The sequence below is a fragment of the Pyxidicoccus fallax genome, assembly GCF_012933655.1.
GTDB lineage: Bacteria > Myxococcota > Myxococcia > Myxococcales > Myxococcaceae > Myxococcus > Myxococcus fallax.
Genome location: NZ_JABBJJ010000011.1, coordinates 1 through 56,773, shown reverse-complemented (window position 1 = coordinate 56,773; position 56,773 = coordinate 1). Strand labels below are relative to the sequence as shown.

The following is a 56,773-nucleotide window of genomic DNA, read 5'->3' as shown; positions in this document are numbered from 1 at the left end:
TGCCGTCGCTCACCTCGTAGCCCACGTAGAAGTTCACCCCCGCTTCCAGACGCGCGCGCACCGCCGGGTCGCTCGTGTCGCCTCCCACCTCCTCCAGCAGCGCCCGCAGCGCCGGGTCCTCCGGAGAGAGCCGTCCCTCCGGCAGCGCCACTCCATCCTTCCCCGGGCACTCGAAGTCCGCCGAGTACACATTCCCCGGCCGGCACAGCGCGAACGTCACCGTGAGCGGCCGCGCATCCGGCGCCACCGCGAGCGCCTCCAGCCGCACCGTCTCTGGTGCCCCTCCGCCCGGAGGAAGCACCAGCTCCGCCGGCGTGCTCCGCACCGCGAGCACCCGCACCCGTGTCACCTGACTCTGCTTCTCCAGGTCGTTGTCACACCCGGAAACCCACAGTCCCGCCGCCATCACCGCGGCCCTCGCGAAACCCTGGCGCATGCCCATGGCTAGAAGCTCCCCTTGACGCCCAGCACGGGCAGGATGGGCAGCCCGCGGAAGTACTCCCGCTGGCTGTAGTTGTAGCTGTACGTGACGCCCTCGAACGCCGCGCGGTTGTACGCGTTGGTCAAGTCGAGGAAGAGATTCAGGCTCCACCGCTCGTAGACCCACGTCTTGTCCACGCGCACGTCGAGCTGGTGGAAGGACGGCAGCCGCTCGCTGTTCACCGCGCCGTAGAACGGCACGTAGACGTCCGCCAGGTCGTCGCGCACCGAGCCCACCACCGGCGTCGTCGGGTTGCCCGACGCGAACCGGAAGCGCGCCCCCAGCTCCCAGCCCCCCGGCAGCTTGTACGAGCCCACCAGCGTCAGCACGTGGGTCTGGTCGTTGTCGAACAGGCGCGTCCCCGCCCCGGGCCGGTCCGTCCGCTCCGAGCGGCTCACCGTGTACGCCAGCCACCCGAAGAGCCGGTCCGTCAGCGCGCGGCGCACCAGCAGCTCCGCGCCGTACACCGTGCCGCGCCCGTCGTTCGCCAGCCGCTCCGGAACCTGCTGCCCGCCCCGCTCCACCGTGCGACTCGAGTTGACCACGAGCCGGCTCAGCCGGTTGTAGAAGCCCTCCGCCGACACGAACCACTCCTGCGACGGCTTCCACTCCGCGCCCAGGCTCGACTGCACGCTGCGCTCGGCGAGCAACTCCGGGTTGCCAATCTCGAGGATGGGCTCTCCCTGCGTGGGGAACACGTGGTACACGCCCGTGCCGCCCTTCAGCGTCCACTGCTCGGTGAGCGCGTAGCGCGCGGCGAGCCTCGGGCTGAACACCCGCCGCGGGTCCGCCTGGTCCGTGTACACATACGACTCCGAGCGCAGCCCCGGCACCACCAGCAGCTCCGGCAGCGGCTTCAGCCGCGCCTCCACCCATGTGGCCGGGTAGTACTGCGTGGCGCGCTTGCTCTCGATGCGCGTGTAATCCCGCACCGGGTCGGGCAGCTCCGGCTGGCCCTCGCGCGAAATCGTGGTGGACGTCTCCGACGTCAGGCGCGCCCGCTGCGCGGAGACATCCAGCCCGCCGGCCAGTGTCACCGCGTCGGAGAACGGGTACTCGGCGGTGGTGCGCAGCGTCCCCTCGCGGTAGCGCAGGTCGATGCCGCCCACGCCGGGCGGGTTCACCAGGACGATGCCCCAGCCGTACATGCCGATGGTGTCCAGGCGCAGCTTCTCGCCCCGGTAACGGTGGCGCAGCCGCAGCTGCGTGAAGCCCGTTCGCAGGCGGAAGTCTCCGGACGCGGTCGGGTCGTCATCGGAGGGGCGCTCGAAGACGAGCCCCAGCTGGTCATCCGAGGTGAGCGTGAGGAAGTCGAACGAGTGCCGCGACGAAGCACGCCACTCCACGCGGGCCTGGGCGTCGTAGTAGCGCGGCGCCACCCGGAAGCCGTCGGTGACGTCCTCCGGTGCCAACTTCAACACGCCGTCGATGTAGCTGCGCCGCCCGGCGATGGCGACGCTCACGTCCTTCGCCACCGGCGCCTCCAGCACCGCGTTCGCCTCGATGAGACTCACCGACGCGGTGCCACCGAAGCGGTCCGTGCGCGGAGCCCGGCTCTTCACGTCGATGATGCCGCCAATCGCATTGCCGTACGCGGCCGGGAAGTTGCCGGGCAGGTAGTCCAGCGACTCCAGCAGGTCGGAGTTGTAGACGCTGTTGAGTCCCCCGAAGTGGTACAGCAGCGGGATGCGCACGCCGTCCAGGTAGACGCCCGACTGCTGCGGCCCCGTGCCGCGGATGACGATGTCTCCGCCATTGAAGGCGGGCCGCGCCACGCCGGGCAGGTTCTGCACCACCTTCAGCGTGTCGCCCTGGGTGCCGGGCACGCGCTGCACCTCGGCCACCTGGAGGGTGGTGCGGGTGACCTCCTTGCGCTCGCGCTCGCTGCGCACCACCGTCTCGAAGGGGCTGAAGATGCGCTTGCGCACGTAGTACGTGGCGCGCGTCTGCTCGCCCTCGGTCACCGTCTCCTGCGTCGTGAAGCGCTGGTAGCCGGGGAGCACCACCACCACCTCGTGGGTGCCCTGGGGCACGCCGCGCAGCGAGAAGCGCCCTTCCCCATCCGTCGTGGTGGACAGGCCCAGCGCGGGCAACGCCACCTCCGCGGCCTCCAGCGGCTTGCGCGTGCCCCGCTCCAGCGCGAGCCCGCTGAAGTTGACCGGCAGTTCCGGCACCCCGCCGTCCGCCGCCTGCGTCACCGGCTCCTCGCGCCAGACGAACTGGTAGGCGTAGTTGATGCGCACCGGCGAGGGGACACCATCCACCTCGGCGGGCTCGAACTCGAACTGGCGGACCGCGGCGATGGCCGCTTCGTCGAAGCCGTTGCCGGCGGGCTCCAGCACCTGAACGTCCGTCACGGCGCCGGTGTCGGAGATGTCCACCTGCAGGAGCACCGTGCCGGAGAGCTGCTGCCGGAGCGCCTCGGGGGGATAGGGCGCCTCCACCTGCCGCTTCAGCTCCGGGGGCCTGGTGAGCACGCCGGTGGCCGCGCCCCCATCCGCCGTGCCCGCGTCCGGCACCGCCCCCTGCGTTCCCTGCGCCAGCGCCAGGACCGGTGCGAGCAGCAGCACCAGCAGGCCCGCGCTCCGCCAGCGCCATTCTGCTACCCGGTTGATTGACTCTATCAAGAAAGGCCTCCAGGCGGTTTCAGCCCGTATAGAGGCCCAGGACGTCCCAGCGGAAATTCCGTTACCGGAAAGCTCGCTCCAGGACAGATATCTTCAATCAACTGGTTCCATAAACCCGCTTGCCCCTACTTCCGAGGCGCCTTCGCTCGACGTGCCCCCGGCCTCTTCCCGGAGGCTGCCTTCCGCGGGCGCGGCTCGGGGCGTCCCCCCTCCACCCCGTGCGCCTTCAGGAACCGCTCCACGTGGTCATCCAGGAACCGGTCGAGCGCGAGCGGACGGCACTTCGTGCCCTGCAACCCGTGCTGGTGCAGCAGGGCGAACATGAACGGCGTCACCAGCTCCAGCGCCGCATGGCGCAGGTCGCACGGGGCCAGCTCCCCCTTCGCCACGTGGAGCGCGATGCGCGCCTCCGCGGACTGGAGCGTGGGGTCCAGCACCTCGTTGAGGTACGTCGCGCCCACGTTCGGGTCCACGAGCCCCGCGGTGAACCCCAGGGTGTGCATGGGCCCCAGCCCCCGGGACCAGCCGCCCTGGAAGTACTCCAGGAACCAGCGCAGCGAGGCGCGCGCGTCCCCCCGGTCGGCCGTGGCCCCCTCGGCGACGTAGCGCTCTCCCACCTCGCGCAGGGCGACGAAGACGGCCTGGAGCAGCTCCTCGCGCGTCTTGAAGTAGTGCCGCAGCGTCGCCGGGTTGAGCCCGGCGCTGGCCGCCAGCTCGCGGAAGCTGGCCGTCGCGCCCCCCACGGTCAGCAGGCGTTGCTGCAGCGACCGCAGGATGGCGCGCCGGTTCTCCTCATGGTCGCGGTTGCGACTGCCCTTCGGCCTCGGCATCGCGACGACTTAACCGCGTTTCTTCCACCCGCGCATGAAAATATGGGAGCACCTATCCCGTCTGCGACACGGCCTCGGCCAGGGGCAGCTCCACGGTGAAGGTGGAGCCCTTGCCCGGCTCGCTCTCCAGGCGGATGCAGCCACCGTGGGCCTCGATGATGCGCCGGGTAATCCACAGTCCCAGGCCCAGCCCCTTGAAGTGCTGCACCGACGCCGAGCGCTCGAAGCGCTCGAAGATGCGCTCCTGCTCCTCCGGCGCCACGCCGATGCCCTCGTCGCGGACCGCCAGCCGTGCCACCGAGCCCCGCGCATCCACCGTCACCAGCACCGGCCGGCCCGCGCCGTACTTCGCCGCGTTGGTCAGCAGATTCACCAGCACCTGCTCCAGCCGCAACCGGTCCCACCTGCCCATCACCGGCGTGTCCGCCACCAGTCGCACCTCGCTTCCCGCGCGCACCAGCTCCTCGGACATGCGCGCCACCAGCTCGCGCGTCAGCGCCGCCAGGTCCACCTCCTCGCGCTGGAGGCTCAGCCGCCCGGCGCTGATGCGCGACACGTCCAGCAGGTCGTCGATGAGCAGTCCCAGCCGCTGGCTCGCCCGCGCCGCCCTCTCCGCGCGCTCCGCCAGCCCGTTGACCGCCATCGCGTCCTTCGCCATGCGCGCCAGCAGGTGAATCTGGAGCTGGAGCGCGTTGAGCGGCGACTTCAGCTCGTGCCCCGCCACCGACAGCAGCTCGTCGCGCGCCCGCACCGCCTGCGTGGCCGCGCCGTACAGCCGGGCGTCCTCGATGGCCAGCGCCGCGCGCGCCGCCAGGCTCTCCAGCAGCGCGCGCTCCTCCACGGTGTACTCGCGCCCCTGCGCCTCGCGCATCACCCCCAGCGTGCCCACCACGCGGCCCCGCGCGCCCAGCGGGACGATGATGAGGCTGTGCGGCCCGTAGTGCTCCAGGAAGGACACCACCTCCGGCAGCCGCTCGCCGTGAAGCTCCTCCGCCTTCAGCCGGGGCAGGAAGAGCGTCTGCCCGGTGGCCGCCACGCGCCCCGACAGCCCCTCGCCCAGCCGGGGCGGGTGCCGCCGCAGCGACTCCTCCAGCACCACGCGCGCGCCCGGGTTCGGGTGGTGCAGCGACACCACGTCCAGGTGCACCCGGTCCTCGGACAGGAGCTGGAGCACGCACGCGTCGCCAATCGCCTCGGACACCTTGCTCGCCAGCACGTCCAGCACCGTGGGCAGGTCCAGCCCCGCCTCGGCGATGAGCTGGCTGACCTGCACCAGCACGTGGAGCCGCGCGGCGCTCCTCCGGCTCTCCTCCTCCGCCGTGCGGGCCTGGCGCAGCAGCCGCGCGTTGTCGATGGCCAGCGCCGCCCGTCCCGCCAGCTCCACCGCCAGCGCCAGGTCCGCCTCGTCGAAGGACGTGCGCTCCTCGCCGCGCACGAAGGTGAGCGCCCCCTGCGTGCGATGGCGCGCCACCAGCGGCGCCACGATGAGCGAGCCCCCACCGGGCAGGCGCGTCCCGTCCGCCGCCAGCGCCTCCATCCCCTTCGGACGCGTCAGCATCCGCGCGCGCCCCGTGGCCAGCACCTCCGACAGCAGCGAGGCGTGCAGCGGCCCCGCGGCCTCGGGCACGACACACGGCATCTCCGAGTCCGTCGGCGCCTCGCGCGAGTCGGCGTGCAGCACCGCCAGCCGGCGCACCACGCCGTCCTCGTACGCGTCCACGGTGCACCCATCCGCGAAGCCGCCCAGCGCGAGCTTCGCCACGCCGGACACCGTGTCCTCCCACTCCAGCGAGCTGGCCACCAGGGCGCTCGCGTCCGCCAGCAGCTGCAGGCGCTGTCCGGCCTCCTCGGCCTGGAGCCGCGCGGTGCGCTCCCGCTCGTACAGCCGCGAGCGCTCCAGCGCCTGACCACACTGCCGCGCCAGCCCGGTGATGGACGTGCGCTCCAGCGCGGAGAAGCGCTTCGCCTCCGCGAAGCCGAAGCCCAGCGTTCCGAAGACGTGCCCCTCCACGTACAGCGGCAGCATCACCAGCGACTGCATCCGACCTGGCCCCACCAGGGACGACAGCCGCGGGTAGCGCGCGCGCACCTCGTCCGCCGTCTCCAGCCACACCGGCGCGCCCGTGCGGACCGCCTCGTAGCCCGGCAGGTCCTTGCCGCCCTTGGGCAGCACACGCATGGGCGCCACCAGGTCCTCGGGCACGCCCACCGAGGCCGTCAGCTCCACCGCCGTCCCCGCCGGGTCCACCAGGTGCACCATGCCGCCCACCGCTCCCACCGCGGGCAGGCCCAGCTCCAGCACCACGCGCGCCACCTCGTCGCGGGTGAGCGCGCGGCCGAAGGCCTCCGTCACCGCCTGGAAGCGGCTGAGGCGCAGCACCTCGCTCTGCTCCACCTCCGCGCGCGCGTGCAGCACCGACTGGCGCGTGGTCTCCGCCGTGCGCTCGCGCTCCAGGGCCAGCCCGGCCAGCCGCGAGTAGAGTCCGAAGCGTTTGATGTCCGCCTCCGTGGGCTGCCGTGCCTGACGGAAGAGCACCGCCAGCACCCCGGCGGCCCCCCTCCCCGAGGAGAAGAAGATGGGCAGCGACAGGAGCGCGCCCGCGGCCAGTCGCCGTCGCGCCTCCGGCTCGTCCGCCAGCAGCCCGTCGCGCTCCAGCTCCGCCGCCACGTACGGCACCGGCAGCTCGGAAGGGCCGGGCGCGGACGCCAAGAGCCGCTGCGCGCAGATGGTGGCGGCCTCCTCGGGCACTCCCGGCGTGACGAGTGTGCGCAGCCTCCCAGACTCGCCCCACCAGCACACGAAGGCACCGGGCGCGTCCAGCGTGGCCGCTGATTGACGTAGCAATTCCTCCAGCACCGCCACCACTGGCGGTGCCGCCGCGAACCGCTCCAGGGCCCGCGACATGCGGTCCACCGCGGCAACCAGGCTGCTCTCGGGCACCTTCATGCCCCACTCCCCCCGGCACGGGCCGTGACGCCCCTGCCTCAACTCGTATTCTCCCACGTCTGGGGAATCAGGGGAACCCGGGGGTGGGCTCTACCCCTCCCTACAGTGCTCAGTGCTCGAACACCCTGAAGAAGGCGAAGAAGATTTCGAGCACGATGAGGAGGATGATGATGGCCTCGAGCGTGTGGGAGCGGTCGATGTCCACGTCGCCCTTGAGCAGGCCATACGTCTGGGCGAGCAGCTGCTGCTTGCGGGTGACGGAGTCCTGCCACGCGGGGATGCGCATGCGGCGCACGGCGCCCTCGTAGACCTTGGCCAGGTAGAAGTCGCCGATGATTTTGAGGCTGTTCTCCACGCGCTCGATGAACTCGTTGAGGTCCACCAGCGTGCCCAGCGTCTGCCGCGTCAGGTTGCGGTAGGGACTGCGGAACAGCCGAATCCAGCCGTGGCGCTTGGCCTGCACCTCGTCGTGGATGCGGGCGATGTGCGAGTCGAGCCGCTCGTCGTAGTAGCGGAACTCCAGGAGCTGCGCGTTGGCGATCTCCAACAGGTCCGGGATGTCCCGGGAGCCCGAGGGCTCGTAGACGAAGGCGCTGTTCCAGTCGATGACGACCAGGTCGTTGACGGTGTAGCTGAAGCGCGTCTTGGTGACGGACTCGATTTCGTCCGCGGACAGGGGGACGGAGCCGTTCTCGCCCAGGAGGAGCCGGGCGATGTCCGCATGGGCGAGCAGCTGCTCCGCGCTCGGGTTGCCGCGGATGCTTTCGGCGAAGATGACGGTGTAGCTCTCGTTCTGGTCCCACAGGTGCGGCGCCTGCACGGCGGGGGCGATGGTGCGGCGCACGCCCTCGACGAGCTCCAGGGCGAGGTCCTCCAGCGCCTGGCTGTCATAGAGCTCGTCGGCCACGCGCGTGAGGTGCTCGAAGGAGGTGCCGGGGACGACGGGGACGCGGAGGATGATGGAGGCGGCGCCGTGGTCGAACAGGCGCGCGGTGGCGTCCACCGTGACGGGCCCATCCTTCAGGGCGAGCGGGCGGCGGCCCAGTTCATAGGCCAACGGCGGGTTGGGGAGCTGGAGGTACTGGCTGTTCTCGCGGGACAGCTTCAGCCGGCGCGAGTCCTCGGTGAGCGCCTTGCGCGCGCGCTCGAGGTCGATTTCCTCCGCGATGTCGAACGTGCGGTAGCAGAGGAAATGGGCCTTGTCGAAGAGCAGGGGGACCGCGGCATCCATGGTGCGGACAGAGTAACCGCTCACACCCCCCAGAGGACGCGAAGTTCCAGGGAGAACACATCGAACGGTTCGGCACGGACGATGGCCCCACCCGCATGTGTGGCGAGTGGAACGTAGCGTGAGTCCTCCAGCCGGAAGACCTCCAGGGTGCGAGGCTTCGGGTCGATGAGCCATACGTGCCGCACACCTTCACGCGCGTAGACGGTCATCTTCCGGTCACGGTCCAGCGCGGCGGTGGAGGGCGAGAGCACTTCACAGACCCAATCCGGAGCAATCCTGACGCCGACACCCGACGGCAGCTCTGGCACGCGCTCGCGCCGCCAGCCCGCGAGGTCGGGCACGAGCACGTCGTCGCCCAGGTGCAGTTCGGGCTCGAAGATGAGGTGCCAGCCCCCGGGCCCGTCACCACCACCGCGGCCGAAGGGTCCATACAGCTCTCCATATAGATGGGAGGCTGCCCGCCCATGCGACATGGTCGGCCGCGGACTCGCGTACAGCACGCCGCCAATCAGCTCCCCTATCTTGTCGGACGGGAGGGCCTCCAAATCGGCATAGGTGGCGGGCTTCTGGGTCATTTGCTGGATGGGCAACCCGTGAGGTAGTCTCATGACCGGAGATTCGCACCCCGGTCCGACATTGCAAGCCGTGGCTACGTCAGGACAATCCTCCAGGCAAAAGACTCGCGCCACCCGCGCGCAGGGGATGGCGCGACACGTCCGATGTTACAGGAGCGCGGGGCCGGCGGAACCGGCCCTCACTCACTCCTCCGGCTCATGCGGCGGGAAGACGACAGGCTTGCCAGGGCCGGGGCTGTCATCCGGCAGGTTGCCGATGTGCCCTGGCGAGGGAACGGGCCGATCGCCCGCCTCGCGCTTGAGGGGCGCCTCGTCCTCGGGCAGCCGTGGGTCCTTCTTGGGGACATCGCGCTCGGCCATGGTGCTCTCCTCCCGTGAGGGAACGAAGGTGTGGGTCTCCTCAAGCTAGGGAGCGGCCCCGGAATGGGCAGTCCACGCGGGCCGGACGCAGGGCAACCGTCCAACCAGCCATTCCGCGCCGGTCGAATGCCCGCCCTCTCCGCCAACGTCATCACCGTGCCCCCCTCGCTCCGGAGGGAATGCGCCTCTAGAGTGCCTCGCCAGCACATGGGCGGAGGGGGGCCGGGCTCCGCCATCTGAAAGGACGGAGTCGTGGTTCAGCGCATGGTGCGTCGTCTGGGTCTCTTCTCGGGCGCCGCGGTGGCGGTGTTGCTGGCATGTTCTCCCGCCAGCGCGAAGGCCCCTCCAACCCCTGACGCGGGTACGCCCGCCGCCCAGGACGCCGGCTCCGCCAGGGACAAGGCGAAGCCGGAGCCGGAGAAGGGCGAGTCCACCGCCGCGTCCGAAGAGGGCGGCCGCTGCACCGGCAAGGCCACCTTCTGCGCCGTCTATGGGCAGACCTTCTGCAGCAGCCAGCCGGGGTGCGCCTACTCCTTCGCCACCCGGACCTGCATGGGCCTGGCGCCAAAGTGCGAGACGGCCACCAACCCGGCCTTCTGCAAGAAAATCAAGGGCTGCCAGTGGCAGTGAGCGGTACTCGCTGAGTCAACCGCTCACGGCCCCCGGTTGCGGGCCGTGGGCGGCGCCAGCTCCGTGCGCACGTCCCACAGCTCCGGGAAGAAGCGCAGGTCCAACGCCTTGCGCAAAAAGCCCACGCCCGACGAGCCGCCGGTGCCCTGCTTGAAGCCGATGATGCGCATCACCGTCATCATGTGGCGGTAGCGCCAGAGCTGGAACCGCTCCTCGGTGTCCACCAGCTTCTCGCACATCTCATACGCATCCCAGTGCGCGTCCGTGTCCTCGTAGATGCGGCGGAACACCTCCATCACCTCGGGGCTCTTCTCGTACGGCGTGCGCCAGTCGCGCTGCACGTGGCTCTGCGGCACCTTGTGCCCCATGCGCGCCAGGTGGCGAAGGAATTCGTCGTAGAGGCTGGGGGACTCGAACAGCCGCTCCAGCTCGCTGTGGATGGCCGGCACGTGGCGGAAGGGCCCCAGCGCCTGCGGGTCCTTGTTGCCCAGCAGGAACTCCACCGCGCGGTACTGGAAGCTCTGGAACCCCGACGCGCTGCCGAGCGTCTCCCGGAACTCCAGGTACTCGTTCGGCGTGAGCGTCTCCAGCACGCTCCACTGCTCGAAGAGCATCCGCTGGATGTGCGCCACCCGCGCGAAAATCTTGAACGAGGGCTCCAGCCGGTCCGCCTGCACATAGCGGATGCACGCGCTCAGCTCGTGGATGAGCAGCTTCATCCACAGCTCGCTCGTCTGGTGCTGGATGATGAAGAGCAGCTCGTCGTGATGCGGCGGTTGCGAGCGCGGAACCTGCGCCGACAGCAGCCGGTCGAGCTGAAGGTATTCACCGTACGTGGTCCTACCGGCCAGGTCGGTGAGGATTCCAGGCTCCAGGTCTCGTTTGTTCATGGGCCCGGGCATACATGCTCCTGCGAGTCCCCGCGAGCAAGTCTCTCTCGCACGGACGAACCCCGAACCCTCTCCCTGCACGGCATGGGAGCACGGTAGACGGGGGCGCGGTCACGTTCCTGCCCGGGCCGGGGCAGCGTGCCGCTAGGCTAACCGGCGTTGCCGGCCTGGGCGGCCGCCGCCAACGCCTTGGACGCGGCGCGTCCACGCGGCAGCTTGATGTCCTCGACGGAGTCCGGCTCGGCGTAGTCCCGCCACGCGGAGGGCCGGCGGTTGGTCTTCTCCAGCATCCGCAGCTTCTGGTAGTGGGCCGCGCAGTAGCCCTTGGTGCGGCTGGGCTTGCCGCAGCCGATGATGGCGCACGCGCGCGAGCCCTCGGTGCCACTGGCCGCCGGCTTGCGGCCGCGGCGCTTGCCACCCGCCGCCGGCGGGGCGCTCACCGCGGCGCGCGCGGGAGGACGGCCCGGCCCACGACGGCCCGCCTTGGCCGCCGGCGCGTTGGCGCCGAACAGGGGGCCCACGACCTCGGCCAGCGGCGCCAGCCGCTCGGCCACGTTGCGAAGCGCGTCCAGATCCGCCGTGCCCGCCTCCAGACGCGACACCACGTCACGGAGCGGCTTGAGCTGCGCATCGATTTCGTTGCGGATCATGTCCCGAAACGCTTTGTCCACGGACATTCGTTGAATCCTCACCTGGGAAACGAGGGGGGTAGGTCAAAGAAGGGGGGATGCTGTCTTGTGATGCAGCCATACCCATACCTTCCAAAAAAGGATTTGTCTAAAGGAAGCGATAAAAGTTGTGACTCTGCAACGTCCCGACAGCCCTTTTGTCGCAGGTCTCACCTGTTTCCCGGTGTTTCGGGAAGGGGTATAGGCGCCTCAGCCGTCCCAGCGGAGGGACTCCAGGAGGGGGCCCCGTCCGGGGATGTGGAAGGCCTGGGTGCGCGCGAGGAGCTCCTCGCGGGTGGCCGATAAATCACGCCGGATTTCATCCAGTTGCAGGGGGTCCAGCGCCTTGGCCAACCGTGGCAGGATGGCGTTCTCTTCTTCTTGGAAATGCGCCACCACCAGGTCCTCGAGGGCGAACAGGCGCGCCTGCCATTCGGGGTGACCGGGTGGCAGGTCTTCCAGCTCGTCCATCAGCTCGCGCATGGTGAGGTGGTCCTCGGCCTCCTGCAGGGTCCGGTCGCGTCCCTCCACCTGCATGAGCAGGGGATAGAAGCAGCGCTCCTCCAGTCGCGAGTGCAGCCGCAACAGCTCCAGCAGCTCCGCCACCTCCCCTCGCGCATCTTCGAAGTCGGCGTCGGACACGAGCCGCTCGAAGCGCTCCTCCAGCTCCCGGTGCTGCTCGATGAGGATGTCGAACGGGCTGCCCATGTCCCAACGTTCGACATGGTGGTACAGGCAGACAACCAGAGCAGACCTTCAGTCAGCCATTAAATATCCTGACAACCTGTCGGGTTCCGACCGTCCGTTCGGTCCGCTGGAGGGATTGCGGGCGGCGGGCGCCTGCCTGGCGGCCTGCCTTCGCGGCAGGGTCTGGGTGCCGGAGCGCGGGGGCATCTCCATCTTTCTTCCCCGTGGAAGCCTCGCTCGCCAGCCTGCGCCGGGCCGTGTTCCGCTTCGCCGAAAAGGGCGCGGAGCTGTCGGCCCTGTACCACCGCGCGAAGCTGTTGGGCGCCGAGCACCTGCCCCTGGACGGGCCCGTGCTGCTGGTGGGCAACCATGGCGTGTGGGGTTACGAGACGCCCGCCTTCTTCCACCTCGTTCATCAAGCGACAGGCCGCTACCCGGTGGGCCTGGCCGAGCACGGCTTCTTCCGCATCCCCCTGGTGCGCACCGTGCTGCCCTGGCTGGGCGGCATCGAGGGCACGCGGGAGAACGCGCTGGCGGCGCTGGAGGCCGGGCAGCTCGTCGTCTGCTACCCCGGCGGGGCGCGGGAGACCTTCAAACGCAGCCAGGGGCGCTACCGGCTGCGCTGGGAGCGGGCCCTGGGCTTCGCGCGGCTGGCGGCGCGCGCGGGCGTGCCGGTGGTGCCCTTCGCCGGCTTCGGGGTGGACGACGCCTTCTTCTGGCCTCCGGCCGAGGAGCGGCTGTGCCTCCAGCTGGCCCGGGGGGACAAGTACCGGATGCCGCTGGTGATGGGCCCGCTGCCCGTGCAGCTCACCTTCGCGGTGGGCGAGCCGCACGAGCCGCCCCCTCCGGACGCGCCCGAATCCCGCTTGTTAGCCTTCCGGCACCGCGTCGCCGCCAGCGTCCGGCGGCTGCTCCTGAGGGCCTGCCATGCTTGATGCCTCGTCCCCTCCCGCCGTGAGCCACCGCAGCCCGCCGCTCGTCCCGGACGTGGAGGACATCCAGTCCGGCTACGAGCACCTCCTCCACGAGGAGCGCTTCGTCCGTGGCACGCCGGTGCGACTGTTCACCTTTCCCCAGGGCACCCAGGACGAATCCCGCACCGTGGTGTGCCTGCCGGGACTGGGCGCCAGCGGGCGTTCCTTCGCGCCCATGGGGCCACTCGCGGACGAACTGCGCCTGCTGTTGTGGACGCCGCCCCTGCGCACCCCGGCCACGCACACGCCGCTGCAATGGAACCTCGCCGTGCTGAACCACGCCGAGGCCCTGCTGCCGGAGCGCTTCGCGCTGCTGGGCTCGTCGTATGGCAGCCTGCTGTCCATCGCCTACACGCTGGCGCACCCGGAGCGGGTGAAGGCGCTGGTGCTCATCTCGCCGGTGGCCAGCGTGCGCCGCATCCGCCGGCTGGCGTTGACGCTGTCCACGCTGGTGCGCTCGCCCCGGCCGCTGGCGTATGTCTTCGCGCCCACGGTGGCGAGGGTGCTGGGCGGCATGTACCTGCCCCCGGAAGGACGCGCGGAAATCGTCCGCGAGGCGCGGCGGCTGTCCTCCATGGAGCTGCTGCGCCGCCTGCGAGACGTGCTGGCGGCGGACTTCCTGCACCGGCTCCACGAGATTCGCGTGCCCACGCTCGTCATCCAGGGTGGCAGGGATTTGCTGGTGCCCGGCTGGGCCGCGCGCGACGTGGCCGAGCGCATCCCTGGCGCCCGCATGGAGGTGCTCCGGCAGGCCAGCCACCTGCCGTACATGAGCCACTCACAGTCCTTCAACAGCCTCGTCGGAGACTTCCTCCTCAAGCACGCCGTCTGACATCGCCGCCGTTACTCCAGACACCATGACCGCCGCCGACCAACTGTCCCGCTCCGCCCTGCTGTACCTGTCCCGCCAGGAAGGCCTGAAGGACCTGGCCACGCGCATGCGTCCCTTCCGGAAGATGGCCTCGCGCTTCATCGCCGGAGAGACGCTGGAGGAGGCGGTGGACGCGGTGAAGGCCCTCACCGCGCGCGGCCTCATGGCGTCCTTCGACCACCTCAACGAGGCGGTGAAGACGCCGGAGGAGACACGCGACGAGGTGCGCCAGTACCAGCGATTGCTGGCGCGCATCGACCAGGTGGGCGTGAAGGCCAACGTGTCGCTGAAGCTCACCCAGTGCGGCGTGCTGTTCGACAAGGCGCTGGCGTTGGAGAACGCGCGCGCGGTGGTGGAGGACGCGAAGCGGCGCGACTCCTTCGTGCGCATCGACATGGAGCACAGCGCGGTGACGCAGGTGACGCTGGACATCGTGCGTGAGCTGCACGCGGAGTTCGGCGAGCCGCACGTGGGCGCGGTGCTGCAGAGCTACCTGCGGCGCACCGAGGCGGACGCGAAAGCGCTGTGCCAGGAGCGGGTGCGCATCCGGCTGTGCAAGGGCGCGTACCTGGAGGGCCCGGACGTGGCCTTCCCTGACAAGGCGGACGTGGACGCCAACTTCGTGCGCTGCATGAAGGTGCTGCTCGACAGCGGCGTGTACCACGGCATCGCCACGCACGATGAGCGCATGATTGACGCCACGCTGGACTACGCGGCGAAGCAGAACCTGCCGCGTGGGGCGTATGAGTTCCAGATGCTCTATGGCATCCGGAGGGACTTGCAGGAGCGGCTCGCGAAGGAGGGCCATCCGGTGCGCGTCTACGTGCCGTATGGGCGGCACTGGTACCCCTACTTCATGCGTCGTCTGGCCGAGCGCCCCGCCAACCTGTGGTTCGTCATGCGCAACCTCGTGCGCGGGTGATATCTCTCGCTCGCGGAAGCGCACGGGGGAGAAGCCATGAGCACACAGCAATGGATGGACGTTGACCGTTACATCACCGACCAGCTCGTGCCGCATGACGCGGCGCTGGAGGCGGCACTCCATGCCAGCGACGCGGCGGGCCTGCCCGCCATCAACGTGGCGCCCAACCAGGGCAAGTTCCTGCACCTGATGGCGCGGATGCAGGGGGCGCGCACCATCCTGGAGGTGGGCACGCTGGGCGGGTACAGCACCATCTGGCTCGCGAGGGCGCTGCCTCCGGATGGCCGGATGACGACGCTGGAGCTGGACCCGAAGCATGCCGAGGTGGCGCGCGCCAACCTCGCTCGCGCGGGACTGGCGAAGGTGGTCGACGTGCGCGTGGGAAAGGCATTGGAGACCCTGCCGAAGCTCCAGGCGGAGGGCGTGGGCCCGTTCGACCTCGTCTTCATCGACGCGGACAAGCGCAGCAATCCGGACTACTTCCAGTGGGCGCTGAAGCTGTCGCGCCGTGGCAGCCTCATCATCATCGACAATGTCGTGCGCAACGGCGCGGTGGTGGACGCGGCCAACCCGGACCCTCACATCCAGGGGGTGCGGAAGCTGTATGACATGCTCGCCGCCGAGCCCCGGGTGAGCGCCACGGCCCTCCAGACCGTGGGCAGCAAGGGATATGACGGCTTCGCGATGGCGCTCGTGGTCGCGGACCCGTAGCCGGGGCACCGGGGGGCTGCTCGGCGCCCCGCCCACCCTTGAGGGCCTCGCGGTCCGCGCCCCACCTTGGGGTTGGACACGAACATGGGCGCGACGTTTCCCCAGGCATTGATTGCCGGAGTCACCGGCACCGTGGCGCTCCGGGCCCTCGTGGCGCTGCGCAACCGGGTGCTCGGCGGTCCGCCTCCGTACGCCGCGCGCCACATCGCCGCGCGGCTGGCCCGCTCCACGCTCCACGTGGAATTGTCCCCCGCCCAGGCCCGCCGCTGGGGGGATGCGATGCGCGCCATCTACGGGCCCATGCTCGGTGTTGGCTGGGCGCTCGCGCGCGAGTCGGCGCCGGCGGGTCCGGTGCCTCCGGGCCTGCTGCTCGGCCTGGGCGTGCTCGCGCTGGAGCTGTCGAGCTTCCCCGTGCTGCGCGCGACGGAATCTCCCCGCGGCTGGAGCATCGAGGAGCATGCGTGGCTCGTGGCGCAGACGGCCGTGTTCGGACTCGTCACGGAGGCGATGTTCACCTCGATGACCCGCTGACTGGCGTGCCTCGTCCTCCGGGGCGATCCGCTGTCCGCTGGTCACCGGCGGAAGGGGCCCACGCGAAGTCTCATGGTTCCGTCACGCCGTCAGGAATCCCTATCAACGACGGCGGCATCCGCGAACGAACGTGGCGCAATGGACTTTGACCCACGACCCGCGGCGCTGACTGTCAGCGCCGGGCTCACGCGAACGTCCGTTCATTCACGGAGCCCTGTCAGACCTCTCTGAAATCCTTGGGCTCGCATCACCCGGGCACGACTCGCTCGCTGGAGGTGTGACATGTCCTTGCGTCCCATCCGGTGTCTCTCCATGGCCCGTGACCTCGCGGGCGCGGTGCTGCTCGCCGTCCTCGTCTCGGGTTGCGCGGGCACTCCCAAGCGCGGGGGCGGCCCCGGTGGCCACGTGGACCCGGAGCGTCCGTCCTTCATCGACATCAAGGCGGGCAGCGAGGAGGCCGCGAACGTCGCCGCGCGGGTGTGGGCCGTGGCCAGCGGCGTGCGCGACGTGGACTCGCGGCTCGAGTTCACCTTCTGGTCCGAGCAGGGCGCGCTCACGCTCACGAACTTCGTCGCCGAGAACCGCGGCGGGAAGCAGGGGAAGCCCACCCCGAACGCGGAGGCCCTGCAGCGCGAGGTGACGAGGGCCCTCGTCGCCGCCATGAAGCATCCGGCTCGCGAGGTGTACCTGCGGCTGCATCGCGGCGAGTCCTCCTGGCGCGTCGAATCGAGCGACGTCGTCCAGACGTTCCGTCCCACCGGCGCGCGCACGCTGCCTCTGCGCCAGGGGGCCCTCCCGCCGCGACAGACCTCGAACGACATCGCCGCGGCCGTCCGGGCCGTGCTCAGCGGTGTGAAGGTTCCCGCCGAAGGCACGGTGGCCGTGGACCTCACGGCGCACGTGCGCAACGGGCGCATGGTGGGTCTGCGTCTGACGGACGATCGCGTCCTCCGCTCGGGTTACGTGGACAAGCCCCGCCCGGTGGCGCCCCAGGTCTCCACCGAGGTTGCCAACCTCATCCTCCTCTACGCTCCTTGCACGCGGACGCGCTCCATCCACCTCGGCCTTCGGCTGACCCACCGGGGCAACGCGATGGTGGCGACCGGCGGCGTGGAGGAGACGCGCGTGGACCTGACCTCGCTCCCCGGGGACGAGGACCTCGCGCTCCGTCTGCCTCGCTGAACGGCCCCCGGGAGCCGACGTCACGCTCCGTCGGCCTCGCTGAGCGGACCTCCCGGAGGCCGACGTCGAACTCCTCGGCCTCGCTGAGCGGACCTCCCGGGAGCCGACGTCACGCTCCGTCTGCCTCGCTGAGCGGACCTCCCGGGAGCCGACGTCACGCTCCTCGGCCTCGCTGAGCGCCCGCCGCACGGGGCCCATGTGACGAGCCTTTCGCTCGGGCCACGTCGCTCCACCGTGGAAAGCGACCGGGCGCCTGCCCTCCCCCCCGCTTCCTGACCTGGGCGGGGAGGCGCCCGAAGGATGGGCCTCGCGCTCCTTACCTTTCACGGATGGCGCTGCCCCTCGAAGCGTACGCCCTCATCGGAGATACCCAGAGCGCCGCTCTCGTCGGACGGGACGGCTCCATCGACTGGCTGTGCTGGCCCCGCTTCGACTCCGATGCCTGCTTCGCCGCGCTGCTCGGAAACGTGGACCATGGCCGCTGGCGCGTCGCCCCGCGCATCCCCGTGCGCGACGTGCGCCGCCGCTACCAGCCCGACACCCTCCTCCTGGAGACCGAGCTGCACACGGACACCGGCACCGTGCGCCTCTTCGACTTCATGCCCGTGCGCTCCAACTCGCCGGAGCTCATCCGCATCGTGGAGGGCGTGTCCGGCGAGGTACCCATGCGCATGGAGCTGTCGCCCCGCTTCGGCTACGGCGACCGGACGCCGTGGCTCAACCTGTCCCCCGGCGGTGCCATCACCAAGGCGGGCCCGGACGCCCTCTTCCTCCACGCGGACCTGCCGCTGCGCGAGGAGAACGCCACCGTGGTGGCGGACTTCACGCTCCGCCAGAACGAGCGCGTGCCGCTCGTCCTCTCCTGGTACCCGTCGCACCTGTCACCTCCCGCGCGTCCGGACCCCATCGGCGCGCTGGTGGAGACGCAGCGCTGGTGGCACCACTGGGTGAGCCACTGCACGTACACGGGCCCGTGGCGCCAGCAGGTGGTGCGCTCGCTCATCACCCTCAAGGCGCTCACCTACTCGCCCACGGGTGGCCTCGTCGCCGCGCCCACCACGTCCCTGCCCGAGCGCCTGGGCGGCGTGCGCAACTGGGACTACCGCTTCTGCTGGGTGCGCGACGCCACCCTCACCCTGCTGGCACTCGTCAACGCCGGCTACACGCAGGAGGCCGTCGCCTGGCGCGACTGGCTGCTGCGCGCGGTGGCCGGTGAGCCGGACGAGCTGCAAATCATGTACGGCGTGGCCGGAGAGCGCCGCCTCACCGAGGTGGAGCTGTCCTGGCTGCCGGGCTACGAGGCCTCGCGCCCGGTGCGCATCGGCAACGCGGCCGTGGGCCAGCTCCAGCTCGACGTCTTCGGGGAGATTTTCGACTGCTTCTACCAGGCCCGCCTGCGCGGCGTGCCTCCGGCCCAGGAGGGCTGGGACGTCGCCGTTCACCTGATTCGCTGCCTGGAGGAGCGCTGGCGCGAGCCGGACGAGGGCATCTGGGAGGTGCGCGGCGGCCGGCAGCACTTCACCCACTCGAAGGTGATGGCGTGGGTGGCGCTGGACCGGGCGGTGAAGGCCGCCGCGCTGCGGGGCGTGGCCGGCGAGCAGGTGGAGCACTGGAAGGCGCTGCGAGACGAGGTGCACGCGGAAATCTGCGCGCGCGGCTACGACGCCCGCCGCAACACCTTCACGCAGACCTTCGGAGGCACCGCGCTCGACGCGAGCCTGTTGCTGATTCCCCTGGTGGGCTTCCTCCCACCGGAGGACCCGCGCGTGCGGGGCACCGTGGAGGCCGTGCAGCGCGAGCTGTGCCACGACGGACTGGTGCGCCGCTACCACACGCACGAGACGCAGGACGGCCTGCCCCCGGGCGAGGGCGTCTTCCTGGCCTGCAGCTTCTGGCTGGCGGACGCGCTGCTGATGCTGGGCCTCCGGAACGAGGCGCGCGAGTTGTTCGAGCGGCTGCTGGGGCTGAGCAACGACGTGGGCCTGCTGGCGGAGGAATACGAGCCTCGCGCCGGCCGCATGGTGGGCAACTTCCCGCAGGCCTTCAGCCACCTGGCCCTGGTGAGCACCGCGCAGAAGCTGTCCTGCGACGGGGTGGGCCCCGGCCAGCAGCGCCCGGGGTGCTGGCGGAGCCACTGACGGGAAAAAAGCCGGGCCCCGGCACGCGACGGAAGACCGTCACGCCCGGGGCCCGGAAATCACCCTGACTTCGTGATTAGAAGTGGCCGCCGATGGTGCTGAAGAGACCGAACACGACGCCCACGTCATCGCCGATGCCCAGGTCCAGGCGGGGCCCGCCGCCCACGAAGAAGTTGTTCGTGAGGTGGAAGAGGAAGGGCGCGTAGATGTCGAACGCCAGCGTGGCGTCGGTGGGCAGCACGCCGGCGAGCGGCAGCACCTGCTCATCCCCGAGCTGCAGCGTCAGGCCGACCTTCGGCCACACCGACACCCGGTCGCCGACGGGGATGTTGTAGCCGCCGCGGACGTTGAGACCGATGGCCGTGGCGTCCGCGTCGCCGAAGTAGGCGCGGATGCGCAGCGCGCTACCCACGGAGAGGTTCTGCTTGATGAAGTAGTCGGCGCTCGGCTCGAGGACGAAGAAGCCGACGTCGCTCTCACCGTAGGTGCCGTAGCCCAGGCTCGCGGAAGCATCCGTACCGATGACCAGCCGCCCGGGGCTGCCGAAAGCGCCGCCCGTCTCCTGCGCACCCGCGTTCAGCGACACCATGAGCCCGGCCACCGCGGCCAGGAACTGCCACTTGTTTGCCTGCATTGAAGCGTCCCTCCGTTGCGTAAGCCCGGACTGCATTCCCGGGCGCTCGGCGGCCCTTCTAGCGAAAGGGCACGGGGGAGCACGTGTTTTTTCGTCAGGCGTGTGCGCAATACCGTATCAGCGGACCGCGCGGGCCAGTCCCCGGGCCCCCAGAACGGCTCCGCCCGCCAATGCCGCCAGGCCCGCCACGGCAGTGAAGCGCTTCCACCCCGGCGTGGGCGGCACGCTCCCGTAGGCCCCCACGCCCTGGGACACCGGCTGGAAGAGGTTGCCGTCGGGCCGGTGCAGCGGCTCGCGGGCTTGCTGCATCCGCCGGCCGTAGCGCCCCAGGATGAGGTTGCCCACGAAGGGGGCCACCCGGTCCATCCACAGCAGCATCGTGCCCTGGAGGAAGGCGGGGATTTCCGTGCGTCCGGGCTTGCGCGCGCACTTCACCACCGCGCGCGCGGCGAGGTCCACGTCGTACGTGGGCGGCACCGGCACGGGCTTACGCTCGAACTGCGTGGGCGCATGGTCGAACATCGGCGTGGACACCGACGGCACCAGGACGTTGGACACCTGGATGCCGGTGCCGTGCAGCTCCAGCTTCAGCGCCTTGGCCCAGCCCAGCGTCGCGTGCTTCGCGGCGACGTAGGCGGACAGCAGCGGCGCGGCGCCCTCGGACAACATGGACTGGACGTTGAGGATGTGGCCGCTGCCCCGCTCGCGGAAATGGGGCAGCACCGCGTGGGCGAAGCGCAGGTAGCCCAGGCACGACACCTCCAGCGTGCGCTGGATGTGCTCCCACGGGAGCTGGTCGAAATAGCCATACGTCTGCACCGCGGCGTCGTTCACCAGGATGTCGATGCGGCCGTAGCGCTGGAGGCATGCGCTCACCACCCAGCGCACGTCCCCGGCCACCGTCACGTCCCCGGGCACCACGAGGCACTCGCCGCCCCGGGCCTCGACCTCTTTCTGGAGCACCTCCAGCGCCTCGCGCCGCCGCGCGGTGACGCACAGCTTGACGCCCTCCTCGGCCAGGCGAAGCGCGGACTGCCAGCCCACGCCGCTGGATGCCCCCGTGACGATGGCGACCTTCCCCTTCAGCTCCTCGCGGCGGGCCATATGCGCACGTCCCCTCGTACGGTGTGTGGTTCCTCGGGACGATGCTGCGCACCCTTCCGCACGGCGACCGGCCCGCCGCCTCTGCCCGGCCGGCCGCCTGCCCCACGCTCGCTCCCATGCAGGGAGCGGGAAGGGCAACACGGACGAGGGGGTCGGCCGGTGGAGGAGTAGGAGCCCGGCCGGCCCCCTGTCCGCTCGCCTCGCGCTCCCAGCGGCGCGGGCCGCCGGGGAGGAGTGCGCGGAGCGAGTCGCTTCGGTTGCGCCGTGGACCCAGATAGCAAGCACCGCGCCATGGGGCGCCATGGCGAACTCCCAGTGGAAACGGGGTGTGCGGGCCCGCGTGGCGCTCGCCTCCGGGACATGCGCGTCCCAGGAGCGGACACCGCGTGAAGGCGCGACTCCCTCGCGAGGGTCCGCCGTGCTACGTGGGGGACATGAAGCGGGAGCAACTGCCGGACGGTTCACTGACGCTGAGCGCGGGCGGCGTCACCTATACCGTCACCCGGCTCCGTCCTGGCGCCATGCTGGTGTGCATCCAGGGGTTCGACCGGGGGGAGATTGGCGACACCATCTTCGAGCTCCTCCGCGCCGAGCTGGGCCAGCACGCCCCCCTGGACCTGCTGGTGGACACCCGGGCCACGGAAGGCGCCACGGCGGTGGTGAGCAATGCCTGGACGGCCTGGTTCCAGGAGCAGCGCGCGCGCCTTCGCGAGGTCCACATCCTCGTCGCCTCGAAGTTCGTGTCCCTCACGGTGAACGTGACCAAGCACTTCTCCCGCACCGGCGAGCTCATCCGCGTCCACTCGGACCCGGCCACGTTCGAGGACGCGGCCGCGCGGCTCGTCCCCGGGCTGAAGCGGCTTCCTGACGCCCGCCCCTGAGGCGCCGGGGTACTCCTTACACAGACACGTGCAAAAGATTGCATCCCGGGCGCTCCCGCGGGTGCAATTCCAATCATTCCCTGCCCGCCCGGCAGTGTCCCGGCTGGGAGGACGGGGGGCCCGCATGTCATGCTTGTCAAAGGACCCCGGCGGACTGACCGGTTGGAGGACCATGTCTCGCGTACGCCCTCCCGCGGTGGCGGGCTCGTTCTATCCCGCCAGCCCCTCCGTCCTGGCCCACCAGGTGGACGAATGGCTCCAGCAGGCCGCCGGTTCCGCTCCCGGCAGGCCCGCGGCGCTCATCGTCCCCCATGCGGGGTATGTGTATTCGGGCCCCGTGGCGGCCACCGCCTATGCCACGCTTCGCGCGCCGGGGAACACGCCGCCGCGAGTGCTGCTCCTGGGACCCTGTCATTTCCTGCCACTGCGCGGGCTGGCCTGGCCGGACGTGGACACGCTGTGCACGCCGCTGGGCGAGGTGCCGCTGGACGAGGACCTGCGCCGGCGCGCCTCGGCGCTGCGGCAGGTGACGGCGTCCACGGAGGCGCACGAGGCGGAGCACTCGTTGGAGGTGCAGCTTCCCTTCCTCCAGCGCGTGCTGGGGCGCTTCCGCGTGCTTCCCCTGGTGGTGGGCAGCGCGCGCGCCGAGGAGGTGGCGGAGGTGCTCGACGCGCTGTGGGACGCGGACGTGCTGCCCGTCATCAGCTCGGACCTGTCGCACTACCTCCCGTACGAGGAGGCCCGGGTCGTGGACCGTCACACGGCCGAGCGGGTGCTCGCGCTCGACAGTCCCCTGGACGCGGGGAACGCGTGCGGCGCGGCGGCCATCAGCGGGCTGCTGCTGGCGGCCCGCGAGCGGGGCCTGCACCCGAGGCTGCTGGATTTGCGCAGCTCGGGGGACACCGCGGGCGGACGTGACGAGGTGGTGGGCTACGGCGCCTTCGCCTTCTATCCGGCCGGCGAAGGCGGCGCGCGGGCCTGAGCGTCAGTCGCCCCAGGCCAGCATGTACTCGCTGTTCAGCAGCGAGGTCTGCCAGCCACGCACCTGGATGTCCTGGGCGCCCACGGCCTGGAGGGCGCCCTCGAGCATGCCCTCGTTGTAGGCGACGGGCGTGAAGATGCGGTTCATGACGATGCGGCCGGCGCGCGGGCCGGTCCACTGCACCTGCAGCTCGCCGAAGTTGATGGCCATGCGGTAGGCCTCGGGGAGCATCTCCACCAGCCGCTTCGGCTCCATGCCCACCTGCTGCCGGACCTCGGCGCCGAACATGGAGTTGATGAAGGCGAGCGTGCCCTGCACACCAATCTGCCGCATGGCCTCCTCGACGCCGCCAAGCTGCGGCGCCAGCATCCTGGCCGCCGAGAAGAACAGGCGCATGAAGGGCGGGACGGGGTACAGCTCGGAGAGGTCGAGGTCCTTCGGGTAGTCCCCGCCCTCGACGACGCGAGCCACGGCCTGCTCGCCGCCGAGGAAGCGCACGGTGTCGAGGACGGCGGCGAAGTGCATGCCACGAATCCCCTCCGTGGGCTCCACGAGGGCCAGCCGCGAGGACAGCTCGCGCTCCACGTCCTCAGGCGTGTCCCACCTGCCGCGTTCCATGGTCATTCCCTGGCGCATATCGCGCGGGATGCTCGCATGGCTTCCGCGCCCGCGCGAAATCCTGGAGACCCGTCCGGGGCCCCTGGCGCGGCAGGTCCGGTGCCTCGGAGCCGATGCGGTACGTCCGGTGCGGACGGGCGCTCCGAGCGTGCGCCCGGGGGACGCTCAGGGAGCGGGCTGGATGGACGTCGCCTGCTCCTCGCGCCGCAGCCGCGCGTCGAGCACGAAGGTGCCGAACGGCACCAGCGACGCGATGAAGGCCCCCACCGCGCGCACGAGCGACCAGCGACATGCGATGGCGGCCTCCATGAGGGCGAAGAGGTAGAGCACGAACAGCAGCCCGTGCGCCCAGCCGACGTACTTCACGGCCAGCGGCATGCCCGCGCCGTACTTCAGCGGCATGGCGATGAAGAGGAGCACGACGAAGGACAGGCCCTCCGCCAGGGCCACCGCGCGGAAACGTCCAAGAGGGGTCTTCAGCATCTCGGGTCCCTGTTTCGCATCTCCGGCCGTCCGGGTCCATGCGTCCCGGTGACGCACCCCAGGGGCGCCTGGCGGAGGTCCTCCGGGCGGCCGACCGGCGCGTGATGCTGGCTGGAGCGCGAGCACGCGAGCGTGGCACGGAGGGCGCGGCGACATGGGGCGTCCGCCGTTAGGGATGTCTTTCGTTCGAGGCCCGCATGCGCGCGGAAGGCTGCCGCCAGCGCCGGGCCGGGGGAGGACTTCGACAATGAGCACGGCGTTTCCGGCTCGCTGGTGGCACACGCTGGAGGACGGGCGCGTGCAGTGCGACCTGTGTCCCCGCGACTGCAAGCTGCACGAGGGGCAGCGCGGCTTCTGCTTCGTGCGCCAGCGCGTGGGCGAGGGGATGGTGTTGGACACGTATGGGCGCTCGTCGGGCTTCTGCGTGGACCCCATCGAGAAGAAGCCGCTGAACCACTTCCACCCGGGCAGCAGCGTGCTGTCTTTCGGCACGGCCGGCTGCAACCTGGGCTGCCGCTTCTGCCAGAACTGGGACATCTCCAAGTCGCGCGAGCAGGACACGCTGGCGGACGAGGCCTCGCCCGAGGCGATTGCCCGGTACGCGGTGCGCACGGGCTGCCAGAGCGTGGCCTTCACGTACAACGACCCGGTCATCTTCGCCGAGTACGCCATGGACGTGGCGGATGCGTGCCACGCGGTGGGCGTGGAGACGGTGGCGGTGACGGCGGGCTACATCCACGCGCAGCCGCGCCGCGAGTTCTACGCGAAGATGGACGCGGCCAACGTGGACCTGAAGGCGTTCAGCGAGGACTTCTACCACCGCGTCACCTTCGCGCACCTGCAGCCGGTGCTGGACACGCTGGAGTACCTGAAGCACGAGACGCGCGTCTGGTTCGAGGTGACGACACTGCTCATCCCCGGGCACAACGACTCGGAGGAGGAGGTGACGCGGCTGTCGGAGTGGATGATGGACCGGCTGGGGCCGGACGTGCCGCTGCACTTCACGGCGTTCCACCCGGACTTCAAGATGCGGGACGTGCCGGCCACGCCCCCGGCGACGCTGCGCCGCTCTCGGGACATCGCGAGGCGCACGGGGCTGCGGTACGTGTACACGGGCAACGTGCATGACAGCGACGGCGGCACCACGCTGTGCGGCGGGTGCGGCACGGCGCTCATCGTCCGTGACTGGTACGAGCTGCTCTCCTACCGCGTGACGCCGGAGGGCCGGTGCCCGGACTGTGGCGCGGACGTGCCGGGGCGGTTCGACGCGGAGCCGGGCGCGTTCGGGGCACGGCGGATTCCGGTGCGGATTGCCCTGGGAACGTCGGGGGCGTGAAGCCGGCGCTCACCTCGCGGGCAGTGTGACACCGTGCCGCGCGAGGTCCTCCGGCGTGTTCACATTCACCAGCGAGCGCAGCTCCGGGTCCACGGCGCGCAGCATGCCCTCTGGCAGCAGCCTCGCCCGGAAGCGTGACAGGAGCTGACGCAGCGACGGGTCCTCCCCCAGCGAGCGTCCCCACGCCTCCGCCAGCTCCGCCCGGTACACCGCGAGCAACGGCTCCAGCCTCCCCGCCACCTCGAAGCCCACCGCGTCCACGTCGTCCGCCCTCGCGCCCAGCAACACGCGCAGCGCCTCCAGCCCGACGAAGGGCATGTCGCACGCCACCGCCACCACCCACCGCGTGCGCGCCGCTACCAGCGCCGCGTGCACACCTCCCGGCGCTCCCTTCCCCCGCACGACGTCCGCCACCGTGCGCACCCCGAAGCGCGCATAGGGCTCCGGCACGTTCGCCACCAGCAGCACATCCCCGAAGCACGGCGCCAGGGAGAGCAGCCGCTCCACCACCGTGCGGCCCTCCACCGACAGCAGCCCCTTCGGCACGCCCGACAGGCGCCGGCCCTCGCCTCCCGCGATGATGGCCAGCGTCACGTCCGGGTACTCCACCCCAGCGTCCATCTTTCGCGCTCCCCTCTTCGGCGGCGTCACCCGGGACCCAGGTCCGCGCCTCACTGTGCAGCGGAGTGCACGGCATGCGTGCCCTCCCCTGCGCAACCTCGCTCGCGGCACGAGTGAGACCGGCTCCAAGCGGGTCCGGCACCCGCCTTGCTATCGTCGCTGCCCATGAATGCTACACTTCCACCCGTCCAGCCGATGAAGCGCTCGAAGGCCGTTCTCGTCTGCCTCGCGGTGTCAGCGCTCGGCTTCCTGGGACCCGCGTCGTCTGGCTTCATCCTCGACTGGCTCCCCAACTCCCCCGGCCCCCGGGACGGGTTCTTCACCGTGATTGGCCTCATCGTGGGTGCCGCGCTGGCCCCGATGGCCCTGGGCGTTTCCCTGCTCGTCCTGTTCCTCATCGAGCTGACACGCTCCCGGCACACCTGACGCTCCCGCTCCCGGATGGGGGGTAGGGAAGCGAACGGCCATCAGCAGCCCGTGGACAAGCGCCAGGGTTCCCCGCGTAGGCTGCGCGCCCGACGGATGCCGCTCACGCCCCTCTCCACAGCCCGGCAGGCCGCGCTCGATGCCATCGCCCCCGCGGCCCCCGAGCGCGTGTCCCTCCTCGACGCCCATGGCCGCTTCCTCGCGGCCGCGGTCACCGCGTCGCGCTCGCTGCCCGGCTGTGACACCTCCGCGATGGACGGCTGGGCCGTGCGCGCCGAGGAGACCCGGGGCGCCAACCGCGACCACCCCGCGCGCCTGCGCGTCGTCGACACCGTCTACGCCGGCGCCCTGCCCTCCCGCGTCCTCCAGCCCGGCGAGGCCGCCCGCATCTTCACCGGCGCCCCGCTTCCCTCCGGCGCCGACGCCATCGTCCGCCAGGAGGCCGCGCGCGCCCACGACGACGGCGCGCACGTGGACGTCTTCATCACCGTCACTCCCGGCCACGACATCGTGCGCGCGGGGGAAGAGGTGGTCACCGGCACGCCCCTCCTCGCGCCCGGTCAGCCCGTGAATGCCGCGGTGCTCGGCGTGCTCGCCTCCCAGGGCGAGACGACCGCCTGGGTGCGCCCCGCGCCGCGCGTGGCGGTGCTCGCCACCGGCGACGAGCTCGTCCCTCCCGGCCAGCCCGCCCTGCCGCATCAGGTCTACGAGAGCAACCTGCTCCTCGTGGCCGCGCTCGCCCGCGAGGCCGGCGCCGACGTGCGCCACCTCACCCGCGCGCGCGACGACGCGGCCGAGCTGCGCGACACCCTCGCCCGCCTCGCCTCCCAGGTGGACGTCCTCGTCACCACCGGTGGCGCCTCCGTGGGCGACAAGGACCACGTGAAGCGCGTGCTCACCGCGCTCGGTGCCCGCTTCGTCGTGGACGGTGTCGCGCTCAAGCCCGGCAAGCCCGTGGCCGTGGCCCGCCTCGGCGACACCACCGTCGTCGTGCTGCCCGGCAACCCCGGCGCCGCCACCGTCGCCTTCGACCAGCTCGCGCGCCCACTGCTCCTCAAGCGCCAGGGCGTACTGGAGACGCGCCGCCGCGTCCGCGCCCGCCTCTCCGCGCCGCGCCACAAGCAGGCCGGCCTCACGTACCTCATCACCACCACGCTGGAGGCCCGCGACGACGCAGCGCCCGTCGCGCGCCTGCGCGTGCAGGGCGCCGGACAGATTCTCCAGAACGTCCAGGGCGAGGGCTGGGCCGTGCTGCCTCCGGGCCGCGCCGACTTCGCCGAGGGCGACGTCGTGGACGTGGAGCTGTTCCACGGCGCCGCCTACGCCCCGGCCGACGGTGCCTCCGCATGAGCGCCGTGCCCGCCATCAGCATCGTCGGCTGGTCCGGCGCCGGGAAGACGACGCTGCTCACGAAGCTCGTCCCGGAGCTGGCCTCGCGCGGCCTGCGCGTGGGCGTGGTGAAGCACTCGTCGCACGCGCACCCACTGCACCGCCCCGACAGCGACACCGCCCGCTTCCAGGAGGCTGGCGCCGTCTTCACCGGCTTCGCCACGCCCGCTGGCGTGCAGCTCACCACCGGCGAGGCTCCCGCAAGTACGTTGCCGTTGTTACTCACGCGATTCTCCGGCGGCGTGGACCTGGTCCTCGTGGAGGGCTGGAAGGACGGACCGCTGCCGAAGCTCGAGGTGTGGCGCGAGGGACTGGGCCCCCTGCTCGCCTCGTCCCACCCCGAGGTTTTCGCGGTGGTCGCGTGCTCGCTTCCTCTGCCCGCGGGTCTCCCAGATGGCATGCGCGTGCTCGACGCAGGAGATGTACGCACCGTCTCGGACCTGCTCGCCTCACGGGTGAAGTCCGACCGTGGCATGACGCCTCCGTCCCCCGCGGACTCGCGCGGGGTGGCGCGCCGGCCGGTGCGCCGCTGGAACGGCGCCGAGCTCGCTTCCTCTCAAGAGGACGATGTCGCCGTCGAGGAGCCGCTGGAGATTCGAGTCAGCGGCGACCCGGTGGCCATCACCATGCGCACCCCCGGCCAGGACCGCGAATTGGCCACCGGCTTCCTCTTCTCCGAGGGCATCCTCCGGAGCGTGGAGGATTTGGGCGGGCTCGCGCACTGCGGCCGCCCCGGCGAGGAGGGCTGGGGCAATGTGATGGAGGTGACGCCCGCGCCCGGCGCCGTGCTGGACGTGGAGCGGGTGCGCTCCGCCCGCCGCGGCACCCTCACCACCTCGGCGTGTGGCGTGTGCGGCCGCCGCAGCGTGGAGGACCTGCTGGCCGTCTGCCCGCCCGTGCCGCCCGGCCCCGTGCTCCGGCCCGACGTCATCGCCCGCGCCATCGAGCGCCTGCGAGACGTGCAGCGCAACTTCGCCCGCACCGGCGGTGTCCACGCCGCCGCCGCGCTCGACGCCGACGGCCAGGTCCTCGCCGCCTTCGAGGACGTGGGCCGCCACAACGCCGTGGACAAGGTGGTGGGCGCGCTCGTCCTGGAGGGTACCGTGCGCTCCACGCGGGTCAGCCGCACCCCATCACTGACACGTCAACCCGTGCTGCTCTGTGTCAGCGGACGCGTCAGCTTCGAAATCATCCAGAAGGCCGCCATGGCCCGCATCCCCGTCGTGGCGGGAGTTTCTGCAGCCAGCACCCTGGCGATTGAACTGGCGCTGCGTTCCGGAATGACGCTGGCAACGTTCGTCCGGGACGGCCGCTTCAACGTCTACGCGGGCCCGGAACGACTCGCACTTTCTCAACCCCCCGGAAATCCTTAGCGCCTCAGTCCTGACGCTCCGCGATTCACAGCCATGAGAGATCTGAAGTCAGACCGGCACCGTACATGCAGTCTCGTGGGACGAGGTCCGGCCACAGTGGGAAGCAAGCAGACCTGACAGGGTGTTCGTGGGGCTTCATCGACCCGGTACCGAGGTCCGGGCGATCCCAAGAATTCACCTCGTGTCACGTCTTAGTCGCGGGGCGGCGGTTGCAACGGGCTGTCCCATCAGGCATTTTGTAGTTCTCTCCGACTTGAAGATTTCTAGCCACAACGGCATCCTCTGCTCGAACTGGAAGAAAGTATGCATTCGGCGCAGAGGGGGGTGGAGACGATGAGCAGCGCAACGGCAAGTGCGGCGGTCGGTGCTCCTGAGGCTTCCTCTCAGGGCCAGGGGTTCGAGGATGTCCAGACGCCCAAGCTCGCGCCGGGGTTCGCGGCGAAGCTGAACCTCACGGTGGACCTCGTGTTGATGTCGGGGGTGCTGGTCGCCGCCGGGTGGCTCAACGGCCAGCTGGTGCCGGCCACGAGCTGGCTCGTCCCGGGCATGGTCGTGGCGGCGCTGGTGACGTGGATCATCACCGGCACGGCGCTGTGCCTGTATGACTCGCGCTTCGTGGAGCGCAGCAAGCTGGACCACGTGGCGCTGGTGTCCGTGGCGACGCTGGCGGTGGTGACGGTGCTGGCGTTCGCGGGGCTGATGCTGCCGGACAGCGTGAACATGCTGAGCGTGGCGCCGCTGCTGGTCGTCTTCTGGCCGGTGGCGCTGCTCTTGCGCCTGTTCGTCTTCCGTCCGGTGGCCGCGCAGGAGCGCCCCATGGACTCGGTGCTCATCGTCGGCACGGGCGCCATGGGCCGCTACACGGGCGAGGACCTGGTGCGCCGCGGCCGCCGCCAGGTGCTGGGCTACGTGCGCTTCAAGGACGACACCAGCTCCACCTCCGAGCTGCCCGCGCAGGTGATGGGCTCGTTGGATGACCTGGAGCACATCCTCCGCAACACGGCGGTGGACGAGGTCTACATCGCGGGCAACACGCTGAAGCAGGGCGAGTCCATGCAGGCGGCCATCAAGCTGGCCGAGCGCTTCGGCGTGCCCTTCGCGCTGCCGGCGCACAGCTTCCGCCTGGACCGCGCCCGGCCCATCGAGCGGCGCGCGGTGTCCGACGGCTTCCTGCACTTCGCGGCGGTGAGCCCCAAGCCGCACCAGATGGCGATGAAGCGCCTGTTCGACATCTGCGTGTCCGCAGTGGCGCTGTGGATGCTGCTGCCGCTCCTGGCCTTCGTCGCGCTGGCGGTGAAGCTCACCTCCAAGGGCCCCATCTTCTTCAAGCAGCTGCGCGTGGGGCAGAACGGCAAGCCGTTCTACATGCTCAAGTTCCGCTCCATGGTGGTGAACGCCGAGGAGCTGAAGGCGAAGCTGGCGGCGCAGAACGAGATGTCCGGTCCGGTCTTCAAGATGAAGAACGACCCGCGCATCACCGGCATCGGCCGCTTCATCCGCAAGTTCTCCATCGACGAGCTGCCGCAGTTCATCAACGTGCTGCGCGGTGAGATGAGCATCGTCGGGCCGCGCCCGCCGGTGCCGAGCGAGGTGGCGAAGTACGAGACGTGGCAGCGCCGCCGCCTGTCCGTGCGCCCGGGCCTCACCTGCATCTGGCAGGTCTCCGGCCGCAACCAGATTTCGTTCGAGGAGTGGATGTACCTGGACATGCAGTACATCGACCACTGGAGCCTCACCAGCGACCTGACGCTGCTGCTCCAGACGGTGCCGGTGGTGCTCACCGGCCGCGGCGCGAGCTGAGCGGAAGCACCAGGGAATCCGGCCGTCCACGGGCGCTGCCTCCTTCGCGAGGCAGGGCCCGTTTTTCTTCGGGGATTCGCGCAATTCCTGCGCTTCCCGCGCCGCCCCGACGCCTGCCTGCCCCCTGGGGCAATCGACAAACACAAACCACCGCTCGGGGCTCCGCGGGGTCTTGGCCTTTCAGAAGCGGTATGTCAGCGTGAAGACATGAGTGGTTCAGAAAGCACTATCGGAAAGCTGCAGTTCCTCGGGCACGCCGGCTACGTCGTCGAGCGCGGGCCGCTGTACCTCGCCGTGGACCCGTGGCTGGACGGGGCCGCGTTCGACAACGGCTGGGATCCGCTCGTGCAGTCGGCGCGCTTCGACCCCAAGCGGGTGACGCACCTGTGGTTCAGCCACGAGCACCCGGACCACTTCAGCATCCCCGCCGTGAAGTCCATTCCGCAGGAGCGCCGCGCGGAAGTGACGGTCATCTTCCAGGAGACGGCCGACAAGCGCGTGGTGGGCTTCCTGCGCAACAACGGCTACGGCCGCGTCATCGAGGTGGGCTCGGGCCAGCGGCAGGATTTGGGCAACGGCGCGGCGCTCACCACGGTGATGGCGCGCGACGGTGACTCGTGCCACCTGCTGGAGCTGGGCGGCCTGCGCATCCTCAACTTCAACGACTGCTATTACACCTCCATGTCCGAGGTGGAGGACGTGATGCGCGCCGTGGGCGTGAAGCCCGGCGAGGTGGACCTGATGGCCACCCAGTTCTCCTACGCCAACTGGGTGGGCAACCCGAGCGAGACGGAGCGCCGCCGGCACGCGGCCCTGCGCAAGCTGGACCACCTGGCCATGCAGGTGCGCTCCGTGCGCCCGCGCTACGTGATGCCCTTCGCGTCCTTCGTGTACTTCTCGCACGAGGAGAACGCGTACCTGAACGACGCGGTGAACCTGCCCTCCACCGCCGTGGGCCGCGTGCGCGAGGAGGGCTTCCCCGCCGTCATGCTGCGCCCCGGTGACACGATGGAGCTGTCCGCGGACGGGCTCAAGGCGGCGGCCGAGGCCACGGACGCGCGCGCGAAGGAGCTGGACGGCTCGGTGGAGGCCGTGCGCCGCAAGGAGAAGCCGCTGCGCAAGAGCGCCGCGGTGCCGGTGGACGACGTGGTGACCACCGTGAAGGCGGGCCTCACGCGCCTGCGCAACGGCGTGTCCCGGCTGGACCACACGCTCATGCGCCTGCGCCTGTCGCGCGCGGTGTTCGAGCTGAGCGACCACCGCGTCCTCATCGTCATCGACCGGCTGGAGGACGTGCGGGTGCAGCCGCTGGACGGGACGGTGACTCCGGACGTCGTGCTGTCGAGCGAGGCGCTGCGCTTCGCGTTCGCCCAGGACTTCGGCTTCGACACGCTGCTCGTCAACGGCCGCTTCCACGAGGCCCGCCCCGGCGGCGCCGGCGTGGTGATGACGCTGTGTGGCCAGTTCGGCTACGTGCGCCGCAAGGTGTCCCTGGCCGCCTCCATCCTCCGCCGCCGCTTCGTGGAGGCCCCCCGGCTGGTCCTGGAGCGGCTGCGCAACCGCGCCCTCGCCCAGTAACGTTCCCGAGACATTGGGCCCTGGTGGGCCCCTGACCTGGGTGGGGCCCCTGCCCCTCCAGGCAGCCGAACTCCCGCGGGGGTGGCATTGACGTGCCGCCCCCGCTCGTCTTCTATGCCCCGGGGCAAGTACGCCCCAGGGCCGGGGGGCCCGCCTCCACCGTGAACAGTCCCAGCCAATCCATTCCCCAGGAGCCCGAGACGCACGGCGCGGCCCCCGCGCAGGAAGCGACCGCCCACCAGGCCTCCAACGAGGCCATGGGCGCCGTCCGCAATGGGCTGCAGCTCGGCGGCTCGCTGCTGGTGACGTACGCCATCGCCATGGGCGTGCGCTTCCTGCTCCCCGCGCACCTGGGCCCGGAGCGGTTCGGCAGCTTCAACTGGGCCGACAGCTTCTCCGCCGTCTTCTTCATCGCCACGCACCTGGGCCTGGAGATGTACATCCGCAAGGAGGTCACCCGGCGGCCGGCCCATGCCAGTGACTTCTTCGGCACCACGCTGCTCCTGCGGCTGGGGCTCACGGTGGTGCTGATGGGCGTGCTCGGGCTCGTCATGGCGAACGACGAGCACTCGTCCGACGTGCGCAACCTCGTCTACGTCACCGCGGTGGCGCAGTCGCTCATCATGGTGAATGCGTCCGTGGCGGCGCTGCTGCACGCCAAGGGCAAGGTGGCGGGGCTGTCCGTCTCCAACATCGTCACCAAGCTGGTGTGGGGCGGCGGCCTCTTCGTCGTGGCCTGGGCGGGCCTGCCGCTGCCGTGGCTGGGTGTGCCGCTGGTGGCGTCCGAAGCGGTGAAGCTGGGCGTGGGCTGGTACCTCGCGCGAGTGCACATGGGGCTCACCTTCAAGGTGGACCTGCCCGCGACGTGGAAGGTGCTCAAGGCGAGCCTGCCCTTCTTCATCACCGGCGCGGCCCTGGCCACCAACGGGCGCCTGGACGTGATGATTCTGGGCATGAAGGCCAGCCACCAGGAGGTGGGGTTCTACGGCGCCGCGTGGAACATCGCGGGCCTCACCTTCTTCCTCAACCCCGTCTTCGGCTGGGTGCTGATGCCGCTGGCGTCGCGCGCGGCCGAGCGCTCCGAGGAGGAGCTCACCCGGCTCGTCCGCCGCGCCATGGAGGGCACGCTGGTCGTCACGGTGCCGATGATGATGCTCATCGTCATGGGCGCGCCGCTGTGGGTGGGGCTGATGGGCGACCAGTTCGCCCCGTCCACCCTGTCGCTGCGGCTGCTGTCGCCGCTGTTCGTGCTGGCCTTCGTCACGATGAACGCCGGCCTCTGGCTGACGATGACGAACCGCGAGTGGTGGGTGACCATCACCAACTCCACCGGCAGCCTGCTCTTGAGCCCCATCCTCAACCTGATGCTGGTGCCCTTCATGCACCGGGCGCTGGGCAACGGCGGCGGCGCCGCGGCCACCGCCACGGCCCTGCTGGTGATGGAGGTGCTCGTCACCATCAGCCTGATGGGCCGCATGGGCCGCGCGGCGTTCGACTCGCGGCTGTTGTCCATGGTGGTCCGCACGGCCGTGGTGTGCCTCACCATCGTCGTGGCGGACCAGACGCTGTTCGCCCCGCTCAACCCGTGGGTGCGGCTGGGCCTCGAGGCCGTGCTCTACGTGGTGGGCGTGCTGGCCATCGGCGCGGTGCGCCCAGGCGACGTGCTCCAGGTGCTGCGCCTGGCCCGCCGCCGCGGCCGCCCCGAGCCCGAGGCCGCGGCTCCCGCCGTCGCCCCCGTTCCCTGAGGAGACCCTCGCGTCCCATGCCGTCCCCGCGCTCCCATCGACCGTCCTCCCCGCGCCCCGCCGTCCGCGCGCTCGCCTGCGCCATGCTGCTTCTGGCCTCGGCCTGCAGCGGGCTGGGCAAGTACGTCTGGGTGGAGGAGTACCAGGAGAAGCCGCCCCCGCCGGACACGAGCTACCGCATCGCCGCCGGGGATTTGCTCAACATCCGCGTGTGGAACCAGGAGGCGCTCACCACGTCCGCCCGCGTGCGCGAGGACGGGCGCATCAGCCTGCTCTTCCTGGATGACGTGGAGGCCGCCGGCCACTCGCCGGCCCTGCTGTCGCAGCAAATCCAGACGCGGCTGAAGGACTACATCAACCACCCCGTCGTCACGGTGGCGCTGGAGCAGGCGCGCCCCATCAAGGTGACGATGGTGGGCGAGGTGGCCCGCATCGGTCCGCTCGAAATCGAGCCGAACTCCACGCTGCTCCAGGTGCTCGCCGGGGCGGGCGGCTTCACGGAGTACGCGCACAAGGACCGCATCTTCGTCATCCGCCAGGAGGACGGCGGGGCGCCGCAGCGCATCCGCTTCCGCTACGACGACCTCGTCCACGCCGAGGGGCGCGCGTATGCCTTCCGCCTGCGCCCCGGTGACGTGGTGGTGGTGGAGTAACGCGTGCTGGGGGCCGCCCTCACCGTCGCGCTGCTGGAGGTGTCCTCCGCCTCCGTCACGTATGCCGTGGCGGTGCGGGCGGACTCGCGCGTGCGCTCGAACGAGGCCCCCACCGAGGACGTGCCCTCCGTGGCCGGGGACACGGACATCGTCCCCACGCTGGGCCTCGAGCTGCGCGACGGCAACACGTCCGTGCTGCTGGACTACGCGCCGCGCATCAGCATCCGCGAAATCACCGTCCAGCCGCGCACCGAAATCCAGCACGTGGGCCGGCTCACCACCAACTGGCGCCCGCAGCGCGGCCTGGCGCTGCGCTTCTCCGAGGAGCTGGTGCTGGGCAGTGTGAATCTGCTCACCACGGACCCGCTGCCAGTGGCGGGCGGGGGCGACGACCCCGACGGGCCCCTGCGGCCTCCCGAGGGCGGCGGCCCCCTGCAGCCGCTGCCGGAGGCGGACACCGTCTACTTCCTGTCGTCCGCCACGACACTGGGGGCGGACACCACGTGGCTGGGGCGGCGCTGGCGGCTGGGCGGCTCGGTGGGCTTCAACATCAGCGGCGGGCTGGACGGCCCCGCGCAAGAGGCGGTGCCCCTGCAGTACGGCCCGCGCTTCGACGTGGCGCTGGCCCACACGCTGAATCGCCGGAGCGTCCTCACCACCTCGCTGTCCGCGACGCACTCGCAGTTCTCCACGGGCGCCGGAGCCACGGTGGTGACGCTGGCGGAGGCCTGGGGCCAGCGGCTCAGCCGCCGCACCTTCCTGGAGGGCGGCGCGGGCGTGGCCATCGTGCGCGCCGTCGAGGGCACGGAAGAGACGGAGCCCGGAGCGGAGCCCGCTCCGCCGCCCCGGGCCGAGATGGGGCTGTTGCCCTACCTCACCTTCGGGCTGGGCCACCGCGTCCCCTCGCGCGCCGCGGACTTCTACGGGCAGCTCGGCATGCGGCTGACGCCCTTCGTGGACCGGCTGACAGGACGGGTGTACCCCCGGGCGGACCTGACGGCGACGGGCACCTGGACGCTGAGCCCGAGGGTACGGGTTTCCACCAACACCGGCACCGCCTTCGCGGTGGGGGGCGCCAGTGGAGACCGTATCGTCTCGGGGGGCATGTCGGCGTCCTGGGCGTTTACACGCTGGGTCACGATGGACGTCGACACGCGGAGCACGTGGAGCCGCTCGCCCGACCTCCCCACGGCCCGGCTGAGCTGGTCCGCGTCGCTCGGGCTGTCCGTGCGGCAAACTGGTATCCTCTGAGGGCTGGAGACATGGCGAAGCTCATCCTGATGTCCGTCCTCATCCTCACCATCGCCCTGCCCGCGAAGGCGGCCAGGGATCCGCATCCCGTGCGGGGGTTGAAGAAGGCCATTCTCTGGTTCTTCCTCTTCAATGCCGCGTACACCTACGGCGTGCTCGTCTGGGTGCAGAAGCTCGGTTTCTCGAAAGGCTGACGGATGGAACCCCAACTGCAGACCGTCTTCCTGGTGGAGGACGCCCCCTTCTTCCGGAAGATGCTGGGCGACTACCTCCGCGACCTGGGCTTCGAGGAAGTCGTGGAGCTGCCCAGCGGCCGCGCCGCCCTGAAGCACATGGAGACCGCCGCGTGTCCGGACCTCGTGTGCCTGGACCTGACGCTGCCGGACATCTCCGGCTATGACCTCTGCGAGCACATCCGCAAGTCGCCGACGATGAAGGACGTGCCGGTGCTGGTGGTAAGCGCGCGCGACCTGCCCGAGGACAAGGCCCACGCCGAGGAGGCGGGCGCCAACGGCTACCTGGGCAAGCCCTTCACACAGGAGGAGTTCACCCGCCGCGTGCAGCAGGTCCTGAAGGACTACGGGCCCCCGAGGAGGACTCCGTGACGTACCCCGCGCCCGGGGCCCCCGGGCCGCGCCCGCAGCCGGTGCCGCCGCCCCAGCCCCTGCACGTCCCGGAGCGCCCGGAGACGAACGCCCCCGCGGACCTCATCGACTGGGGTCTGGCCATTGACGCCGTCCTGTTCGTGAAGAACGCGGTGGTGCGCCACTGGTTCCTCGCGCTGGTGGTGATGGTGGCCGTGTCCGCCCTGGGCGTGGGCGTCGGCAAGATTCTTCCGCGCAAGTACAAGGTCGAGACGCGGATGCTGACGCAGCGCAACTTCATCATCGCCTCGCTGGCCAACCCGGGCCGCTCCATCCCCGTGGAGGCCGACCAGCCCACGCGCAGCGCGTGGGAGATGATCATGAAGTTCGAGAACCTCAAGTCCATCGTCCAGCAGGCGAAGCTGGTCGAGTACTGGGACTCGAACCGCTCACCCATCAGCAGGCTGAAGGAGAAGCTGACGGGGAAGGCGCCGGCGCCCATCTCCGACAAGGACAAGGAAGACGCGCTCATCGGCATGCTGGAGCGGGCGATGCTCGTGAGCGTGGAGGGCGGCTCGGGCACCGTCTCCATCGGCGTGGAGTGGGGCGACCCGCAGCTGGCGCTCAACATCGTGGAGGCCGCGCAGAAGAACTTCCTGGACATGCGCCAGGCGGGCGAGATGGGCGCGGTGGCCGAGGCCATCACCATCCTGGAGAAGCAGGTGGTGGAGGAGGCCGAGGGCATCCAGAAGGCGCTGGCGGACCTGAACGCCACGGTGAAGCGCGTCGAGGCGCGCATCCGCAAGGAAGAGGAGAAGGCCGGCCGCAGGAAGCCCACGCCCCCGCCGGGCTCGCGCCTCATCAACACCGACCACATGCTGGCGCAGATGCGCTTCATGATTCAGACGAAGCGCCGGGCCATCGCGGACGTGGAGGAGTTCCGCGCGCGGCGGCTGACCGAGCTGCGCAACCAGCTGGCCGAGCAGCGCGTCATCTACTCGCCGCAGCACCCCATCATCACGGACCTGGAGCAGCGCCTCGTGGCGCTCCAGGAGGACTCGCCGCAGCTGGTGGCGCTGCGCTCGGAGCTGAACGAGCTCATCAACGAGTACCTGCGCAGCGGCGGCAGCCCGGCGGAGCTGGACGCCGGGCTGGCGGGAATGGGGATGCCGGGTGGCGGCCCGCTGGGCGGCCCGAATGCCTCGGACAGCCCGGAGGTGTCGGTGGCGTCGGACCGGGTGCGCATGCTGGTGATGCGGCACCAGGAGAAGATGCGGCGGCTGGACCAGGCGCGCACGGAGCTGGAGATTTCGCGCGCGTCGGTGAAGCACCGCTTCAGCGTGCTGTCTCCGCCGACGTTCCCGGAGAAGCCGTCCAAGCCCAAGGTGCAGCTCATCGTCGCCGGCGGCGTGATTGGCGGCATCGCCCTGGGCATCTTCGCCGCGCTGGCGCTGGACATCATCCGGCGGCGGATTCTTGAGAAGTGGCAGGTCGAGCGTTTGCTGCGGCTGCCGGTGCTCGCGGAGCTGGAGCGGCGCTGACGGCGCCCTCGGGGGAGATTGTCGTGACGGTGTGGACCTGGGTGGATGTGGCGCTGTGCGTGGGGCTGCTGCCGATGGGGGTGGCGTGCGGCTACCTGCTGCTCCTGACGCTGCTGTCGTGGCGGCGGGCGGCGCCGGTGCCTCCGGCGCCCGCGCGGAAGTTCGACGTGGTGATTCCGGCGCACAACGAGGAGCTGGGTATCGCCCGGACGGTGGCCAACCTCTCCGCGGTGGACTACCCGGGCGCCCTGCGGCGCATCCTCGTCGTGGCGGACAACTGCTCGGACGCGACGGCGCAGAAGGCGCGCGAGGCGGGCGCCACGGTGCTGGAGCGCCACGACACGCAGAAGCGCGGCAAGGGCTATGCCCTGGCCTACGCCTTCGAGTACAGCCAGAAGGACGGCTTCGCGGACGCGGTGGTGGTGGTGGACGCGGACACGGTGGTGTCGCCCAACCTGCTGCACGCGTACGCGGCGCGGCTGGAGCGGGGCGCGCACGCGGTGCAGGCGCACTACGGCGTGATGAACCCGACGGCGTCCTGGCGCACGCGGCTCATCACCATCGCCCTGGGCATGTTCCACAAGGTGCGCTCGCTGGGCCGCGAGGCGCTGGGCGTGTCCTGCGGCCTGCGCGGCAACGGCATGTGCTTCAGCCACGCGGTGCTGCGCGAGGTGCCGCATGACGCCTTCAGCGTGGTGGAGGACCTGGAGTACGGCATCCGCCTGGGCAAGAAGGGCCACCGCGTGCACTACGCCTGGGAGTCGGAGGTGCTCGGGGAGATGGTGTCCGGCGAGAAGCAGAGCCGCTCGCAGCGCCAGCGCTGGGAGGGCGGCCGCCGGCAGATGCGCAAGCTGCACGGGTGGCCGCTGCTGAGCGAGGCCCTGAAGCAGCGCAGCGGGCTGCTGCTGGACCTGGCCATGGACGTGCTGGTACCGCCCCTGAGCCAGCTGGTGCTGGCCACGGTGGCCGGCGCGGTGGCGGCGGCGGTGGTGGCGTGGCTGTCCGGAGGCACGGCGGTGCTGGCCACGAGCCTGTCGGGCTTCGCGCTGGCGTCGCTGGGCGCGTACGTGCTGCGCGGCTGGTGGGTGTCCGGCGTGGGGCCTCGCGGCCTGCTGGATTTGGCGTGGGCGCCCGTCTACGTGGTGTGGAAGGTGTGGCTCATGCTGCGCGGCCCCGGCGCGGAGAAGCGCGGCGAGTGGGTGCGCACCACGCGCGAGGGCGAGCAGCGCTGAAGCTTCCGCGGCGGGCGTGGGCCGAGGCTCCGGGGCGCCGGGGCCGGGGAACGCTCGCGGGGCCGGCGGCATACCGGCCCGTGATGAAACCATGATGAAGGGCGGAGCCTCCCGTGCGGATGGGGGAGGCTCGCTTCCGGATGATGGCCACCTCCTGACTCACCGAGGTGGCCCTGATGGAACGCAGCGCTCGCGGTCTGCTGTGCGGTCTCTTGTTGTGGATGGGCGCGCCGGCCCTGGCGCAGCCCGATGCCGGCACCGGTACCAGTGTCATCATCGGCACGGTCATCGACGCCCAGAGCCGGCAGCCCGTTCCCGAAGTCGTGGTGACCGCCACCTCCCCCAACCTCCAGGGCGAGCAGACGGTGGTGACCGATGCCCAGGGCAACTACCGCCTCCCCCAGCTCCCACCGGGCATCTACACGCTGCGGTTCGAGAAGGAGCAGTTCAAGCCGTACGCGCGGGCGGACATCCAGCTGCGCCTGAACCGCACCATCCGCGTCAACGTGGAGCTCCTGCCAGAGTCCGTCGGCGAGGTGGTGGAAATCATCGGCACGCCCCCCACCATCGACGTGGGCTCCACGACGGGGGGCGTCAACGTGGACCAGGAGTTCATCAAGCGCATCGCGGTGGCCCGTCCGGGCGGCAGGGGTGGAGCGTCCCGCGACACCGCGGCCCAGGCGCCGTCACAGCCAGCGGCCCGGGGTCCGACGGTGACCCAGAGCCATGCCGGTATGTCCACCGGCGGCACGCCCCGCTCCTTCGAGTCACCCGCCGGGGTGGCGCCCTCGGCCCAGCCCGACAGCTACGGCGTGTCCATCAACGGCGCGACCTCGCCCGAGAACGGCTACGTGGTGGACGGCCTGTCCACGAATGCCCCGGCCTACGGCATCAACCCCTCCACGCCGCCCATCCCCGAGCCCCTGCCGACATCGCGCGTCCGCGCCTCCGAGCGCACCACGCCTCCGAAGGGCCGCTCCTTCTTCGACATGTACTTCCAGGGCTACGGAGTCAACCCGACGGTGATGACGGAGGAGGAGCGCTTCTCCACCTTCTCCGTGGACACGGACACGGCCGCGTACACGATGACGCGCGCGTACCTGGAGCGCGGCGCCCTGCCGGAGGAGCAGGCCGTCCGCGTGGAGGAGTTCGTCAACAGCTTCGACTATGGCTACACGGCCGCCGAGGACGCGCCCTTCAGCGTGCACGTGGAGGGCTTCCCGTCCCCGGCGCGCAAGGGCTACCAGGTGGTGCACATCGGCGTGAAGGCGCGCGAGGTGCGCCGCCACGAGCGCAAGCCGAGCCACCTCGTCTTCGTCATCGACGTGTCCGGCTCCATGAACCTGGAGAACCGGCTGGGGCTGGTGAAGCGGGCGCTGCGGCTCCTCGTGGACGAGCTGGACGAGCGGGACCGCGTGTCGCTCGTCGTGTACGGCTCCGAGGCGAGGCAGGTGCTCGGGCCCACGAGCGCCGAGGACAAGGACGTGCTGCTGGACGCCATCGACGGGCTGACGACGGAGGGCTCCACCAACGCGCAGGCGGGACTGGAGCTGGGGTACCGGCTCGCGGCGAAGCACCTGCGCAAGGGCGGCATCAACCGCGTCATCCTCTGCTCCGACGGCGTGGCGAACAACGGCATCACCCACGCGTACGGCATCTGGGACCGGGTGAAGGACCAGGCGAAGAAGGGCATCACCCTGTCCACGGTGGGCTTCGGCATGGGCAACTACAACGACGTGCTCATGGAGCGGCTGTCCCACGTGGGCGAGGGCAACTACGCGTACGTGGACAAGCTGGAGGAGGCGCACCGCATCTTCGTGCGCAATCTCACCGGCACGCTGCAGGTGGTGGCCAAGGACGTGAAGCTGCAGGTGGAGTTCGACCCGGAGACCGTCCTCCGCTACCGGCTGATTGGCTACGAGAACCGGATGCTCACGAAGGAGCAGTTCGCCGACGACCGCGTGGACGCGGGCGAGGTGGGCGCGGGCCACACCGTCACCGCGCTGTACGAGGTGAAGCTGCGCGAGCCCGGCGACACGCTGGGCACGCTGCGCATCCGGTACAAGGCGCCGGAGGGCGGTGACTCGCGGCTGCTGGAGAAGCCGCTGCCGTCGCGCCTGCTGCGTCCCGCGTACGGCCGCGCCGCCCCGCCCACGCGCCTGTCCTACGTGGCGGCCGCGTTCGCGGAGAAGCTGCGCGGCTCGTACTGGGTGCGCCCGCTCTCCTACGCCGCGCTGGTGTCCCTCTGGGAGGAGGTGGGCCAGCCGCTGAAGGGCCGCTCGGATGTGATGGAGCTGGGCGCCCTCATCCGCAGGGCCCAGTCCCTGGACCGGCGCGAGGACCGCTTCGAGCGCTTCGCGCCCGTCAGCTCCATGGACTTCGACCGCGTGCCCACGGTGCCATGACACCGTGGGCAGCCCGGGGACGTGAGAAGCCACGCCCCCCGGGCCAGGGCTGCTTCAGTCCGCCAGCGGCATGCCCCAGTCGGGCTGGCCGCGCTCGCCGAGCAGCCAGCGGTACACCTCCAGCACCTGCTCCGCCTTGGCCTTCCAGGTGAAGTACTTGAAGACGCGCTCGCGGGCGCGCTCGCCCATGGGGCGGATGACGGACGGGTCCGCGGCCAGCTTCGCCAGCACCTCGCGCACGCGCAGCACGATTTCCTCCGGCGTGCCCATGGGAATGGCGAAGCCCGTGGCCGGGCTCACGATTTCACCCGGCCCGCCGTAGTCCATGACAATGGGCACCAGCCCCAGCGCCATTGCCTCGCACACCACCGCGCCGCCGAACTCGCGCACGCTCGGGAAGCCGAAGACGTGGTTCTTCGCCAGCCGGCCCTGCAGCTCCTGGTGCTTCACCCAGCCGGCGAACGTCACCCCGGACTCGATGCCCTCGCGCGCCGCCTGTGCCTTGAGGTTGGGCATCTCCTGCCCGTCGCCGATGTACTCCAGCACCACCTTGCCCTCGCGGATGAGCGGCGCGGCGGCGTCCATCAGCATGGCCATGCCCTTGTACGGCACGAAGCGCCCCACGAAGGCCACCCGCAGCGGCAGCTCCACCGGCCCTTCCGACTTCGCCGAGCCGAAGCGCTTCGGGTCGATGGCGTTCTCCGGGATGTAGACCGTCTTCGACTGCCACCGGTCCGAAATCTGCCCGCGCGTCGCCCGCGAGCCGGTGAGGATGGCGGACGCGTTGTCGCGCGTGGACTTGTAGAAGGGCATCAGCTTGTACGCCTCGCGGATGTAGCTCAGCCACTCCTTCTCCCGGCGCCGGGCGCCGCCGAAGCCCTTGGGCCACGGCAGGCCCCCGTTGAGCGGGCCCAGGAGGAAGGGCACTCCGGCCGCCTTGCAGCGGGGCCCCAGCGTGCTGGGCGTGGTGGGGCTGATGGGCGTGTAGCGGTGCACCAGGTCGAACTCACGCGCCTGGATGCGGGCCCCGAAGCGCTGCCAGAGCACCTCCTCGAAGTAGTAGTACGGCAGCGCGCTCAGCGCGGTGGCCGTCGTCCAGCCCACGCCGGTGCTGCCGCGCAAGAGCTGGCCCACCTTGTCGAGCGGCTTCTCCACGGGCGAGGAGTCCAGCGCGGTGAACTGGGAGCCCTCCTGCACGCCCTGCTTGAGGATGTTCTCCCGGTTGCGCACGTGGGTGACCAGGTGCACGTCCGCCACCTCGGTCAGCGCGCGGTAGAGCGACCAGCCTTCCAGCGGGACGCTCACCCAATCGGGGTTGCACAGCTCGGCAATCAGGAGGACACGAGGACGGGAGGCAGGCATACGTGGCGCATCATCTATCCCAACCGGGCCTCCGGATGTAGCCTCCCCCGCGTCACGATGTACGCCCCTTATCGTCCCTCCTACCTGCGCTTCGCCGCCCTCCTGGGCTTCCTGGCGGTGGCCGCCGTGGGAGGCTCGGTCATCCACCCCGTGGTGGGCCTGGCCCCCATCCTCGGCATCGGGGTGGTGTGGGTCGTCCACAGCGTGCCCATCCGCTACCCGGTCCTCGTCCTCACCTACCTGGTGCTGGCGGTGGACTACGGGCCGGACCGCCCCCAGTCCGGCTTCTGGCCGTCGCCCCTGGCGCCCATCGGTGATCTGCTGTTCACCCAGCTCAACGCGCTCACCAAGATTCCGGTGCTGCGCTTCCCGCTCATCGACGGGCTCATCTTCTGGTTCCTGGGCCTGGCCGTGTACCGGCGGGTGACGAAGTCCCCGCTGGAGCCGAACCTGCCGCCCATGCCGCGTCCGCTCGCCATCATGACGGCGCTGACGCTCATCTCCATCCTGGCCATGGAGTTCCGTGGCCTCGCCCGTGGCGGAGACTTCAAGAACTCGCTCTGGCAGTGGCACCAGGGCGCGGTGCTGCCGTTCATCGTGGCGATGTACCACTACGCGCTGCGAGGGCCCGAGGACTGGCCCATCCTCTCGAAAATCGTCATCGCCGCCGGCATCACCAAGGCGCTGGTGGGCAGCTACTTCGCGCTCGTCGTCGTGCCCGCCATGGGCATCGAGGTCGAGTACACCACGTCCCACTCGGACTCGATGACGTTCATCTTCTGCGTCCTCGTGGTGCTGACGCGCTTCATCGAGAAGCCGAAGCTGGCCCATGTCCTGAGAGGGCTCGGCGTGCTGGCCTTCATCGTCCCGGGCATGATCTTCAACGACCGGCGGCTGGCCTACGTCAGCCTCGGCGGCTGTCTGATGGCCGCGTACCTCATCAACCCGTGGACGCCGCTCAAGCGCTTCATCACGCGCGTGCTTCCGTTCTTCGTCCCCATCATCGTGGTCTACCTCGCCATCGGCTGGAACCGCTCGGGCGGCGTCTGGGGGCCGGCGGAGACCATCCGCTCGCTGATTGACGGCCAGGGCGGCGAGGGCAACCTGGACTACCGGGACCTCGAGAACCTCAACATGATTGCCACGTGGGACCAGTTCCCCATCCTGGGGACGGGCTACGGGCACGAGTTCCTCGAACCCTATCCCCTGCCGGACATCTCGTTCGTCTTCCCCACGTACCGCTTCCACCCGCACAACTCGCTCTTGGGGCTGCTCGCCTTCGGCGGGCTGATTGGCTACACGGGCGTGTGGATGTACATCGCGGGCACCGTGTACTTCGCGGTGCGCGCGTACCACCGCTCCACCGTCTCCGAGTACCGCTCCGCCGCCCTCGTCATCGTCGGCGTGCTGGCGTCGTACGTGAATCAGGTGTTCGGAGACATGGGCATCATCTCGTACATCTGCACGTTCCTGGTGGCGATGTGCGTGGCCATGGCGGGCAAGCTGGCGACGACCACCGGCGCGTGGCCCATTCCGAACAGCGCGCTCATTCCTCCCCCCGCGCGCGCGCCGGAGCCGCCTCCGGGCGCCATCGTCTACTCGAACCCGGGCGAGCCCCCGACTCCGGCCGTGGCGGTGGGAGGCGGAGGCACCACGCCCGGCTCGCAGGAGGCCCCGCCTCCCGCGGCGCTCCGCGACGGGAGCGCCACGGGCTGACGCTGCGCTTCCGCCAGGGCCCAGGATTGAGCGCGAGTCTGGCGACGTCACGGAGCGTCGCACGCCTCGCACCTGGCTCCGTGGCGAAGAAGCGCCCGCCTCAGTCCTCCCCGCGTCGTGGCAGCACGACGTGGAAGGTGCTCCCCTCGCCCGGGAGCCCGACGGACTCGGCCCAGATGCGCCCGCCATGGCGCTCGACGATGCCGCGCGAGATGGCCAGCCCCAGCCCCAGCCCGCCGTACGAGATGCCGTGCGCGCGGCCGAAGCTCTCGAAGATGTGCTCGAGCTGACCCGGTGGAATCCCCATGCCCCCGTCCCTCACCTGCACGTGCACCTGGCCGGGCTCCTCGCGCGCGATGAGCCGCAGCCGCCCGCCCTCCGGCGAGTAGCGCAGGGCATTGGAGACCAGGTTCGTGAACACCTGCTCCAGCCGCTCGCGGTCCGCGCGAATCACCAGCCCCTCCGGCGCGTCCAGCTCGACGCGGTGCCCCTCGGGCAGCGGCTGGAAGTGCTCCACCACCTCGCGCAGCAGCGCGCCCAGATCCACGTCCACCCACTTCAGGACGAGCCCTCCGCGCTGGAGTTGCCCCATGTCGAGGAGGTTCCCCACGAGGCTCGCCATCCGATTCACCCCGCGGTCGATGCCCTTCAGCGCCCGGTCCACCTCCGGCGCTACGTCCGGGCCGGCCTTCACCCGCGCCAGGTGCGCATAGCTGCGCGTGGCCTGCAGCGGCGTGCGCAGCTCGTGCGCCGCCATGGTGAGGAACATGTCCTTGGCCTCGTTGGCCGCCCGCAGCACCTCCACCGCCTTGCGTGCGTCGTCGATGTCCGTCGCCGTGGAAATCCACCCCACGAGCCGGCCGTCCTCGTCCCGCTCCGGCAGCGTGCGGCCCAGGAACCAGCGGAACGCCCCGTCGCGCGCGCGGTACAGCCGGTACTCCTGCTCCAGCGGCTGCCCGGTGCGCAGCGAGGCCTCCCAGGCGGACCACACGCGCGGCAGGTCCTCGGGGTGGATGAAGCGCCGGTTCTCCTCCTCGCGCCGGGCCTGCTCGGGCGTCAGCCCCGTGTACTCCAGCCAGCCCCGGTTGGTGTAGCTGACGGTGCCGTCCTCCAGCAGCGCCCAGACGAGCTGCGGCATGGAGTCCACCAGCCGGCGGAAGCGCAGCTCGCTCTGCCGCTCCAGGATGAGCCGCTCGCGCTCGCGCAGCAGGGCCTCCTGCCGGCGCAGGTGCTGCTGCTGGCGGTACAGCTCGATGAAGGCCTCCACCTTCCAGCGCAGCACGTCCGGGTGGAAGGGCTTCACCACGTAGTCCGCCGCGCCTGCCGCGTAGCCGTGCACCAGGTGGGCTTCGTCGCGGCTGTGCGCGGTGAGGAAGATGATGGGCGTGTAGCGGGTGCGCTGCCGCTGGCGGATGAGGCGCGCCGTCTCGAAGCCGTCCATGCCCGGCATCTGCACGTCGAGGAGGATGAGGGCGAAGTCCTCCAGCAGCAGCCAGCGCAGCGCCTCCGGGCCGGTCGAGGCCTTCACGAGCCGCTGGCCGAGCGGCTCCAGGATGGCTTCCAGGGCGAGCAGGTTCGACGAGTGGTCGTCCACCAGGAGCACGCTCGCGGTGAGCGGCTCGGACTGAGCGGACGGACTCGAGGTGAGCTGCTGGGCGCCTTCCACCGGCACGGTCTCCCTTCTCGCCGTGAACCCTCGCGGTAATCAGTCTCCATCCGCGCGGCAACGGGAGCCGAGGCTCCCGGTCCGAAAGCGGACGGGACGGCGAGGAGCGCACGCACCGAGCCTGGAATCATGGCGTGGGTGTACGCGGCCCTCCAGCTCGGGGCCGCGCTCCCGGCCTGCCCGCACGTGGAGCGAGGGGTACCCTCACAGCGCGGCGCGCTGGAGCATCCGCGCGAGCATCTCCGCGCTGCGCTCGCTGCTGAATTGCGTCTCCACCTTGCGGCGGCCCGCCTCGCCCAGCCGGTGGGCCTCCTTCGGGTCGCGTGCCACGGTCTCCAGCTTCTGCGCCAGGACCTGGGGGTTCTGCGGGGGCACGAGGATGCCGTCCACGCCGTCATCCACCAACTCCGGCACGCCGCCCGCGCCCGTCACCACCACGGGCACGCGCATGGCCATGGCCTCCATGATGGCCACGCCCAGCGGCTCCTGGAGGCTGGCCAGCGAGAAGATGTGCGCGCGCTCGATTTCACCGCGCACCTTGTCCTCGCTCACCGCGCCCAGCAGCGTCACCGCGTCGCCGAGCTTCGTCTCCGCCAGCTTCGCCTCCAGCACCTTGCGGTACGTGGTGCCGCCCGCCTCGTCCTCGCCGGCGATGGCCAGCCGCGCGTCGATGCCCTTCGCGCGCAAGAGGCCCACCGCGTCGATGAGGTCCGCGTGGCCCTTGCAGGGGTTGAGACGGCCGCACGAGAAGATGCGCAGCGGGCCTTCGCCCGTCCACGCCGAGTACGGCACGGAGCGGTTGAACTTGTGGAGCTCCACGCCCATGGGCGCCAGCTCGATGTCCTTCGGGAGGGCGCCGGCCAGCTCGTGGTTCACCTCGTCGAGGAGCTTCTTGGTGATGACGAAGGCGAACTTCGCGTGGCGCCACTTCTCCTTCTGGTTGGGGCCGTAGTCCTCCAGGGGGCCGTGCAGCGTCAGGCTGTAGGGCAGGCCCGTCAAGAGGTTGGCGAAGAGCGCCACGTGCGCGGCGTTGGCGCACGAGTGCACATGCACGTGCTTCCAGCCGCGCTCACGGGCCAGCGCCGCGAGCCGCCCGCCCATGACGGCGAAGGCGAGGAGCTGCGCGCGCCCCTTGGCGTCGAGCCCCTCGGCGCGGGCGATGGACGCGAGGCACCGGGCCCAGCCCGTGGGCATGGCGCGGGCCACCTCGGCCGCGGCGCGGGCCAGCCCGAACGCGCCCTTCGCGCCCGGGGGCGCGAGGTACTCGGTGCGCGACATGGCTTCCTTCGCCCAGCTGTGACTGATGATGCGCGCGGGCGGCGGGCGGGTGGACACCAGCTCCGGCGCGACGCCCTTCCCCGGCAGCGCCTGCAGCTCGCGCCAGAAGAAGATGTGTGTCTGACCGGGGAACTCGGGAATCAGGTAGCCAATCTTCTGCACGGGCCTTCCATAACACGGCCGGCCGTCGGCGCCTGCCTGCCTGCCCGGAGTCGGGGGAGACCCTGGCGCCTGGTCTCAGGCCGTGGCGCCGGTGCGCTCCAGTGGGAGCCGGGCCAGGGGAGGACAGTAGGGATAGTACCCGTCGGGAATGGCGATGCCCGCGCGCGCTCCCAGGCGGAGCAGGGCCAGCCCCTCGAACCAGAGAAACCGGTACGGCGCGAGCTTCACTTCCGACGCTGTCACGGCCAGGACTCGCTCTTCGATTTCTTCCTGGTGAAGCTGCAGCAGCCCCGAGAAGGCGTCCGAGAGCGCGCCGACCTTCTGTTCGAGCAGCGCACGGGCCCACGCCACGCGGTCCCCGTTCAGTGTCCCACCCAGCTCGTCCAACCTCGCGAGCAACGCCTCGATTCGAGCGTTGCCTCTCCCCTGCGTGAGCACGAACTCATGGAGGAGGATGGCCCAGCAGGCATCGTCCTCGTACTCCTCGCCCCGCCGCCACTGGTTCGTCGTCAGCTCGGCGAGCCGCTGCGCCAGCTCCCAGTGACCGGCCAGGACAGCGCCCAGGAAGGCCGTGTTCCGGCTCGCGGGCGGTGGCTCCCAGTGCTGGGCGTGCTGGTGCTGGAGGAACCTCAGCCACTGACTGGCGGCGTTGTGGAGCTCTTCACGGAAGGCCCGCGGCTCGCCGTCGACCAGGAGGGACGCGGCGGCCAGGGTGTGCAGGTTCAGGCACAGCTCCTGGAACTGCCGCAGTGTCGGGTCGCGGTCGCCCCCCTTCAGGTCGATGCGGCGGAGCAGCGAGGGAACGGTCTCCGCCGCGCGCTGCCCCAGCGAGACGAGGTCGATGTGAATCATAGCGCGAAGCCATTCCAGCCCTCCGCGGGGACGGCCTTGAGACCGGTGACTCCCGCCTGGAGCAGGGCCTCATGGAGTGACGCGTTGAGGAACACCTCTCGCATGCGGGTCCGGGCGCGAAACAGCAACGCTTCCGGCGCCACGCCGTCCGTCTTCACCGCCAGCCGCTTGATGCGGAATATCTGGCTCGAATCGAACGGACTGAGGTCGTACTCGGAACGCTCCATGTCGATGATGTCCTGGACGTCCAGGATGTGGATGATGCAGTGGTCGTTGGACGCGACCCGGCCCTTGTGGTCCTGGAGCACGACAGGCAGCGGCTCGAACCGCTTCGCACCCAGCCGGGTGAGCACGTCCAGCACCCGAGTCGAAACGATGGGCAGCCCCAACGTGTTGGCGACGATGTCGAAGACCTGGATGAAGTCGGGGTAGTTGTTCGAAAAGCTCATGGTGCCGCCCCGAGGGAAGCTGTCGCCCAGGGGAACGGCCTCGAAGAAGTCGGACTTGCCAGGGCTGCCTCCCGGCAGCTTTTCGAGCACCGCGCCTCCGTTCATTCCGGAGGGAGTCATGACCCAGTAGCTCATGATGAAGTCCATCAACGAAGAATGCCGAAGAGGTGTCGGATCCGCTGGCCCAGCTTGTTGGTGGTCCAGAACCTGAGCATGTCGCCGTAGGCCTGCGTCGCCTCCTCTTCCTGGTCGTTCAACACTGCGGCCGCGGCGGCGTTGCTCATGAGGATGACGAGCGACCAGAACTCGTCCTCCAGGACATGGAGCGCCTTCAGGATGGCCTTGAAGGGAGCGAGGTGCTTCTTTTCCTTCTTGGCTTTCTTGAAGATCTTATCGAGCTCCGCGGAGACTTCGTCCATGCGGGACTGAATGTGGCTCGTGTAGGCGGGGTGGTCCGAGAAGTGGACCAGGAGCTTGTGGACAGGGCTGTACTTCGGATCCGCAGGCAGCATGATGATGTTGTGCCCGTTGTTGATGTCGTAGAACGAGCGCTTCAGCACCATCATCTGGTCTTCGTTGAACGGGGTGTTCTTGTCGAAGAACACGGACTGCGGAATCAGGTGGTGCGCCTGCCATGGATAGGGGAAGCGCTGTCCCTGAGGAGACAGGTAATAGAAGTTGCCCTGCTCCCCCGGGAACCGACCTCCCGCCTCCGGGAACATGACCACCTGCATCCACTTCTCGCGGCTGGCCGTGACGTAGAGCGGTGGCTTACCGCCTCTGAAAGCGCGTCCGCGGTAGTAGATGACGCTCATCTTGCTGAAGATGGAGCGATTGAAGTCGTTGTATATCTTCTTCCGCGGCTCATCCTGGAAGATGAACCTGGGGCCGCGGTACGCATAGTACTTGCCGCTCGTGAGCACCGAGTTTTCTGGCTGGGTCACGTCCATGTGGAAGGAATTGGAGTCCGCCTTTTCCTGGATGAACGAGTCGGGATAGCCCGCCTTCAGCTCGGGAAATTCGCCGTCGTCGGGTGGAGAGGAACTCCGGACCTTGGACTTCCGCTCCAGCTTTCTCGCGCTCTTGCCACTGCTCGACATGTGCCCCCCAGGCAGCTCACGTGGCCACCGAGACAACCATGGCCGCGCGCGCGCCCTCGTCTGAAGCGGAGAGGACGACAGGTGTCGGTGACGGGCTGTAACGGCGTTGCAGGCTCCGCACCGCCACGCAGAGCCCGAGCGCCCCGGAAGCAACCCCCGTGTCCCCAAAACCCTGCGCCGGAAACCAGGAGACCCGCGACTCCTCGCCCAGGCGCTCGGAGTTCAGGTGCATCAGCAGCATTCCCCACTCACGGGCACGGTACTCCTCGCCATTGTGGTCTCCGACGAGCACAAGACGCCTGCCATCCGCGCCAGCCATTCGGAGCGCGGACGTGACACAGGCCGCCAGGGCACGACCATCCGGAGGGAGTTCCGCGCCCCGGAACCGGGCGACATCCGCCCCCAGCACCACTGCCCGAAGCGCGACCTGAGGCTCCGAACCCAGCAGGGCCCCGGAAGCACTGCTCCGCTCGCACAGCCAGAGCGCGACGCCACCCTCACCGGGGACGAATCCCGTCGGAGTATCGGACGTCTTGAGCCGGCGCTGCACGCTGAACTCGGGCAGCACGTCAGGGCCGCAGAGGCTGTCGACCGCGATGACGAGGCAGTTGCCACAGCGCCGCTCGGCCATGGCCTCCATGGCGGCTTTCAAAGCCTGGGCAAAGCTCGTGTGCCCGACGCTGAAGAAGTGCCAGGCGCCGCCCCGCCACTTCACGCCCATCACCTCCAAGGCCCGTTCCATCACCCGGCGACCAAGCGCCTGACACCGCCGCGACTCATCTGCTTCGAGTTCGGGCGAGAGGGGAATGCCGCGCTCCACGGGGTCTGGCATCGCCACGAAGAGGAGGGTATCGGCCGGCATCGCGGAGAGGCTCACGCGTCCGGACAAGTCCTCCAGCGCCTCCACGAGCAGGGCCACCAGCCTTCCCACGTTCGAGAAGCCCAGGGTGACGGAGGACGCCTCACAGGTCATGACAGGTTGGGCGAGGCTCTCCCCTTCGCCAGCGTGCGACAGGTAGAGCGAGGGGCGTGCGCGTGAAAGGCCGGCGCGAATCGCGGCGCACCCTTGCACCAGCGTGCCGAGCGGGCTCGACATCCCGAGCGCCTGAATCCAGGGAGCCATGGTCGCGCACGTCCCTCCACGAGAAGAACCCCGCCACCCATACCGCCCCCTCCAGAAGTGTAGCGGGTTTCGCTGTCCGTGTTGGACCACGGGTCACCGCCCATCAGGAGACCCGAGCGGCGGGGCGGATACCACGTCACGTGGCCGGTACTGGATTTACTAGAATTTTAGCTTAAACAGCTTTCCTGCCAGTGCGGGCCACGGAGTCCACACGGGCAGGTCACGTTTCGTTCTCAGGGGGATGTCCATGACAGGGAAGCGAGTCGTCACGCTGTTCGCCACCACGGCGCTGCTGGGCCTGGGTTGCGGCCCGGAGCAGCAGCCCGCGCCAGAGGCGGCCCCGCCGCAATCACTCACGTGGGAGGAGTTCCGGGCGCGCGTGTTCCAGGAGCCGGAGACGGGCGCCTTCATCACCAACGGTGACGAGAAGTTCGCGACCGAGGCGCAGCTGCGCGAGTACTACGAGGCGCACGTGCGCACGCCCGAGCTGGGCCAGGCGCGTGGGGAGCTGGCGGTGATGTTCCGCAACGGCGCCCGTGCCCGCTGGAGCGACGCCCAGAAGCGCAACATCACCTACTGCGTGAGCACGGCCTTTGGCTCGCGCCACGCCCAGGTGGTCGCGGCCATGGCGGGCGCGGCGGGTGAGTGGGAGGCCGCGGCGGACATCGACTTCGTCCATGTCTCCGGGCTCGACGGCTCCTGCACCGCGAGCCAGACGAGCGTGGTGTTCGACGTCAACCCCATCAACGTCGGCTCCTATCTGGCGCGCGCGTTCTTCCCCGACGACGTGCGCGCGGCGCGCAACGTCCTCATCGACAACTCGTCCTTCGGCTCGCTGCCTCCCGGCCTGACGCTGCAGGGCATCCTCCGGCACGAGCTGGGCCACACCCTGGGCTTCCGTCACGAGCACACGCGGCCGGAGGCCGGGACGTGCTTCGAGGACAACCAGTGGCAGGCGCTGACGGGCTACGACCGCAACTCGACGATGCACTATCCCCAGTGCAACGGGAGCGGGAGCTGGGTGCTGGCGCTGACGGCCCTGGACCGGGCCGGCGCGGCGTCGCTGTACGGCGCCCGGCGCACCCGGGGGACGGAGTTCGACTTCGATGGGGACCGCAGGGCCGACCTGGCCGTGTGGCGGCGGCCCGGCGCCCACTGGTGGATCCAGTACAGCTCCACCGGGGGCAGCGGCGTGCAGCAGTGGGGCCTCGACGACGACCGCATCGTCCCGGCCGACTACACCGATGACGGGCGCACGGACATGGCCGTGTGGAGGCCGAGCGAGGGCATCTGGTACATCCTCGACTCGGCCACGGGCGGGTGGGTCTACGCTGGCGCGCACTGGGGGCTGGCCGGCGACATCCCCGTGCCCGTGGACTACACCGGTGACGGCCGCGCGGAGCTCGCCGTGTGGCGCCCGAGCGAGGGCAACTGGTACGTCTTCGACATCACCACGGGCGCGCCCTCCATCTACGGCGTGCAGTGGGGGCTGCCCGGCGACGTGCCCGTGCCCGCCGACTACACCGGTGATGGCCGCGCCGACCTCGCCGTGTGGCGCCCGAGCGAGGGCAACTGGTACGTCTTCGATGCCACCACGGGCGTGCCCTTCATCTACGGCGCGCAGCTGGGCATGGCCGGCGACATCCCCGTGCCCGCCGACTACGACGGTGACGGCCGCACCGACCTCGCCGTGTGGCGTCCGTCCACCGGCTTCTGGCACGTCATCCGGAGCGGCACCGGCGCCGCCTGGGAGACGCATTGGGGCCTGCCGGACGACGTCCCCGTGCCCGCCGACTACGACGGCGACGGCCGCACCGACCTCGCCGTGTGGCGCCCGTCCACGGGCCACTGGTACTACCTGCGCAGCAGCGATGGCGCGAGCGCCGCGCCCCAGTGGGGCAGCCAGGCCAACGGCGACATCCCGGTGAAGGCGTACCGCTGAGGCCGTTCCCGGCGGCTCCGGCCTCCCACGCGGACCGGAGCCGTCCGGCCCCTGGCCTCAGACCTGGTACTGCTCCACCACGCTCGCCGCCGAGCGGGACACCTCGCTCACCCCATTGGCGGTGAGCCGGGTGGACTCGAGGCCGCGCAGGGAGGCCTCCATCATCTTCTGGAGTTCTCCCAGCGCGAGGAAGACCTGGTGCACGCCCGCGCTCTGCTGCGTGACGGCCGACGAAATCTGCCGGGCCGCCGCCGAGTTCTCCTTCACGATGGCCGACAGCTCGCGAAGGCTGTCACCCGTGGCCCGCACCTCGACGAGGCCGGTCTCGATGCGCTGCATTCCCTGCTGCGTCATGCTGACCGTCTCGTGGATGGCGGAGGTGATGTCGTCGAGCACCTCGCGCACGCGGCTGGTGGCCTGGATGGACTGGTCCGCGAGGCTGCGGATCTCCCGCGCCACCACGCCAAAGCCCCGGCCCTGCTCTCCGGAGCGCACCGCCTCGATGGCCGCGTTGAGTGCCAGCATGTTGGATTGGTCCGCCAGCTCCTTCACCGTGTCGGTGATGCCGGCAATCTGCTGGGCCCGCTCGGACAGCCGGGAGATGCGCCCGGTCATCTGCTGCACCTGCTCGCGAATCTCCTCGAGCCGCTGGACGCCATTGTCCACCGCGGCCTCTCCCCGCGAGGACACCTGGTCCGCGCGCTCCATCACCTCCAGCACGGACCGGGCCTTCTCCGCCGCCATCGTGGACGTCTGCTGAATCTCGTTGGCGGTGGTGTGCGTCTCCTGCAGGGCGCCGGCCTGGCGCGTCAGCGTCTCCGCCTGCTCCGTCGTCACCGTGGTGAGCTCGCCGACGGACGCGTCCAGCCGGCGCGACGACGTCTGGAGGCTGCCCAGGGCCTCGCGCATCTTCGCCATCATCGCGGCGAACGCGGCGGCCAGCCGGCCAATCTCGTCGTCGGACTCCACGCCGATGGGCTGACGCAGGTCCCCGGTGCGCACCACCGTCTCCGCCACGTGCGTCAGCTCGCGCACCGGCCGCAAGAGGCGCCGCGTGAGCAACACGACCCCCAGCCCCGCCGCGAGCAGGCTGATGACCAGGTACACCACCACGAGGGCAATGCCGCTCCGGGTGTTCTCCTGGAGGGCCTCCCGCGAGAAGTACACGCGCATGGCCCCCAGCTTCCGGCCCTCCCCGTCCACGAGGACGCGCTCCTCGCTCAGCAACGACGCATCTCCCACCGGCTCGGCGGGAGGAGACTCCTGCTGCGTGAGCGGACGGCCGTTCTCGTCCACGAAGCCCACGAAGGCGATTTCCGGGTCCCTCGCCGCCTGGGTGGTGAGCAGGTCCAGGTTGCGCAGGTTGTAATACGAGACGGAGTCCTGCCCGATGTTCGAGAGCAGGTCCGCCATGAAAGTGGCCCGTGTCCGCAGCGTGGACTCGTAGAAGCCGCGCATGACGCGCACCAGGAAGAGGCCCTGGCCGCACAAGAGCAGCAACAGCAGGCCCAGGATGGCCACGAGGAACTTCCGCTCGACGCCCTGGCGCTTCATCGCCGTGCCTCCCGGGCCCCGGCCGCGAGGCGCTCCAGCGTGAGCGGCTTCTTCGCGGCGCGCCGCTCGGCCTCCCACTCCTTGCGCGTCTGCACCGCCTCGGCCCCCGACATCTGGTCCACCACCTCGAAGTAGCGCAGCCGGTACTTGTCCGAGCGCACCACGTCCGGAGGGTTGCCGCGCACCACGTAGACCGTCTGCACGGACTGATGGTCCAGCGCGCGCCACTCCTGCGCGTCCTTCAGCCGCGTGTAGCGGTGGCCCTCCAGCGCCTTCACCACCGCGTCTCCCTGGAACGAGCCCGCGCGCTCCACCGCGGCCTTGAACTCGTGGACGATGGTGTACGCGGACGCGCCCGCCGTGGAGGGATAGCGCCCGTGGCGCTTCGCGTACGCCTCCACGAAGCGCAGGCCGCCCGCGAACTGGTACTTCTCGGCGACCTCCCAGCTCCAGGGCAGCGTGCCCACCACTCCGGCCATGTTCTCCGGCCCCGAGCCCTCGGCCATGGGCAGCGTCAGGTTGGGCACCACCAGCTGCATGGACTTCTTCAGCCCCCAGGCCGAGGCGATGTTGATGGCGTTCACCAGGTCCTGCCCGAACAGGACGAGCACCAGCACGTCCGGCTTCTCCGCCTGGGCGGCGCGCAGCGCGCGCTTGAAGTCCTCCGCGGTGGAGACCGGGAACGGCGTGCGCACGCCCTTGTGGACGGAGGCGTCCGTGGTGCCGGTGAAGCGCCGCAGGGACTCCTCGGTGCTCCAGCCCCAGTTGTAGTCGGCGGTGACGTAGAAGTACTTCCCGCCCCGGAAGTGCCTGTCGAGGTGCTTGGACAGCGCCTTCGCCGCCATCCACGCGTTGTTGCACTCGCGGAAGGTGTGCCGGTGGCCGTCCGCGCCGGTGGTGGCGTTGGCGTAGGTCAGCGTGCCGAAGAAGGGCACGCCTCGCTCCTCGGCGACCTCGCCCATGGCCACGGCGACGTTGGACGAGGCCCCGCCGAAGAGCATCACCGCCCCTTCCTTGTCGATGAGCTCCAGGGCGTTGGCGCGCGCCACCTTCACGTCACTGTGCGAGTCCCGGATGGCCAGCTCCACGGGCCGGCCCAGGATGCCGCCCTGCGCGTTGACCTCCTCCACCGCCAGTTGCGCGGCACGGAGCTGGTCCAGCCCCTCGCCGAAGTAGGGCCCGGTCCGCGGGTAGTTGAAGCCCAGCTTGACTGGAGTCGCCGCTGCCACGGCAATCCAGGGGACCAGCAGCAGGGCCAGCAGGCAGTGCGACGCACGTCTGGCGGGAAGCGAAAACATTTCACTCGTTTGGGTGCCAACGCCATGCCACGGCGGAGCGCCCGCGAGAGGGCGGCAAGCAAGGCGACGCCCTCTCACGTCCCGTGTCCGCGCGAGGCCTGGAACCTCACGTCCGGAGCACCTCGCCCGTTACCCGCTCGTTCGGATGTCCGTCCGTTTCCTGCCTGCCTGGTCTCCCTCCAGGCTCCATACCTCCCGGGTCTCACCACACCCGGGCTGACGGATTTCGGCACGAGATGACCCAGGGTGGCGCCATGGGCCGAGGACGCCCGCTTCCCCGCTGGATGTCTCCGGGTGAGGTCCATCCACACGCGGGGCGGGGGCTGCCTTCCGGAAACACCTGGAATCACTGGAGGCGGCCCACCTCTCACCCCCTCCCC

50 protein-coding genes (1 of these 50 cut by a window edge) are annotated in these 56,773 nt (G+C 70.4%); 26 read left to right on the top strand and 24 right to left on the bottom strand.

Annotated elements, in window-relative coordinates:
• The 7 genes from HG543_RS03950 to HG543_RS03920 form a co-directional block, all read right to left on the bottom strand.
• Positions 1-436, bottom strand: partial view of a hypothetical protein gene (locus HG543_RS03950; protein WP_246356733.1) — the 5' portion only. 413 nt of this gene lie to the left of the window's left edge; the window shows 436 of its 849 coding nt (coding positions 1-436); its start codon is at positions 434-436; the stop codon falls past the left edge of the window.
• 8 nt (positions 437-444) lie between these two features.
• The gene (locus HG543_RS03945; protein ID WP_343073269.1) at positions 445-3,108 is read right to left on the bottom strand and encodes a TonB-dependent receptor domain-containing protein; all 2,664 of its coding nucleotides are present in this window, start codon (positions 3,106-3,108) and stop codon (positions 445-447) included.
• A 125-nt stretch (positions 3,109-3,233) separates the two neighbouring features.
• Positions 3,234-3,938 carry a TetR/AcrR family transcriptional regulator gene (locus HG543_RS03940; RefSeq protein WP_169343292.1) on the bottom strand — a complete coding sequence of 235 codons (705 nt, stop codon included), beginning with the start codon at positions 3,936-3,938 and terminating at the stop codon, positions 3,234-3,236.
• 52 nt (positions 3,939-3,990) lie between these two features.
• Positions 3,991-6,885, bottom strand: a complete 2,895-nt coding sequence (locus HG543_RS03935; protein WP_169343291.1) for a GAF domain-containing sensor histidine kinase — start codon at positions 6,883-6,885, stop codon at positions 3,991-3,993.
• Between the two features lie 109 nt (positions 6,886-6,994).
• Entirely contained in the window at positions 6,995-8,116 is a 1,122-nt protein-coding gene (locus HG543_RS03930; RefSeq protein WP_169343290.1) for a hypothetical protein, read from the bottom strand.
• A gap of 20 nt (positions 8,117-8,136) precedes the next feature.
• Entirely contained in the window at positions 8,137-8,691 is a 555-nt protein-coding gene (locus HG543_RS03925) for a Uma2 family endonuclease (RefSeq protein WP_169343289.1), read from the bottom strand.
• Positions 8,692-8,874: 183 nt separating this feature from the next.
• Complete coding sequence (locus tag HG543_RS03920) at positions 8,875-9,051, bottom strand: hypothetical protein (RefSeq protein WP_169343288.1); 177 nt, start codon at positions 9,049-9,051, stop codon at positions 8,875-8,877.
• Positions 9,052-9,315: 264 nt separating this feature from the next.
• Here HG543_RS03920 and HG543_RS03915 point away from each other — a divergent pair, with 264 nt between their 5' ends.
• A complete protein-coding gene (locus HG543_RS03915) occupies positions 9,316-9,681 on the top strand; it encodes a hypothetical protein (RefSeq protein WP_169343287.1) in 366 nt (121 codons plus the stop codon).
• Positions 9,682-9,704: 23 nt separating this feature from the next.
• Here HG543_RS03915 and HG543_RS03910 read toward each other — a convergent pair whose 3' ends face one another.
• The 3 genes from HG543_RS03910 to HG543_RS03900 form a co-directional block, all read right to left on the bottom strand.
• The gene (locus HG543_RS03910) at positions 9,705-10,583 is read right to left on the bottom strand and encodes a tryptophan 2,3-dioxygenase (RefSeq protein ID WP_169343286.1); all 879 of its coding nucleotides are present in this window, start codon (positions 10,581-10,583) and stop codon (positions 9,705-9,707) included.
• Between the two features lie 137 nt (positions 10,584-10,720).
• Positions 10,721-11,248, bottom strand: coding sequence for a cell wall protein (locus HG543_RS03905; RefSeq protein ID WP_169343285.1), 528 nt, complete (start codon positions 11,246-11,248; stop codon positions 10,721-10,723).
• A 201-nt stretch (positions 11,249-11,449) separates the two neighbouring features.
• Positions 11,450-11,947, bottom strand: a complete 498-nt coding sequence (locus HG543_RS03900) for a hemerythrin domain-containing protein (protein ID WP_169343284.1) — start codon at positions 11,945-11,947, stop codon at positions 11,450-11,452.
• A 203-nt stretch (positions 11,948-12,150) separates the two neighbouring features.
• Here HG543_RS03900 and HG543_RS03895 point away from each other — a divergent pair, with 203 nt between their 5' ends.
• The 7 genes from HG543_RS03895 (at position 12,151) to HG543_RS03865 (ending at position 19,255) form a co-directional block, all read left to right on the top strand.
• The gene (locus HG543_RS03895; protein WP_169343283.1) at positions 12,151-12,861 is read left to right on the top strand and encodes a 1-acyl-sn-glycerol-3-phosphate acyltransferase; all 711 of its coding nucleotides are present in this window, start codon (positions 12,151-12,153) and stop codon (positions 12,859-12,861) included.
• Positions 12,854-13,732, top strand: coding sequence for an alpha/beta fold hydrolase (locus tag HG543_RS03890; RefSeq protein ID WP_169343282.1), 879 nt, complete (start codon positions 12,854-12,856; stop codon positions 13,730-13,732). The genes HG543_RS03895 and HG543_RS03890 overlap by 8 nt, the downstream gene beginning before the upstream one ends.
• Before the next feature lie 25 nt (positions 13,733-13,757).
• The gene (locus HG543_RS03885) at positions 13,758-14,693 is read left to right on the top strand and encodes a proline dehydrogenase family protein (RefSeq protein WP_169343281.1); all 936 of its coding nucleotides are present in this window, start codon (positions 13,758-13,760) and stop codon (positions 14,691-14,693) included.
• A gap of 36 nt (positions 14,694-14,729) precedes the next feature.
• The gene (locus HG543_RS03880; protein ID WP_169343280.1) at positions 14,730-15,404 is read left to right on the top strand and encodes an O-methyltransferase; all 675 of its coding nucleotides are present in this window, start codon (positions 14,730-14,732) and stop codon (positions 15,402-15,404) included.
• An 84-nt stretch (positions 15,405-15,488) separates the two neighbouring features.
• On the top strand, positions 15,489-15,935 hold the full coding sequence (locus HG543_RS03875) for a hypothetical protein (protein WP_169343279.1): 447 nt from the start codon (positions 15,489-15,491) through the stop codon (positions 15,933-15,935).
• A 282-nt stretch (positions 15,936-16,217) separates the two neighbouring features.
• Positions 16,218-17,117, top strand: a complete 900-nt coding sequence (locus HG543_RS03870) for a hypothetical protein (RefSeq protein ID WP_169343278.1) — start codon at positions 16,218-16,220, stop codon at positions 17,115-17,117.
• 329 nt (positions 17,118-17,446) lie between these two features.
• Positions 17,447-19,255: a glycoside hydrolase family 15 protein gene (locus tag HG543_RS03865; protein WP_169343277.1), complete on the top strand. Its 1,809-nt coding sequence runs from the start codon at positions 17,447-17,449 to the stop codon at positions 19,253-19,255.
• A 76-nt stretch (positions 19,256-19,331) separates the two neighbouring features.
• On the opposite strand, the gene HG543_RS03860 is transcribed toward HG543_RS03865, so the two are convergent.
• Both HG543_RS03860 and HG543_RS03855 read right to left on the bottom strand, forming a co-directional pair.
• On the bottom strand, positions 19,332-19,889 hold the full coding sequence (locus tag HG543_RS03860) for a hypothetical protein (RefSeq protein WP_169343276.1): 558 nt from the start codon (positions 19,887-19,889) through the stop codon (positions 19,332-19,334).
• Positions 19,890-20,006: 117 nt separating this feature from the next.
• A complete protein-coding gene (locus HG543_RS03855; RefSeq protein ID WP_169343275.1) occupies positions 20,007-20,993 on the bottom strand; it encodes an SDR family NAD(P)-dependent oxidoreductase in 987 nt (328 codons plus the stop codon).
• A 386-nt stretch (positions 20,994-21,379) separates the two neighbouring features.
• On the opposite strand from HG543_RS03855, the gene HG543_RS03850 reads away from it, so the two are divergent.
• Together HG543_RS03850 and amrB are read left to right on the top strand one after the other, a co-directional pair.
• On the top strand, positions 21,380-21,874 hold the full coding sequence (locus HG543_RS03850) for a hypothetical protein (protein WP_169343274.1): 495 nt from the start codon (positions 21,380-21,382) through the stop codon (positions 21,872-21,874).
• Between the two features lie 172 nt (positions 21,875-22,046).
• The gene (gene amrB / locus HG543_RS03845) at positions 22,047-22,856 is read left to right on the top strand and encodes an AmmeMemoRadiSam system protein B (protein ID WP_169343273.1); all 810 of its coding nucleotides are present in this window, start codon (positions 22,047-22,049) and stop codon (positions 22,854-22,856) included.
• 3 nt (positions 22,857-22,859) lie between these two features.
• On the opposite strand, the gene HG543_RS03840 is transcribed toward amrB, so the two are convergent.
• Both HG543_RS03840 and HG543_RS03835 read right to left on the bottom strand, forming a co-directional pair.
• Positions 22,860-23,474 (bottom strand): TIGR02265 family protein, encoded by a 615-nt coding sequence (locus tag HG543_RS03840; protein WP_171817729.1) that lies wholly within the window; start codon positions 23,472-23,474, stop codon positions 22,860-22,862.
• Positions 23,475-23,639: 165 nt separating this feature from the next.
• Positions 23,640-23,957 (bottom strand): DUF3817 domain-containing protein, encoded by a 318-nt coding sequence (locus HG543_RS03835; RefSeq protein WP_169343271.1) that lies wholly within the window; start codon positions 23,955-23,957, stop codon positions 23,640-23,642.
• Between the two features lie 247 nt (positions 23,958-24,204).
• Between HG543_RS03835 and amrS the strand changes: the two genes are divergently transcribed.
• Entirely contained in the window at positions 24,205-25,293 is a 1,089-nt protein-coding gene (gene amrS / locus HG543_RS03830) for an AmmeMemoRadiSam system radical SAM enzyme (RefSeq protein ID WP_169343270.1), read from the top strand.
• A 9-nt stretch (positions 25,294-25,302) separates the two neighbouring features.
• Here the strand turns inward: amrS and mobA are convergent, their stop codons facing one another.
• Positions 25,303-25,914, bottom strand: coding sequence for a molybdenum cofactor guanylyltransferase (mobA, locus tag HG543_RS03825; protein WP_169343269.1), 612 nt, complete (start codon positions 25,912-25,914; stop codon positions 25,303-25,305).
• A 165-nt stretch (positions 25,915-26,079) separates the two neighbouring features.
• Here mobA and HG543_RS03820 point away from each other — a divergent pair, with 165 nt between their 5' ends.
• The 13 genes from HG543_RS03820 to HG543_RS03760 all read left to right on the top strand — a co-directional run bounded on the left by HG543_RS03820 (position 26,080) and on the right by HG543_RS03760 (position 41,891).
• On the top strand, positions 26,080-26,340 hold the full coding sequence (locus HG543_RS03820) for a hypothetical protein (protein WP_169343268.1): 261 nt from the start codon (positions 26,080-26,082) through the stop codon (positions 26,338-26,340).
• 96 nt (positions 26,341-26,436) lie between these two features.
• Positions 26,437-27,690 carry a molybdopterin molybdotransferase MoeA gene (locus HG543_RS03815; RefSeq protein ID WP_169343267.1) on the top strand — a complete coding sequence of 418 codons (1,254 nt, stop codon included), beginning with the start codon at positions 26,437-26,439 and terminating at the stop codon, positions 27,688-27,690.
• A complete protein-coding gene (gene fdhD, locus HG543_RS03810) occupies positions 27,687-29,102 on the top strand; it encodes a formate dehydrogenase accessory sulfurtransferase FdhD (RefSeq protein WP_169343266.1) in 1,416 nt (471 codons plus the stop codon). Before HG543_RS03815 ends, fdhD begins: the two co-directional genes overlap by 4 nt.
• 324 nt (positions 29,103-29,426) lie before the next feature.
• Positions 29,427-30,902 (top strand): exopolysaccharide biosynthesis polyisoprenyl-phosphate hexose-1-phosphate transferase EpsZ, encoded by a 1,476-nt coding sequence (epsZ, locus tag HG543_RS03805; protein WP_343073270.1) that lies wholly within the window; start codon positions 29,427-29,429, stop codon positions 30,900-30,902.
• Between the two features lie 207 nt (positions 30,903-31,109).
• Positions 31,110-32,480, top strand: coding sequence for an MBL fold metallo-hydrolase (locus HG543_RS03800; protein ID WP_169343264.1), 1,371 nt, complete (start codon positions 31,110-31,112; stop codon positions 32,478-32,480).
• 161 nt (positions 32,481-32,641) lie between these two features.
• A complete protein-coding gene (gene wzx / locus HG543_RS03795; protein WP_343073268.1) occupies positions 32,642-34,225 on the top strand; it encodes an exopolysaccharide biosynthesis flippase in 1,584 nt (527 codons plus the stop codon).
• Positions 34,226-34,242: 17 nt separating this feature from the next.
• Positions 34,243-34,878 (top strand): exopolysaccharide export protein EpsY, encoded by a 636-nt coding sequence (epsY, locus tag HG543_RS03790; protein ID WP_169343263.1) that lies wholly within the window; start codon positions 34,243-34,245, stop codon positions 34,876-34,878.
• A gap of 3 nt (positions 34,879-34,881) precedes the next feature.
• Positions 34,882-36,129, top strand: a complete 1,248-nt coding sequence (gene epsX, locus HG543_RS03785; RefSeq protein ID WP_169343262.1) for an exopolysaccharide export protein EpsX — start codon at positions 34,882-34,884, stop codon at positions 36,127-36,129.
• Positions 36,130-36,140: 11 nt separating this feature from the next.
• Positions 36,141-36,323, top strand: a complete 183-nt coding sequence (locus HG543_RS03780) for a hypothetical protein (RefSeq protein ID WP_169343261.1) — start codon at positions 36,141-36,143, stop codon at positions 36,321-36,323.
• Between the two features lie 3 nt (positions 36,324-36,326).
• Positions 36,327-36,734: an exopolysaccharide biosynthesis response regulator EpsW gene (epsW, locus tag HG543_RS03775; RefSeq protein WP_169343260.1), complete on the top strand. Its 408-nt coding sequence runs from the start codon at positions 36,327-36,329 to the stop codon at positions 36,732-36,734.
• On the top strand, positions 36,731-38,254 hold the full coding sequence (gene epsV, locus HG543_RS03770) for a PCP family exopolysaccharide biosynthesis protein EpsV (RefSeq protein ID WP_169343259.1): 1,524 nt from the start codon (positions 36,731-36,733) through the stop codon (positions 38,252-38,254). Before epsW ends, epsV begins: the two co-directional genes overlap by 4 nt.
• Positions 38,255-38,328: 74 nt before the next feature.
• Positions 38,329-39,486, top strand: a complete 1,158-nt coding sequence (epsU, locus tag HG543_RS03765) for an exopolysaccharide biosynthesis GT2 family glycosyltransferase EpsU (protein ID WP_169343323.1) — start codon at positions 38,329-38,331, stop codon at positions 39,484-39,486.
• Positions 39,487-39,662: 176 nt separating this feature from the next.
• Positions 39,663-41,891, top strand: a complete 2,229-nt coding sequence (locus tag HG543_RS03760) for a YfbK domain-containing protein (protein ID WP_169343258.1) — start codon at positions 39,663-39,665, stop codon at positions 41,889-41,891.
• A gap of 54 nt (positions 41,892-41,945) precedes the next feature.
• On the opposite strand, the gene epsH is transcribed toward HG543_RS03760, so the two are convergent.
• The gene (gene epsH / locus HG543_RS03755; RefSeq protein WP_169343257.1) at positions 41,946-43,253 is read right to left on the bottom strand and encodes an exopolysaccharide biosynthesis glycosyltransferase EpsH; all 1,308 of its coding nucleotides are present in this window, start codon (positions 43,251-43,253) and stop codon (positions 41,946-41,948) included.
• Between the two features lie 57 nt (positions 43,254-43,310).
• Here epsH and wzy point away from each other — a divergent pair, with 57 nt between their 5' ends.
• Positions 43,311-44,969, top strand: coding sequence for an exopolysaccharide repeat unit polymerase (wzy, locus tag HG543_RS03750; RefSeq protein ID WP_169343256.1), 1,659 nt, complete (start codon positions 43,311-43,313; stop codon positions 44,967-44,969).
• Positions 44,970-45,069: 100 nt separating this feature from the next.
• On the opposite strand, the gene epsF is transcribed toward wzy, so the two are convergent.
• From epsF to HG543_RS03720, 6 genes are all read right to left on the bottom strand, one after another.
• Positions 45,070-46,635, bottom strand: coding sequence for a response regulator EpsF (gene epsF, locus HG543_RS03745; RefSeq protein WP_169343322.1), 1,566 nt, complete (start codon positions 46,633-46,635; stop codon positions 45,070-45,072).
• Between the two features lie 204 nt (positions 46,636-46,839).
• A complete protein-coding gene (gene epsE / locus HG543_RS03740; RefSeq protein ID WP_169343255.1) occupies positions 46,840-48,075 on the bottom strand; it encodes an exopolysaccharide biosynthesis GT4 family glycosyltransferase EpsE in 1,236 nt (411 codons plus the stop codon).
• A 75-nt stretch (positions 48,076-48,150) separates the two neighbouring features.
• The gene (locus tag HG543_RS03735; protein ID WP_169343254.1) at positions 48,151-48,927 is read right to left on the bottom strand and encodes a hypothetical protein; all 777 of its coding nucleotides are present in this window, start codon (positions 48,925-48,927) and stop codon (positions 48,151-48,153) included.
• Complete coding sequence (locus HG543_RS03730; protein ID WP_169343253.1) at positions 48,924-49,511, bottom strand: imm11 family protein; 588 nt, start codon at positions 49,509-49,511, stop codon at positions 48,924-48,926. Before HG543_RS03730 ends, HG543_RS03735 begins: the two co-directional genes overlap by 4 nt.
• 11 nt (positions 49,512-49,522) lie before the next feature.
• Entirely contained in the window at positions 49,523-50,476 is a 954-nt protein-coding gene (locus HG543_RS03725) for an AHH domain-containing protein (RefSeq protein WP_169343252.1), read from the bottom strand.
• A 16-nt stretch (positions 50,477-50,492) separates the two neighbouring features.
• Complete coding sequence (locus tag HG543_RS03720; RefSeq protein WP_169343251.1) at positions 50,493-51,599, bottom strand: hypothetical protein; 1,107 nt, start codon at positions 51,597-51,599, stop codon at positions 50,493-50,495.
• A gap of 247 nt (positions 51,600-51,846) precedes the next feature.
• Here HG543_RS03720 and HG543_RS03715 point away from each other — a divergent pair, with 247 nt between their 5' ends.
• Positions 51,847-53,541 (top strand): FG-GAP-like repeat-containing protein, encoded by a 1,695-nt coding sequence (locus HG543_RS03715; RefSeq protein WP_169343250.1) that lies wholly within the window; start codon positions 51,847-51,849, stop codon positions 53,539-53,541.
• A gap of 57 nt (positions 53,542-53,598) precedes the next feature.
• Here HG543_RS03715 and HG543_RS03710 read toward each other — a convergent pair whose 3' ends face one another.
• Complete coding sequence (locus HG543_RS03710) at positions 53,599-55,095, bottom strand: methyl-accepting chemotaxis protein (RefSeq protein ID WP_169343249.1); 1,497 nt, start codon at positions 55,093-55,095, stop codon at positions 53,599-53,601.
• Entirely contained in the window at positions 55,092-56,393 is a 1,302-nt protein-coding gene (locus HG543_RS03705) for a substrate-binding protein (protein WP_169343248.1), read from the bottom strand. The genes HG543_RS03710 and HG543_RS03705 overlap by 4 nt, the downstream gene beginning before the upstream one ends.
• Positions 56,394-56,773: the final 380 nt, after the last annotated feature.

Coding starts and splice junctions, on each gene's coding strand:
- wzy (WP_169343256.1), top strand. CDS start 43,311: ATGTACGCCCCTTATCGTCCCTCCTACCTGCGCTTCGCCGCCCTCCTG.
- mobA (WP_169343269.1), bottom strand. CDS start 25,914: ATGGACGCTGGGGTGGAGTACCCGGACGTGACGCTGGCCATCATCGCG.
- HG543_RS03815 (WP_169343267.1), top strand. CDS start 26,437: ATGCCGCTCACGCCCCTCTCCACAGCCCGGCAGGCCGCGCTCGATGCC.
- amrS (WP_169343270.1), top strand. CDS start 24,205: ATGAGCACGGCGTTTCCGGCTCGCTGGTGGCACACGCTGGAGGACGGG.
- epsH (WP_169343257.1), bottom strand. CDS start 43,253: ATGCCTGCCTCCCGTCCTCGTGTCCTCCTGATTGCCGAGCTGTGCAAC.
- HG543_RS03735 (WP_169343254.1), bottom strand. CDS start 48,927: ATGATTCACATCGACCTCGTCTCGCTGGGGCAGCGCGCGGCGGAGACC.
- HG543_RS03730 (WP_169343253.1), bottom strand. CDS start 49,511: ATGAGCTACTGGGTCATGACTCCCTCCGGAATGAACGGAGGCGCGGTG.
- HG543_RS03915 (WP_169343287.1), top strand. CDS start 9,316: ATGGTGCGTCGTCTGGGTCTCTTCTCGGGCGCCGCGGTGGCGGTGTTG.
- HG543_RS03865 (WP_169343277.1), top strand. CDS start 17,447: ATGGCGCTGCCCCTCGAAGCGTACGCCCTCATCGGAGATACCCAGAGC.
- HG543_RS03930 (WP_169343290.1), bottom strand. CDS start 8,116: ATGGATGCCGCGGTCCCCCTGCTCTTCGACAAGGCCCATTTCCTCTGC.
- HG543_RS03710 (WP_169343249.1), bottom strand. CDS start 55,095: ATGAAGCGCCAGGGCGTCGAGCGGAAGTTCCTCGTGGCCATCCTGGGC.
- HG543_RS03780 (WP_169343261.1), top strand. CDS start 36,141: ATGGCGAAGCTCATCCTGATGTCCGTCCTCATCCTCACCATCGCCCTG.
- HG543_RS03925 (WP_169343289.1), bottom strand. CDS start 8,691: ATGACCCAGAAGCCCGCCACCTATGCCGATTTGGAGGCCCTCCCGTCC.
- HG543_RS03875 (WP_169343279.1), top strand. CDS start 15,489: ATGGGCGCGACGTTTCCCCAGGCATTGATTGCCGGAGTCACCGGCACC.
- HG543_RS03855 (WP_169343275.1), bottom strand. CDS start 20,993: ATGGCCCGCCGCGAGGAGCTGAAGGGGAAGGTCGCCATCGTCACGGGG.
- HG543_RS03870 (WP_169343278.1), top strand. CDS start 16,218: ATGTCCTTGCGTCCCATCCGGTGTCTCTCCATGGCCCGTGACCTCGCG.
- HG543_RS03715 (WP_169343250.1), top strand. CDS start 51,847: ATGACAGGGAAGCGAGTCGTCACGCTGTTCGCCACCACGGCGCTGCTG.
- HG543_RS03905 (WP_169343285.1), bottom strand. CDS start 11,248: ATGTCCGTGGACAAAGCGTTTCGGGACATGATCCGCAACGAAATCGAT.
- HG543_RS03840 (WP_171817729.1), bottom strand. CDS start 23,474: ATGGAACGCGGCAGGTGGGACACGCCTGAGGACGTGGAGCGCGAGCTG.
- fdhD (WP_169343266.1), top strand. CDS start 27,687: ATGAGCGCCGTGCCCGCCATCAGCATCGTCGGCTGGTCCGGCGCCGGG.
- HG543_RS03820 (WP_169343268.1), top strand. CDS start 26,080: ATGAATGCTACACTTCCACCCGTCCAGCCGATGAAGCGCTCGAAGGCC.
- HG543_RS03885 (WP_169343281.1), top strand. CDS start 13,758: ATGACCGCCGCCGACCAACTGTCCCGCTCCGCCCTGCTGTACCTGTCC.
- HG543_RS03935 (WP_169343291.1), bottom strand. CDS start 6,885: ATGAAGGTGCCCGAGAGCAGCCTGGTTGCCGCGGTGGACCGCATGTCG.
- HG543_RS03835 (WP_169343271.1), bottom strand. CDS start 23,957: ATGCTGAAGACCCCTCTTGGACGTTTCCGCGCGGTGGCCCTGGCGGAG.
- HG543_RS03760 (WP_169343258.1), top strand. CDS start 39,663: ATGGAACGCAGCGCTCGCGGTCTGCTGTGCGGTCTCTTGTTGTGGATG.
- epsU (WP_169343323.1), top strand. CDS start 38,329: ATGGGGGTGGCGTGCGGCTACCTGCTGCTCCTGACGCTGCTGTCGTGG.
- HG543_RS03860 (WP_169343276.1), bottom strand. CDS start 19,889: ATGCAGGCAAACAAGTGGCAGTTCCTGGCCGCGGTGGCCGGGCTCATG.
- HG543_RS03890 (WP_169343282.1), top strand. CDS start 12,854: ATGCTTGATGCCTCGTCCCCTCCCGCCGTGAGCCACCGCAGCCCGCCG.
- HG543_RS03900 (WP_169343284.1), bottom strand. CDS start 11,947: ATGGGCAGCCCGTTCGACATCCTCATCGAGCAGCACCGGGAGCTGGAG.
- epsY (WP_169343263.1), top strand. CDS start 34,243: ATGCCGTCCCCGCGCTCCCATCGACCGTCCTCCCCGCGCCCCGCCGTC.
- HG543_RS03910 (WP_169343286.1), bottom strand. CDS start 10,583: ATGCCCGGGCCCATGAACAAACGAGACCTGGAGCCTGGAATCCTCACC.
- HG543_RS03880 (WP_169343280.1), top strand. CDS start 14,730: ATGAGCACACAGCAATGGATGGACGTTGACCGTTACATCACCGACCAG.
- amrB (WP_169343273.1), top strand. CDS start 22,047: ATGTCTCGCGTACGCCCTCCCGCGGTGGCGGGCTCGTTCTATCCCGCC.
- HG543_RS03725 (WP_169343252.1), bottom strand. CDS start 50,476: ATGTCGAGCAGTGGCAAGAGCGCGAGAAAGCTGGAGCGGAAGTCCAAG.
- HG543_RS03800 (WP_169343264.1), top strand. CDS start 31,110: ATGAGTGGTTCAGAAAGCACTATCGGAAAGCTGCAGTTCCTCGGGCAC.
- HG543_RS03940 (WP_169343292.1), bottom strand. CDS start 3,938: ATGCCGAGGCCGAAGGGCAGTCGCAACCGCGACCATGAGGAGAACCGG.
- HG543_RS03720 (WP_169343251.1), bottom strand. CDS start 51,599: ATGGCTCCCTGGATTCAGGCGCTCGGGATGTCGAGCCCGCTCGGCACG.
- epsW (WP_169343260.1), top strand. CDS start 36,327: ATGGAACCCCAACTGCAGACCGTCTTCCTGGTGGAGGACGCCCCCTTC.
- HG543_RS03920 (WP_169343288.1), bottom strand. CDS start 9,051: ATGGCCGAGCGCGATGTCCCCAAGAAGGACCCACGGCTGCCCGAGGAC.
- HG543_RS03705 (WP_169343248.1), bottom strand. CDS start 56,393: ATGTTTTCGCTTCCCGCCAGACGTGCGTCGCACTGCCTGCTGGCCCTG.